Origin of the sequence: Brevibacillus sp. MS2.2 (assembly GCF_013284345.1) — a bacterium.
Classification (GTDB): Bacteria; Bacillota; Bacilli; order Brevibacillales; family Brevibacillaceae; genus Brevibacillus; species Brevibacillus brevis_C.
The window spans coordinates 57,672-115,342 of record NZ_JABSUZ010000013.1; the positions used below are offsets into that span (position 1 = coordinate 57,672).

Below are 57,671 nucleotides of genomic sequence, written 5' to 3' on the forward strand. Positions count from 1 at the left end.
CTGTAGATGTGGAGCTGGGTGGAGAGTATCAGGCGATTGTTGTGACAGGCCCGAATACAGGCGGAAAAACCGTTTCCCTCAAAACAATCGGACTGCTGTCCTTGATGACCATGGCAGGCTTGCATATTCCGGCAGAGGAAGAGAGCGAGATGACCGTATTCTCCTCCGTTTTTGCCGATATCGGGGATGAGCAATCCATCGAGCAGAGCCTGTCTACGTTCTCGAGCCATATGACCAATATTATTCAAATCTTGGCGAAAATGGACGACAAGAGCCTGGTTCTGTTTGACGAGCTAGGCGCAGGAACAGATCCGACAGAGGGTGCTGCTCTGGCCATGTCCATCATCGACCATGTGATTGATTCCGGCGCGAGATTGGTCGCAACGACTCACTACAGTGAATTGAAGGCGTATGCCTACGATAGACCCGAGGTCATCAATGCCAGCGTGGAATTTGATGTACAGACGCTGCGTCCTACTTATCGCTTGCTTATCGGGGTGCCAGGTAGGTCCAACGCATTTGCCATCGCAAGACGTCTGGGATTGCCGGAACACATCATTGATGTAGCACGTGGCTCGATCAGTGAGGAAGATAATCAGGTCGAGAGCATGATTGCTTCGTTGGAGCGCAATCGCAAGTCGGCGGAAGCGGACAGGTTGGCGGCAAAAGCGGCACGCGAGGAAGCGGAAGAGCTGCGTAGACGGCTGGAAGAAGAGCGCGCACAATTTGCCGAAGAGAAAAACAAGCGAATGGAGCGAGCAGAAGACGAAGCGCGAATTGCCGTCCAACTCGCAAAAGAAGAAGCGGAAACGATCATTCGCGAGCTGCGCGAAATGATGGCAGAAGGCATGGAAATCAAGGAGCATCGTCTCATCGATGCGAAGAAGCGCTTGGGCAATGCCGTTCTTGAGCTGGACAAGGAAAAGGTGAAGAAGCCGGCAAAAGCAGTTCGTGCCACACAAATTAAGGTGGGCGACGAGGTAATGGTGACGAGCTTCGGACAAAAAGGAACCGTGCTGGAAAAGGTAAACAATGAAGAATTCCTCGTGCAGATCGGGATTATGAAAATGAAAGTGAAGCGCGATGATATGCATGTACAAAACTCGATCCGGCAAAAACCGCAAGCGGCTCCGTACACTTCTGTGAAGCGTCGCAGTGACAATATCAAGATGGATCTCGACTTGCGCGGCTACAACGTCGAGGACAGCATTCGGGAAATTGATCAGTTCTTAGATGACGCGCTGTTGGCAGGCTTGCACTCGGTTTCCATTATTCACGGACACGGGACAGGGGTACTGCGCAAAGGCGTGCATGAGTATTTGAGAAATCATCGTAATGTAAAATCCTTCCGCTTAGGTGGTCAAGGAGAAGGCGGCGTAGGTGCTACCATTGCCGAATTGAAATAAGAGGTCGGGAGGGACATATGGAAAACCTTCTACACAATCCATATTTTGCAACTGCAGCTTATTTTACAGTGTCTGGACTGGCGATGGTTTTATTCTTAGCCATTTTTGAACTAGTGACGCGTTATCGTGTTTGGGAAGAATTGAAGCGTGGGAACATGGCAGTAGCAATGGCAACAGGCGGGAAAATTTTTGGGATCGCGAACATTTTCCGTTATTCCATTCAGGCGCATTTGTCTTTGGGAGAAGCGTTAATTTGGGCGACATTCGGATTTTTCCTGTTGTTGTCTGCGTACTTCATTTTTGAATTCATGACCCCTACCTTTAATGTTGATCAGGAAATTGCCAAAGATAACAGGGCCATTGGCTTTATTGCGATGGTCCTGTCCATCGGTTTCTCGTATATCATAGGGGCATCCTTGCCTCGTTAGACGGGTTGAACGTTATTTCAAACGAGAGTATAATTTGATTTGGCGAAAGAGTACCAAACTATTCTGCCCAATCAAAGTCCTTTTTACGAAAAAGAGGACAGGCCAAGATTGTATGGGGGAGGAACAGCCTTGGAAACGTTGTACAAGGTCCTCATTGGATTGTGTGTGCTTTTTATCGCTGCAGGTGTTTACTACCTGTCCTAAAAATATGCGCAAGTTGGCCGCGTGACTTTTACAGTCATACGGACCTTACTTAGAGTGTGAAAGAGGAGATACGCAATGACTCAACCTGTACGCGTAGCTGTTGTGGGATTGGGGTTTGTAGGCTTGCCGTTGGCGCTTACCTATGCCATGAAAGGAGCAAACGTCATCGGTATTGACGTCGTACCGCATGTCGTCGATGAGATCAATGCGGCACATTCCCATCACCTGGAGTCCTATCAGGGAAAAACGTTGCCAGAGATCCTCAAAGAGCAGATTGAAGCAAAACGTTTCCGTGCAACGTCTTCCTACGAGGAAGCTGCTGCGGAAGTCCATAACTATATTGTAACAGTCGGATTGCCTGTTCATAACGGCGATCCTGATCTCGGACCGCTGAAAAGCTGTGCACAATCGCTCGGTCGCGTACTGAAAAAAGGCGATACCATCATGATCCGCAGCACCGTCGTACCAGGAACGACAGAAGATGTAATTCTGCCGATTTTGGAGGAAACAAGCGGTCTCGTTGCTGGTGTCGATTTCTACCTGACATACTGCTCGGAGCGAATTGCAGAGGGGCGTGCTTTTGAAGAGTTCATCCATATGCCGCTCGTTCTGGGTGGCATTAATGAACAAAGCGCTGAAAAAGGAAAAGAGTTGTTGTCCTTCATCAGCGAGACGGACATCACGATCACGGATATCCGCGTAGTTGAGACAGCAAAAGTCATCGAGAACATCCAGCGTGATGTGAACATTGCGATGGTACAGGAATTTGCTCGTTTCTCCGAGGCATTCGGCATTGATACGTTCGAGCTGATCAAGGTTGCCAATACGCACACACGTGTAAACCTGTTATCGCCAGGACCGGGTGTAGGCGGCTTCTGCTTGCCGAATGCGCTGTACTACTTGCAGCCTAAGGCACGCGAATTGGAAGTAAACATGCCGATTCTGCAACTGGCTCGCAATACGAATGATGCAGTACCTGAAGTGTTGATCAGCATGCTCGAGCAAGCCTTGAAGAAAAATGGCAAGACATTGGCAGGAAGCCGCGTAGCTGTATTGGGGATGGCGATGAAAGACTTTTCCAATGACGACCGCGTAAGCCCTGTCCACGATCTGATCAAGCTGCTCATAACAAAAGGAGTAGACGTTCGCTCCTACGATCCGGCTGTTCCGACTGTGTATGATCATAAGGTTGACAGTCTGGACAAAGCATTGAATGGAGCAGATGCGTTGTTCCTGACTGCTGTGCAAAAGGAGTTTGCTGAGGCGGATTGGGCTGATGTCGCTGAAAAGATGGCTGACGCGCCGATCCTCTTCGATACGAAAAACCGCATCCCGCGTGACCTTGTCAGCAAGGCGACTGTGGTGCGCATTTAATTCTTGAACAGTTACACTGATTCATACGGGAAAACCTCTCTAAACGCACGTAGAAGCGTTTGGAGAGGTTTTTTTCATAAAGTAGTGAACCATATTGAACGAGAGAGCCAATACAAGGTGTATACAATTTCAGGGGGCCCTCCGATGAATGATCAAATGTTAGAACTGTGGCTGGACCGTTTGCTTGATGGAGACCAAGAAGCTTTTGAGGTGGTCTACAGCATGACACGGACAAAAATTTACGGTACCGTAGCAGCCATGGTTACGAATAAAGAAGATGTTCATGATATTGTAAGCGAAATCTACTATCAGTTATGGCGATCACTGCCTGCCTATGATCGCAAGCGTCCGTTTCTTTTCTGGGTGAATGGGATTGTCATTAGACAGGTGAAAAACTGGCGTAGACAGATTTGGAGAAGATTCCGTCTGTTAGAACGAAAACAGAGCTTGGAAGAAGAACAACATGCCGAAACGCCGGATGAGCCAATGCTTGCGATGGAGTCTGCCACAGAGATGCAGCAAGCAATTCAAAAGCTGCCGTTCAAGCTACGGAGCGTCGTCATTTATCGGTATTACTACGATTTTACGTACGATCAGATTGCCGAACTGCTGCAAATACCAGTGGGCACAGAAAAATCGAGAAATCATCTGGCATTAAAGCGAATCCGCGAGTGGATTGACGTCGAATGGAATGAGGAGGAACTCCAAACATGTCTATCGAAAAAATCATAAAACAGTCACTCACCAAGCAAATGGACGAAACCACGATCCCCGATGAACTCGACCAGCGCGTCAGGCAGTCCTTTCATCGCTATCACGAAAAAAAGGAGCCTGTAACGATGAAGAAAAAATTAGTTATGATGGGATTAGTTGCTGCTATTATACTGCCGACTGGAGTATATGCGGCTTTAAATGGAACCTCTTATTTTGCAGACAATCCAAAAGACTTGAACAGTTTGGTGGGTGAAGAGGTTAAGCGAGCAGCGGCAAAAGGGTTGTCCATTCCGATCGATCAAAAAATTACCGATCAGGGGATTACGATTCATTTTACGGAAGTGTATGCGGAAGATAGCAAAGTTCTGCTGCACTATCGCATTGAACAACAAAATGGAGAACTGGTGCCTTTCGAATTCGATACGACAGGTTTAGATGTGGTAGGCGAAGCAAACGGCAATCCCGTGTACCAGGAAAAAGGCTTGGAAGGTACAAGTGTCCTAAACTTTTTCGGGACCAAAGAGGATAATATGCCTTTCTACTTAACAGACGAGTCCGGTAAGGAAGTAGAGGTGGGAATAGCCGATCATAACAAGCCAGAGGGCGTTCTTGCCTTCACCTCGCGTGAATCCAAGCTACCACAACCACTCACCTTAAATATCGATGTGAACCGGATCGGCAAAACAAAGGGCAACTGGAAGGGACAATTTATTGTGGACCAGAGCAAAGCCAAAGAAGCAACAGAGGCTGCGAAGTAGGAGAAAAAAATTCGGTCACGTATAATAAGCCTCGTAAATGGCAATAGTAACCGAGGTAAGACAATATTTCAAATGTCATGTAAGGGTTACATGCTAGGAGGCAAAAATGGAACGTGGAAGAGTAAAGTGGTTCAACAGTGAAAAAGGTTTCGGTTTTATCGAGCGTGATGGTGGAGATGACGTATTCGTTCACTTCTCCGCTATTCAGGGCGAAGGGTACAAATCCTTGGACGAAGGGCAAGAGGTTGAGTTTGACGTAGAAAACGGTCAACGCGGTCCTCAAGCGACGAACGTTCGGAAACTATAAAAGCTGAAACGACAAGCAGACTCAGATGATGGGTCTGCTTTTTTATTTGGTTAAGAGGAGTAGCGGCAGTGGGGGAAAGAAGTGAATTTCCAGTCTACGCTTCGGCCTACGCCCTGCTGAAGGAGGGGACTGTCCGTTCCGGAATGATTGGTGGCTTCAACTAACGGGCATGTTTCTATTGCCGTTATTTACATAAAAAGGAGAGCGGAGCATGTATGGCGAAGATGAGGGAATGCTTGTTTTTTATGCTCATTTCGTTTAACCAGCTGGCGGTTTTGCGTGGCTAGGTCATTTACACCGCTTACTCGTGTATGCGGGTGCAGCGCGGTGCAACGTAGATTGTATTTACAGAAAATCACTATTTAAAACCAGAGGAGAAGCTGTCATGACGGAAAATAGCAACGTGTTTCATCCACCATATGTAGTACGTTTTCCATTTGATAAACCGCTCGGGTTACGTTATGCGTTGATTGATAGTAACGGAAATCTTGTTCGTGAGCCGAATTTGCTTAACGTACATAATTTTACTCCAAATCGTAAAGGTGGCTTTATTACTGCTGCTCAAGACCTAAACGGACAATGGGGGTATCTGGATCAAAATGGAAGATGGTTGATCGAGCCGACTCTAGAAGATGCTCGCATTTTTGGCAAGGAGGGTATGGCCAGATTCAAAAAAGAGGGATTATGGGGCTATGTAGATGTAAACGGGGAGATCAACATCCCACCCTGTTTTCAGGAGGCACTGCCATTTAGAGCAGGCTTGGCGGCGGTTAGATTGCACGATGGATATGCTTATATCGATAGTGTGGGACAAGCAGTCATCGAGGGGCCGTTTGCCGAGGTTGGCTTTTTTTCGCCGATCGGTCTGGCAGCCGTGAAAAAGCGTGGGGACTCCGCTGTGGGGATTATCGATAGGAAAGGAGAAATGGTGGTTGCCCCGCAATTTACAGATGTCAGAATGTACACAAGCGATGGAATAGCTCCTGCAAAAATGGGGAAATTATGGGGATTGATCGATGCACAAGGCAACTGGATCGTGAAGCCTACCTATTCACATATCGAAGAGTTCAACGAAGAGGGTCTCGCTTTTTTCAGTGATCATACCAATAGTATGAAAATGAGAAACGGCTATCTTAATACAAAGGGCGATGTGGTCTTCGAGGGAACTTCGATCTCGGACCAAATAGTGTGCGGGCTGGCAAAGGGAGATGGACATTATGGTGGAAGTCTCGGCTTCTTTGATCAAACCGGCACGATGGTTATCCCTGCGCAGTATGCTTGGGCCGATCGCTTTCATGAGTGCGGTGCCAGTGTCGTTCTACGCAATGATCAGTGGGGGATTCTTAAGATGGATGGCCAGTTCCTGGAGATGCCTTATTTGGAGCCGTTGACTGATAATGAAGGCTGGGTACTAGGCTATTATAGTGGTAAGGGAATTGCTCCATTTCTTATCCGGCAGGGCGAAGTCGTCTATGTGGACGCAGATGGAAGGGAAGTTTGCAGACTGCGAGTAGAGGAGACGGATCATCCTCAGGAGGGTGTATTACGACTATTCAATGCCGATGGAAGAATCGTATGGCAAAATGAAGGAGAGCAGGCTCCATTTTTGGTAGAGAGTCCGTTTTTTTGCAAGCAGCCTGCGCAGCATTTTGGGGATATCCAGTTTTGGGAGGGAGATATTGCGGCTACTGCACAAGCCCTCCTTGATGCTGAACCCAAAAATTTTTATCCCTATGCCTGGTATGAACGGGATGTGTACGATCTTTCGGAAGAAGATGAAGATGATCTTGACGAGTATAAAAAAAGAGGCGCGATGGAGGTCCTGGCAAGCACCTATGTGAGCGAGGAGCATTATGGGTATTACCATTTCCTCGACGAATGGGAAAGCAAAGCGTTTGAACGGTATTTTACCGTGATAGCTGACCGTCTTTCCGATTCTTTTGGCGACCCGCTGCCCGATACGTCAATCATGCTGCGCTGGGGCGATAAAAATATGAGCAAGGCATGGGAAGTGAACGGCAAGTATCTGGTACTGGAATGGTTCTCTCAATATGGCGATGGTGATTTTGTCCACCAGCTGTGGCTTGCCGCAGGATACAGAGAGGATTTGGTTTGCGATGAGGAGGATGACGAGGACGAATACAGCACGAACAATGAAGGAACCCACGAAAATAGCAAAATTTTTGATCTCAATCAGTTTGATAGGCTAATGAAAGAGGCGCAGTCTCATATGGATGAGCAGGAATATGATGAAGTTCTAGATTTGATATTCCAAATGGAGGAGCTGGCATCAAATTCCACGGATGTGGATATCATGCATATGAGCTCGATCTATGACCTTAAACGGTATGCTCTCAATGAATTGGGACGAGTAGAAGAAGCGCTCGAGACCTGCCGTGAAGCGATTGCGTCTATCAACAAAAGAATATTATTTGACTTCCGGCTAGAGCACAATCAGCCCCGCCAAACGCTTCGGGCTTGCCACAATATGCTCGCACGGGAGCTAATGGAACACGCTTCAACCAAAGAAGAATGCCTGACAGCATGGGAACATGTAAAGGCTTGCTTCAAAGTGGTGTCTCCGATCGAGGGCGAAGCGGTACTTGAATATTTCTATGACACCAGAGCGCTTGTGCTTCTTAAGCTGAGCGAATATGATCCGAATGAGAAAGCGAAGGCATTTGCTTTTCTTCAGCGGATGCAAACAATGGGATCACATTATCTGCGAGATGAGCCTCGGCTGACTAGAGCGATCAACTCAGTAGAGTATCAGGCATTTTTAAAAAGCAGCCATGAAGAAGATAGTGAATATGTACAACCTGTGCACGAAACAGCTATGGAGGCACTGATCCGTTACCGCAAGGCTTACGAAACATTGAGCCAATTCAACTCGCTAGTGGAAAAGGAGTTTGGGCCTATCATATCCCTTTCATTTAGGGAGGATATGATTGCGAAAGCGGAAGATCGATTAGGTTTTACCTTGCCGGATACATTTCGTCAATTTATGCTGGGATCTGGTCTTGTAGACGGGTTGCGTCCGGAACTTTTGCCTCCTATAAAAATTCAAGGGATGGTTTCGCTCATCACTGAATTGTGGGCAGAGCACCGGAGATTCGAAGAGCTCTTGACGCAGGAAGAAAGGCAATGGCTGGAGGTTCATTGTCTGATCTGCGGCTTGTCACAGATTGACGGCGATAGCCACGAGTATATGTACTTTACTCCCGAAAAAGGGTTTGGCACCTTCATTTACAATAAGGATAATTGGGATGAGTTTGAAGAGAATGTACTCAGACCGTTGCTAGCGCAAGAGATTCCTGTTGAGTCGTTTGACCAGGTGTTTTCCCGAAAGGTGACCGATCAGATTAGTCGGATGAGAGAGATAGCAACGTTTTCCTGAGTGGGGTTACTGTTTCGATCGTGCAATTACTTTTCAAATATCTAGTGATTTAGAAGACCGGGACTCCTTGTATCATAAGGGGTTCCGGTCTAAGATTTTATTTTCACTGAACGAAAGAGAGCGGAAGAACTGATTTCAGTCTTCCGTTCCCTTCTCACCTTTCTAGAAAAACTCTGCACCCGACGCCAGGTTCAGCATGGCGCGCATCGTTTTGTACATATCTTGGGGGTTGGCTGCGTTGTAATAAACCATGTTTGTTGCTGGTTCATAGCGCGTTCCCGGGACAATTGCGGCCATCTCTGCTTGTCCTGCATGGGAGAATTCCATCGCCAGCTCTACAGGTACAGCTGTACGGAATGGCTGGATGTTGTTCCGGTGACGCAAGGCATTGGCCGTCTTGCGCTTCAGTTCAGCGGTCGCTTCTTCACGCGAGAGACAGATAGCAGCCGTGCGGGATACAGCTTCCTTCACGATCGCTGTTTGAATCCCTGGGATCAGTTCCTGTGCCTCGACGGCGATGAGATTATCACCAGACACCATGACAACAGGAACGTTGTGCATGCCCGCAATCGCTGCGTTAAAGCCGAACTCACCCACGACTTGTCCGTTAATATACATATTGTGAACCACACCGGACATCGTATGACTGAGCACGCCAGGAATCCCTTGACGGGTATGATAGCCGATAAACATCGCAGCATCAAAGCTCTCATCGAGTCCCTGCATCATGGATGAATCGCGTGGAGAACCTGCCAACAGTCTCGCTTTAGGATGGAGCTTTTCCCAGAGAATGTTGTTCATCGTGTTGTGACTGTCTGCTACAACAATCTCCGTTACGCCAGACTCAAGTGCAGCTTCAATAACTGCATTGGCATCGTCCGTCATAAACTGGCGACCACGCTGATAGTTAACCCCCGAATCCGGGTTAATATAGCTCGTATCTACAATGCCTGAAATACCTTCCATGTCTACCGAAAGAAATAGTTTCATCTTCATTTTCACCCTTTCTGTCTGGAGCAGCTTGCTATACAAAATAGTTCCAATTCATATGTAACCAGATTGATCATGAGTAGGCAACCATAAAAACAGATTCTTCAAACAAATCATATGAAAAAAGCACGATGCTCGCTGTTCGCGTTTCACCGTGCTTTTCGTCATTTCAGTAACGTACGATAAAGAGCAACAATTTGTTCGGTCATGAGTTGAATGGTAAAAGTGGACTCTACTTTTTTCAGCGCGTTTTGCACCATGGTCTCACGCAACTGTGGTGAAGTCCAAAGCTGTTCCATTGCTTGCGCTAACAAAGCCGGATTTCCCGGTTCGACGATCAGCCCCGTTTCGCCATCGAAAACAAACTCTTTCACACCGCCGACGTTGCTGGCTACGACAGGAACCTCCGAAGCCATTGCCTCGATAATCGTATAACCTAGCCCTTCGTACAAAGAAGAGTGGACAAAGCCATCTAACGCATGCAAGCACGCAGGAATATCTTGCCGAAATCCAGCAAAGCGAACACGCGATTCCAGCCCCAATTCTTTTACCTTGGCTTCGAGAGCAGCACGTTCAGAGCCGTCTCCGATCAACACGAGATAAGCGGCCTCTTTCTTGTCCGTCACAAGCGTATGAAAAGCATCGAGCAGAATCGGTAGGCCTTTCACGGGAACAAAGCGAGCTGCTGTTCCGAACAAAAAGGCATCTTCTGGTATGTTCCATTCCGCACGCAGTCGATTGCGGTCATTCTCCCGTAAATGGTTTTGCCGATAAGGCTTCATGTCCATTCCGTTATAAATCACGCTAATGTCAGACGAGCGAATACCCTGCCCCCGCAAAATATCGGCAATCGCACCACTGATCGCGATATAATGACGGTTCCAATGTCTCGTGCTCATTTCCATTATGCTGACAATGGCATAGGCCAAGGAGCTTGTATAATCATAACGGAGTGAGCTGTGAACAGTGGTCAGTAAAGGCACCTTCATACCGAGAGCTGCCAATCGGGAAGAGAAATTGGCTTTAATCCCATGCGTATGGATAATCGCTGGCTGGAATGTGGAAAAGGCATTCCGCAGAGCCTGTAGCAATCGTAAGTCAAAACGTCCGAACTGATTCAGTGTAATGACTTGGACCCCTGCTTCCCGCAATTTACTCGCGAAAAGAGAATCATAGAAGCATACGACTGCGACATCTACTTCGTCGACTGGAAAAGTAGTGACCAAATTGAGAATATGTTGTTCAGCACCGCCAAATTCCCCCCCGCCAATCACGTGGAGGACTCGTAATTTGCTCATCTGAATTCACCCGAATCGTAATTAAAAAACCCCTACTGAGGTATGTACATGGAGGCACGACCGAATAGAGGCGGTGTACCGAAAAAATGAACGATCATTTATAAACAAAGCCATTTTCACTATAGCAGATGCCTGCTAGATTCGCAATAAGACAGCACTTATGGTATCGTTGATGATGGAAAATTGAAATGGAGAAGGACGGTTACGTAAATGAATACGCACAACGTATTGATCATATGCTACATATTTCCTCCTATTGGTGGAGGCGGCGTACCTAGACCGTTGAAAATGGCCAAATATTTGGGGGAGTTTGGCTGGAATGTCCATGTGCTGACAGTAGATCCTGCTTATCATGCAACACTCGATCCATCCCTTTTGGCACAGTTGCCGAGTGATGTCGCCATTCACCGTGCAAAGGAGTGGCAGTTGCTGCCGAATCGAGGGGGACAAGCTGCATCAGCAAGTGCCAATACAACGTCCACACCATCACAACCGTCGTTTAAGGCGAAGGTAAAAAAACAGGTCGTCAATGTGCTGAAAAAAGTAAAGCCATACTTGTTGATTCCAGACGACCAAATCCTGTGGATGCCGAATGCACTCAAGCTGGGACGGGAAATTATGCGCCGTGAAAAGATCGACGTGATTTTTTCTACATCGGGACCAGTAACGAACCATTTGATTGCGAAAAAGCTTTCCCATGAGTTTGGTTGCAAATGGGTAGCGGATTTCCGTGATCCATGGACGCAAAATATGCACACCTCTGGCATCGAATGGCGAGAGCGCATGGAAGAGCGAATGGAGGAGGCAGTGATGTCCCAAGCGGATGCGATCACGACCGTTACCGCAACCTTCGCCTATAATTTTCGCGAGAAGCACCAGGATCGCATCAAGCGGATGGAGCTGATCTACAATGGGTTTGATCAGGCAGATTTTCAAGGGTTGGCTCCCAGCCATGCTGCTTCGGACAAATTTCATGCGGTGTACGCAGGTATTTTGTATCAAAAGCGCAACCCGCGCTTACTCCTGCAAGCCATCCGGGAACTCATCGATGAAAAAGCGGTGGACCGAAATGATCTCTTGCTCAGCTTTGCCGGGGTGTTCGATTATCCGGGGTATTCCGAAAATCGCGACTGTGTAGAAGCATTGGGGCTGGGTGACATCGTTCGCGTGTTGGGGAACCTGCCGCATAAAGAAGCACTCGGATTGATGAAAGGCGCAAATGCCCTCTTACTGATCGGGGATGTGTCCGCTGACGCCGGAGCGTATATTCCGGGCAAGCTCTACGAATACATGGGGATTGGCAACCCGATTCTTGCTCTGAACAAAAGAGGCGAAGCGACAGAGATTATTGAAGATTTCCGTCTCGGGCAAGTAGCCGATCCAGAGCAAAAAGACGAAATCAAGCAAGCGTACCTGAAGCTGTATCAGGAGTGGAAAGCCCAAGGACAAACGGGTAGCGAAGAACGCGGAGCGGATTTTGCAGAGCGTGTGAAACCATACGAGCGCCGTGAACAGGCGAAGCAATTGGCGCAATTGATGGATGAACTGGTAAAGAAATAGGACAGCATAGCCCCGGAGCCATTGTAGGCTGCGGGGTTTTCTCCGTGACAGACATACTTCTTCTGCTACAAAATAAAAGGACCCGACGAGAATCGCCAGGTCCTGATTCGTACTCAATCAGTCTGCTGCCACGCAAAGGTAGCAGACTTTTTTAGTACAGCAAATATTTTTCTACTTCTTCCGGTTCTTTGATGTGAATGCCACCCGTATCGTTGTATTTAAACAGGTTGAACATCACTTGCTGGTCCATCGTTCCTGCTTCAGGCAGTGGGAGAATGATCCACGTCTCGTACTGGTGGATCAGACGGTCTTCCTTGCCGAACCAAAACGTTGTCTTGATCGTGGATTCCTTCAAGATGTAATCCAGATCAGGGCGTTCTCCCAATTGCTTTTTCAATGGTTCAAACAGTGGGCTTTGGCTATTTTTCAGCCATTCTGCTCCTGTCATTTTCAATTGGAACGGAACGCTAACGACGCCAATTACTTTTTCCTCAGGCAATTGGACGGCCTTGTCCATGAAAGGCAGCCAGTCCTCGAAGCCTTTCAATACGTCGAAGGCAAGCGGCTCATCCGGAGCGGTCACAAACTGCTCGTTAGCCTTGATGTAGCGCTTGTCATGAATCCGATAGTACGAATACGGCTGGGCAGCGATGCGGGCATCCACATTGTAACCTTTTCCGTTGATGACAGCTCCATTGAACATGCTCGTTGTGGAGCGTGAGAGGATCGTATTTTTTACATGGCCTTTGTACCAGTAGGTCTGTGCCTCTTTATCCGTCTTGCCTTTTTCCAGAGCCGTTTTCAGCCACTCCGCACCTGACTCGGTTTGGACGGTGGTCGTTTGATCCGGCTTCTGATCAAAATTGGTGGTGGCAAAAGCCTTCGTACCTGATTCATAGGTGCAGCCACCGAGCAGGGAGGCTGTGCAGATGGCAGCGAGCAGTGCCCATGCTTTCGTAGCTTTACGCATGGCGGAACCTCCTTACGACTCCGTATCCCAAGAGTCCCACAAAGAGTGCGATTGTGAGTCCGAATACCGGAATGTTGTGCTGCTTGAACACGAGAATGCGATGTGTATTGTACATGTTCGCAACGATTTCGTTTTTCTTGTCGCCGTCGATGTCGCCGATTTGGACATTGATCAACGGCAAGTAAATGCGCCAGTTTTGTTTCAGACCCTCTGGTGTGTAGTCATAGCCAGCCAAATAGCGAGTCTCTGTGGTGCTCACCCAGCTTTTCGCTTTGGCTATGATCTCAGGCTTTTCGTTGTTGCCGATGGTAGCGAAGTTAGAGAAGCGGAAGCTCTTGTCGCGATCTCCGCTTGCCCACAAAATCTCCCACGTGCCGTCTGGCTTCGGCTTCAAGATGTACGAAGGCTTTCCTGCAACGAGTAGTTCATCGACCTTGTCGTTGTCGATATCGGCAGGAATGAACTCGCCTGTGGCCAATTCAGCCTGTTTGCGTGTCAGTGTGTACGATTCTGTCAGTGTACCATCTGGCTCGACAGACAGAACACTCAGGTGCTCACCCATGACAACGAGTCCCTCGCGGCCATCTGGCAGCATCATGGTGGTCATCAGCTTGGTTGCTTTTGTCGTACCGCCAAAAGGCTTGCCATCGTAGTTTCCTGTCAGCATACCATCCTTGATATGCAGATCCGTGTATTTCGAGCCGAGTGTTTGACGCAGGTCCATACTGCCTTCGTTTTCCGCCAGCAGGTTTGCGATGTTTTCCATATCAAGCATAAACGCACGATATGGTGCCGTTCCGATTTGCAGCATGCCTTCCGCATATGGTTGGCGTTGTACATTCGGTACCAATTGACCGTCTTTCATCGTGTAATACGGGAAGCCCGGGTAATCGGTCGGCAATTTTTCCTTGATGATCTCCATGGTATCAGCAGGAATCTGATCATTCGGCATCCGCACCATTTGGCCGTCTTTCCAGGTCAGGACGTAAACAGAAACAGGTTCCGCCTGCAAATGGCGCAGCTTCTCCGCCATTGCTTTTTTCTCTTCCTCCGTCTCAGGCTTTTCAATTTCTTCAGGCAGTGGGAGCTCCTCGGCATTGCCGTACGTGATAATCTCCATCTTGCCATCGCCATTGACGTCGTGCAGTGTGATTGGGAAGTAATCCACCCAATCGCCGTTGTACAAACGGTCAGTTTCGTATTTCACAGTAAAGTGACTGAGTGCAGTCAATGTATCCCGGTTGAACGTGACATTCGCCAAGAGAGCGATCAGAACCAAAGAACCGACTGCACGCCAGTTGAGGCGCCCGTACCATTTCACGAGAAGGGCAATCACGATGATGGCGATTGCACCACCGATCAACAGAGCGGCGGTCGCTTTCACATCGACACGTGTCAGTGCGCGATCCAGGAGCAAGAAGCCGATGGAAAACACCAGCACCTGACGACGTTCAGAAGGATGCACCACAAAGTAGCAAAACGCCAGCAGTGGCAAGAATATGAGCAAGGCGATCCAGGTTAAATCAAGGAACGCAGGCTTGACGAGCAAATGGTAAATGAGAAACAGGGCAATAGCGTACAGAGCCCAGCTTATCGTTTGGAGAATAGGATTGCGGCGCATGCGTTCACCACCTTTTATTTTGTGTCTGGTCGACGAATAATGCGCACAGGAAGCCGCCAAACAGCCAGAAATAGAGGGCCATGAACGGCACCTCGAAAATGTTTTCCACGAGGTTATGCGTCGCTACGGCGATTAATCCGCCCAGCAGTCCGAGAATCGCGAAAAAGTGCGGCGAGCCTTGGAGGTTGCGGATAAGTCCCGCGCCATACTTGAACATAGTGATCACAGTTCCGATTAACAGGATGATCCCGATCAGACCGTATTCCGCCAAACTTTTGAAGAAATAACTATCTGAATAAATGGTACCGAAATGGCGAGCGGCAACTGCTCCGCCGTGATGACCGAGACCGACGCCAAACAAAGGCTCGATGCGCATCTTGTCATAGGCTTCGCCCCAACGACCAATGCGTCCGCCTTGGCTGCTAGATTCGAAGTATTCAGGTGTAAAGAGTGTGAAAATGCGATCTTTAACTTTTCCGACAAGTGGAACAGAATCAGGAACGAAGAACAGGGCTACAACCCCGATAATCCCTGCGATCACCAAGTACCCTGCAACTCGTTTGTTCCATATGTAGAAGCAAACAAATGCAGCAAAGGCAAGGGCAAACCAAGAACCACGGGAACTTGTTAACAGCATGGCGAGCAAAGTCGTCAGCGCAACGATGGCCCAAATCCATTTTTGCTTGCGATCCTTCGCTGTCATGAATAGACCAGCGGCAATCGGTGTAACCAACGCCATATAGCTGCCCAATACGTTCGGGCTCGTTACGAAGGAGAATGCACGCGTTGTAACTGCTTCCCCTTCCTGTACCCATGATTCAGGTGTTTTGACGCCTACGATGACTTGCAAGACACCATACAGTGCCGCTATGAAACCAACCAGCACAAGTCCCTTCATGAACTTGTCCAGGTCCTCCATCGACTTCAATAAATAGAAGCCCATGAAAAAGGCGAGGATGTACTGGTAGACGGAACGGAATCCTTCTACGCTCGCTTTCCAGTTCGCCATGTCTGTCACCATGATGGCAACTCCGAGGATGAAAAAGGCTCCAAGCCAATGTTTGATTCCAGGCATCGTCCGATTTGACTGTAAAAACGCAACGAATGTAAACAGCATCAAGACGATGAGCAGTCCTTCATCCCACAAAGAAGATATGACTGGAATCGGTAGAATCTGTCGCAAGACGTAATCGATTACTGGATAGGCCAACAGCAAATACAACCAGGTAGTTGATTGGCTTCCCCACTTCAACACGGTTTCTCTCATTTTTATTGTAGTCCTCCTACAGGTAAGGATTAACCTACCTATTATAATGAATCTGACAACCAGGTAGCAAGCCGGGGGGAAAGAGGTTGGTAGGAACGGTAGAAATAAGATATGATAACTAGGTAGTTTGAGGGGTTAGAACCAAGCCTGGAACGTAGGGTTTCAAATAGGGATAGGAGAAAAGTGGACATGAGTTTGTTAAAAATTGCTTCCATGATTGTCGTGCTGACTCTCGTCGGAAGGCTTCTGGGCTTTTTTCGCAGTGTGTATGTATCCAGCTTGTACGGTACTGGGATGGAGGCAGATGCGTTTAATATCGCGGCGACGATCCCGCTGACGCTCTTCTTGGTCATACCGGGAGCGGTCAATGCTGTGCTGATTCCGACGATGCGCGGCATGATGGAAAAAGGAGAGAGGACGACTGACTTATATCAGAAGATGCTCACGATCATTTTGGGTATATTCGTTGCTCTGTCTGTCTTAGGAATTGTCTTTTCTTACCAGATTGCTGCGATGTTTGGACTGACAGGTGAGAAGCTGGAACTCACGGCTAACATGCTGCAATGGATGTGGCCATCAGCTATTTTCATTGGGTTAACAGGGCTGTGGTCGAGTATGTGCAATGCTCACCAGCATTTCTTTACACCGACGCTTGGCACGGTAGTCAATGGAGCTTTGGTAATTGTCAGCATGTATGTGCTCGTGCCGATGTATGGTCCCATTGGACTGGCGATGGCTACGACAATCGGTTACTTGGGTGCTCTGTTGCCGATTCTCCCGACTTTGCGCGGATTCGGCTATCAGCAACGCTTCTCTTTCGCTTGGAGAGAGGATGCTGCTCTCAAAGGGATGGGCGAGCGTGTCATTCCGATTTTGATTGGCGCGGTTGTAGCCCAGGCCACTACCTTTTTGGAGCGAGGCTTTGCAGAAGGACTCGGAACGGGTGTCGTTTCCGCTCTCGCCAATGCGAACCAGATCATGCAATTGCCTCTGGCGATCTTTGTTGGGGCGTTTACGTTGCCGTTGTTCCCACTGTTGGCTAGTCACGTCAAGCGGGGGGAAATGACGGAGATGAAGCAAATCCTGCAAAAGGGACTTGCCTATCTCCTCATTTTGCTGTTGCCCGTGACGGTTGGACTGGCCCTATACGCTGAGCCTATCATCCGACTAGCTTTTGAGCGCGGTGCGTTCGATGAGCGTTCTGTCGCTTTGACAGCGTGGGCACTGCCGTTTTACGGCGTGGGACTTTTCTTTTTAGCGTCGAGAGACTTGCTGACTCGCGCCTTTTATGCACTGGAAAACACGAAGACACCCGTTATTATCGGGGCGATCGGGATCGGTGTATATGCCCTTGCCAACTGGTTGCTTATTCCACTGCTTGGTCATGGCGGAATTGCCCTGGCTAATGCAGTTTCAGCTATCAGTCAAGCACTCCTGCTGTTTGTTTTGCTATGGAGGGCGGTAGGAAGCCCTGTACGAGCGAATTTCCTCATGACTGCCGGGAAAACCATTTTGGGCTGCGCAGTCATGGCCGGTGCAATTTTACTCGTCGATCCATGGTTATCCACATGGCCTGTCTGGTTGTACTTGCCGCTAGGAATTATCGGTGCAGCTCTTTTGTATCTCGTGGTGCTCATTTTGGTTCGCGAGCCACTTGTATCAGAGCTGCTGCAAAAAGTACGCAAGCGGTCTACTCCGGCGGGAGGGCGCTCGTAAGCGGGAATTCCCGGATTGCATAACGAGTCTTTCCCGAGCTTGCGGGGGGAATGGTCTCCACGTAAGAAACCTGGATGCTCACTTGACCTAACGCCGAGCGAATGCCTGCTAAAAGCTTGGCTTCATCAGCAGGTAAAAAACGTTCGGGCTCCTTCACCAGTCGCAGGCTCAGTCGCTCCGGCTCATGCTGGACGATCTGGAAAGTGCGGAAGCTGTCCATATTGCGCACGATGTGATTAAAATAATGTCCGTGCACATACCGTCCGTTTAATGATAGGAACATGTCGTCTTCTCTGCCGTCGATCGAAGCAAGAAGTGGAAAAGGGAGATGGCATGGGCAAGCTGAATCAGAAAGCGCGACGACATCTCCTAATTGGTAGCGTAGGCGAGGCATGACGGTATTGTGCAGGTCTGTGACGAGCAGTGCTCCCGGGTGCCCTTTATGGATGGGAATATGTGTAATTGGATCGACTACCTCCAAATAACAGTTCCCGGAAAAGGCATGCATGCTCCCGGCCTTGCATTGATAGGCGATAATTCCACCGTCACGGGCGCCGTATTCATTCACAACAGGCGCATCAAAAGCTTGGGCAATCGTTTGCCGCTGGTGTTCGTGCAGGCTTTCTGCTGTAGAGACAACGGCTTTGAGCGGGATTCCAAGTATCATGCCGCGTCGCAGCATCATCGTGGCGAGCGTATGAAGCGCAGAGGCGTACCCGTATAAATAAACTGGTTGGAAGTCCCGAATGAGGCGAAGGTTTGCTTCCAAATGTCTTTCGTCCAGTTCATAGGCAGAAATCATCAAACGGTTCTTCAACCAGCGCTCCTTCCAGCGGTAGCGGCGAGCTTGCTGGGCGTTTAATTCGAGTGGAGAACCCCAGATCATGACACATGGGTCACCTATGCGAATGCCGTACCAGGATAGCCCCAACCAGCGCGCAGCTTCATATCGCTCGACAGTTGGGCGATCGAGATAAAAATGGGTAGGTTCACCTGTGGAGCCTCCTGTACGATTTCCAATGAGCCCGCTTGTTTGTAGGCCTTGGCTCATATATTGATCAGCGTTTTGCCGAAAGTGTGCTTTGGTCAGAACAGGAATACGCTGCAAAAAACGTTCAGGCATCTCGCGCATTTTGCTCCAGTCTGGGGCGAAGGCAGTGTAGGCTGGTACGTTTTGTGTCGCATGATCGAGTAGCTTCACCAGCTTTTCTCGCTGCTGCACGTTAAGTGCTTCGGCAGATAGGTGCTCGGCTGCTTGCAATTCTTTCATGTAAGGACGGATGCGATTTCCTTTCAAAGCCTCCATTAACGGCCACTGTACATGGCGGATCAAAAATCCGGTTGTGGGCATAATTTCCCCTCCTACTCACAGATCACACAGGCAGACGATTAAAAAAAATCAATGCAATCTGTTTTTCACCAGTATTCCTGCGAAATTCCATCGATATACCTGTTTGCTGGAAGAGGGAAATGATAGTAGGATAGAGAGTGGGTTCATGTCGATTGGTACTGCCCCACGGGTATCCAGTCAAAGAGACGAATAAAGGAGTTACCCATGTTGAAAAAAAGTCATTTTCTCGCGGGAGCATTGATCTTAGCCATAGCGGGGATTTTGTCAAAAGTTATCGGGATGTTTTATCGGATTCCGCTTCAGGAGATAGTTGGAGACAGAGGTCTCGGACTCTATCAGGAAGTATATCCTCTCTACCTGACCTTCCTCATATTGGCGACAGCAGGTGTGCCAGTAGCGTTGTCGAGGGTGATTGCAGAGGCATTGGCTGAAGGAAAACAAGGCTCTATTGGACAAATTTTGGCCCGAAGCATGGTCATGATGGGCGGGATAGGACTTGTCTTGTTTGCGCTCCTGTACGCCAGCTCTCCACTCATCGCAAAGCTCATGGGGAATCCGCATTTGATTGAGCCGATTCGAGCGATTTCCATGTCGCTGCTGTTCGTTCCCTTGATTGCGGTTATTCGCGGCTTTTTCTACGGCCATCAAAAAATGTTGTTTGTCGGGCTCTCGCAAATCGTAGAGCAGACGTTGCGTGTCGTATTTATTTTAGTAGCCTCCCTGTATCTTGTGTCACTCGGTGAAGATACAGACACCGTGATTACCGGAGTCAACTTCGGTACGATGATCAGTACATTTTTAAGTCTCGGGTTTCTAGCGTTGCTCATGTGGCTCCACAACCGGAAAAATTCCGTATTTAGCGGGGCTGAGTGGGGGCGCCTTACTTGGTGGTATGATCGTGCCTTTTTCGTCTCGATGTGGCGAATTGCCTGGCCGATTTGTATCAGCGCCTTAGTTATCCCGATTTTCAGTCTGACGGATTCCTTCCTGGCGATTAACATCTTCCGCTACATTTGGAATGTAGACGGTTTGACGGCGGATACCTGGTTTGGCATTTACAGCAGGGGAGGACCACTTCTGCAAATGGCGAGCTTGTTCGGATCGTCGATTGCCCTCTCGATCGTGCCTGCTATTGCCGAAGCGATCAGACAAAAGGATCAGGAACGGATTACGACCTTGACCAAGCTCTCGTTGCGATTTGCTTGGCTAATCGGTCTACCTGCCGGTCTTGGACTGACGGCTGTAGCTGAAGGGGCGAATCTGGCGTTGTATGGTGATATGGAAGGCACGCGCGCAATGGCGATTTTAGGCATCACAGCGATTCCGCTTTCCTTGTTGCTTGCTACAAACGGCATTTTGCAAGGGATCGGCAAAGAAAAAATCCCTGCGCGTCATCTGCTGTATGGTGTCATTGTAAAAGTACTGGCGACACTCGTGTTTACCTCCATGTTTGGTATGGATGGCTTGTCCCTGTCATGGCTGGTTGCAACTGCATTTGTCTGCGTCCTGAACATGCGCGTCATCAACCGTTACGTATCGATTCCGATAAACTGGCGCTTCGATACCATTTATCCGTTACTGGTAGCTAACCTTATGCTGATTCTGGCTTGGGGAGCGACAGAGGCAGTTGATTTCCTGTTCAGGGGAAGAGAACCCGTGCGCATTTTGGGCGCGATAGAAACCGTGGCTGGAGTCGGTGTAGGACTCGTTGTTTACTTGGGACTGATGATCCTCATTCCACTCATTGAGGATAAGGAGCTGGACTGGCTGCCAGGCGGAAACAAGCTGCGCGCCTTTATCCAACTCGTTCGGAAGAAGCAGGGTTCCTCGTTAAAGTCCAATACAAATAACGATTGATCGAGTCGAAAAACCCCTTTCTCCACAAACGGAGGAAGGGGTTTTATGTGATCTTGCTTATTTTGTTTTCTGATAAACACAGACGACCATCTTGACGAAAAATTCACGGGTAGCAGGTAATTTCGCCAAGGACTGCAACTGATTGCGCAACGGAATCTCTCGCTGGTAAACAGCAGGCTGTACCACGCCTTGTTGAATTTTTCGAAACCGTTTGATCGTCATGCGATTGATGTACGAGATCGTATCTCTGCCATCAGGAAGCTTGTCGAAGCGAAACGCAATCCGGTCAGAACCGTCTGGCAAGTCGCGGACTAGCTTTTTATAGGCGTCAATCAAGGCTTGCTCCGAGAAGAGAGCATGCACCCAAGGAATCCCGATTGCATCTGACAAATGGGCACCGTATGGATGATAATACGGCGGGAAATTGATGTAGAGATGTCCGCCAGGCTTCAAGACCCGAAAGCATTCCTCTAGCGTTTTTTCCGGTTCGCCTACATGCTCCATCGCGTCATTCATGATGATCGTATCGAATGTGTTGTCGGGGAAGTCCATTCTCGCGGCATCACCAGTCATGAAGGAGACAAGATGATCCAGTCCTTTTTTCTTCGCGAATTCATTTCCTTCCTCCGCGTAGTGGGGGACGATGTCGATGCCGATCATTTTTTTAGGGCCGTAGGTAGCGTAATAACAGGTTTTTCCTCCGCCGCCACAGCCGATGTCCAAAACCGTTTTGTCACGGAACATTTGCTCCTGTGAATGGAAGGGGAGGAAAAACTGAATGGTTTGATCCCCTTTTTGAAATTGCCATTCCGTATAGCTCATTTCCCCGTTGTTTGCCAGGTTGAAAGGGTGAACGGGGAGAGGAAATAATCGATTTAAACCAAGTAACACTTGTGAAGAAAAGGACATGATGTCCTCCTTTCCAGGTCAGCCTTATTTACGCAGCGCCTGCAGAACAAGTTCACTGCTTTTGGAAGCTTCGATCGCTAACAGATGGGAATGCTTCGTTACCACATCAATTTCGTGATCGAGGTTGTCCAGTTTTTCAGCGAGCAAGGTCAAAAGTGTAGTTTCATCGAGTTGAGTAATATGACCAGCATTGGGCATTCCAGCCCGTTCAACGAATCGATCGATTTTCGGATCGTAGGAGATGCCGATAAAAGGGATTCGCAGCATGCACGCAAGAATGAGCGAGTGAAGCCGCATACCGACGACGTAGTTACATTGTTTCAGTACCGACATAATGTCATGAAAAGTCACAGGTGCATCGAGAAGACGTGCTCCTGGTTGGCTCATCTGGTCCATGATTTCCTGAGACGGTGCCAAGTCACTAGGGACATGCATCGGCAGGAAGAGAACATTCCATCCACGCATGATAAACCAATCTGCTGCCCGGGCTATCTTCTGTTTGAATTGCTGTTCCTGTTTCCAGTCCCGGACAGAGATGGCGACCAAGGGCTTTGAAGGATCATCAAACATACCATGGAGCAGCTCTTTTCCCCGTTGATCTGCAATATCGTCTGGGGATATCGTCAGAGCAGGGTCAGCTGTTATATAGATAGGGGCTTTTTTTACGCCGCAGGCTTTGAAGTCCTCCCCTGATTCGTAGTCGCGAACGGTGATGATGTTGACGTGATTCACCACGCGTTTAATCATCGTGCGACTTAGCGATTTGAGGATAGGGCCAAAGCCTTGAGCGTAAAAGACCACGGGTTTACCTAAAAGCTTGGCAATGGTGACGATGCCCAAATAGTAGAGGACACTACGTGGACTGGTTACATCCTGCATCAGTGTACCGCCGCCCATCACCAGCATGTCACTTCGCGAAAGCTCGCGGACGATGGTTCCAAAGCTCCAGCGGTTATAGGCTTCAATCCCGAACAATTCCGCAGTCCGATCAGGCTGATTGGACAAGACGGCGAGAGAGATATTTGGTTGTTCCCGCTTAAGAGAGCTGATGATGCCGTACAGGACCACATCGTCTCCGGCATTATTAAAGCCGTAGTACCCGGAGATGAGAATTCGCGACATGGAGTGAACCTTCTTTCTATATCAAACGTACAGGAAAAATACATTCTCAAGTATAATCGAGTAAACAAGGGGAAGTAAAGCAACCACAGTAGAAAACTTCACGCCTTAATTGTTTGGACAGATACAGTGGGTGCAGCGCGGTTCGTAGGGTATAATGATGTTGTTCCGATTTACGAGAACATATAGAGGAAACCCATACCGAACATGCCGATGCCAAGAACGATGAGGGCAATCATGACGATGAAAAGCCCCTTATTTTTGCGGCGACGGTAAAAAAATTCGTCAAACATGGTAAGCCTCCCTGCGGTTATGTTAGTCCATTCTACTATCATACCATGTTCTCTATCATCCTTGCCATCCACATATGAGTGAATAGATGTCCGCAAGAATAGGGGCGAATGACAGCAAAAGGGAAGGAGCATTTTTCATCATGGAAAGCATGTGGCTCAAATACACATTACTAGTGGAACCTGAGATTGAGGATTTGTTTGTGGCAGAGGTTTTGACCAGCTCCTACACGCTTGGCTGGATCGAACCGCAAATCGAAGTACTGACAACGGAAAACGGATATGATTACGCAGAAAATACGGAAGGTCCACTTGTTGGGTATTTATTTGAACCCCAGCACGATCGTGAAGAGGAGCATGTAGCTCGCCTGAAGACCTACATTCAGCGCTGGAATGGACAAGTCACCATTAAAGAAGTAGAACTCGTAGCTGAAGAAAATGAATCGTGGAAAGAGGAGTTCCGGGAAGTCAAGATAGGCGACTGGTGGGTGGCACCAACATGGACGGACCCCGCAGCACTGGAGTCCGCACGGCATATCCTATGGATCGATCCAGGTGCAGCCTTCGGAACCGGCTATCATGGAACGACGCAGGACATTCTATTGTTTTTGCAAGACATGGAGCTGGAGGGTAAGCAAGTCATTGATGTAGGAGCTGGCTCAGGAATTCTCTCTTTGTACTGCGCTTTGAATGGAGCGAAGCATCCTGTATGGGCAGTTGATATTAATCCACAAAGCGAGTATCAGGTTCTCGTCAATGCGACCAATAACCACCTTCCAGACCACGCTGTACAAGTCGTGATTGGGGATGCGAGCAAGGACGCTGTGAAGTCTCAATTGCCTGACCAAGCTGATGTCATTCTGGTCAACATCGGAGGCGATGAAAATGTCGCGATGCTTCCGATGATTACAGAGCGAATGGCTCCTGAAGGAATTTTGATTCTCTCGGGAATTGTCGAATGGAATCGGGAAGCGGTCATCGCCACATTTGAACAAGCAGGCTTCCAAGTAGAGAAAGAAAGCCAAAAAGACGAATGGGTTACCGTTGTATTGAAAAACATCGCTTAGAACCGTCTTGTAACTTCCGTGTGAGACAATATAGAAAATAGGGTACTCAATGGAGGGGAAAACCAATGGAGCAGGTTGTCATTGCTGCTGCCGGACGTACGCCAATCGGTACGTTTGGTGGCGTCCTGAAAGATGTAAGCGCTCGCAAGCTGGCAGAAACCGTCATTCGTGGTGTCATGGCTCGATCTGGTCTGGAAGCTTCTCAGATCGATGAAGTCATTTTAGGGAATTGCATTCAGCGGACAGACGAGCCAAACATAGCGCGAGTGGCAGCATTGGATGCAGGCTTGGGGAAAGAAGTGACAGGCTACACGATTCAACGTCAATGTGCATCCGGCATGCAAGCGATTGCGAGCGGCGCTTCCCAAATCCTTTTAGGCGACAGTGAAATCGTCCTGGCAGGCGGCGTAGAGAGCATGAGCAATGCCCCGTATGTCCTGAAAAATGCTCGCTGGGGCAAACGATTGACACATGGGGAAATGACTGATGCGATGTGGGAATTGTTAACAGACCCACACCATCAAATCCTCATGGGCGAGACGGCAGAACGTCTGGTCGATCGTTATGGGATCACGCGCGAGGAGTCGGATGAGATTGCCTTGCGCAGTCAGCAAAATGCGATCCGAGCCATAGACAGCGGTTTGTTTGCCGAAGAGATTATCGGGGTCCCAATTAAAAAGCGCACCGAAGAAATCATCGTAACGGAAGACGAATTCCCTCGCAGGGGAGTGACCTTGGACAGTCTCGCGAAGCTAAGACCCAGTTTCCGTGACAATGGTACAGTGACGCCAGGCAATGCCTCCGGGCTCAACGACGGAGCGTCCGCAGCCGTTTTGATGAAAGAAGGAAAAGCGAAAGAGCTCGGGATCGAACCACTCGGCAGAATTGTCTCATGGGCAGTAGCGGGAGTAGAACCCGATTTGATGGGATATGGACCCGTTCCAGCAGTGAAGCGCGCATTAGCAAAAGCCGGTTTGACGCTCGCGGACATCGAACTGATTGAAGTAAATGAAGCCTTTGCCGCGCAATACCTCGCCGTGGAAAAACTACTGGAGCTGCCGAGGGAAATAACGAATGTGAACGGAAGCGGCGTCGCACTGGGTCATCCTGTCGGTTCTACTGGCTGCCGAATTGTCGTAACCTTGCTGCACGAAATGAAGAGACGACAGTTGAAACGAGGCTTGGCTGCCCTGTGTGTTGGCGGCGGGATGGGTATGGCAATGGTTGTCGAACGCACATAGGTTTAAACGAAGTCTCCCCTGTTAAAAATGGAAGCAAAGGGGGAGGCTTTGTCATGTTTATATGGTCTTTTTTCAAGCGACATGGAAAACAGATTGCGTTTCATACCTTATCCTGCTTGGCGATCGGGGCGTTGCTGCTGGTTGCCTACAGTGCCTATCAATATAAGCAAATGACAAATCAGTGGTATGCTCCGATTGATGGAGCCAAAGGGAGTGCAAAACAGGCAACTGTTTCCCTTCCTCCACGTAATCTTTTGACAGGAACAGAGCCGTTGAAGCCTTTCGTCGCCCTGCTTCTTGGTGTAGACAGTCGAGACGGGGAAAGTGCACGTTCAGATACAATCATGCTTGCGGCGATTCATCCCGGGAAGCAATCCGTCTACCTTTTGGCGATTCCGCGTGACAGCTACATGGAGCTCCCGGGAAAAGGATACGACAAAGTGAACCATGCGATGGCTTTTGGTGGTCCAAAGATGGTGAAAGAGTCGCTGGAAAAATTTTTACAAATAAAAATTGATCGGTATATCTCCGTAGATTTCGATGGCTTCCGTCAAATTGTGGACGAGCTGGGTGGTGTCACTGTCGATGTGAAGAAACGTATGAAGTACAGCGATCCGAGCGACGACACGTACATCGACATTCAACCAGGGCTGCAGACTTTATCAGGTGAGCAGGCATTGGATTACGCTCGTTATCGCAAAAGTGATTTAGGCAAGGAAGACAGTGATTACATGCGGATTGACCGACAGCAGGAGATTCTCACAGCATTGGCTTCCAAAGGCACCTCGCTCCAATCGTATACCAAGGCATTTTCACTCATGGAAATACTGGGTCAGCATGTGAAAACGGACCTCACCGAGCAGGAAATCGCCTCTCTGTTATTGTCCTATGGCGATGGAACTCCGAACTCCATCCAAGCTGATACATTGGTCGGGCAGGATGAACGCATTTGGCATAAAGGTATTGTTGGCTGGTATCATCTCGTCCCAACAGATGAGCGGGAAAGAGCACGCCAGCAAATTATCAAGGAAGTAACACCGTAAGACATATCAAGCATAAGGGCAAAGGACACGGCTGTCATTAGGGGCTGTGTCCTTTTTTCGTCGAATGGTATTGCCCCAGATGGAAAGTACATGATTTTAGTTGGAAAATTGAATATGTTTCGAATACAATAGTCATTAGGAAGAGATTATGAATGTAGATCATAGGGAGAGGCAAGGCCATTTAAGGGATGGAGGGAATGACCATGTCAAATGCCAAGCCTTGGATTGCCAATTACCCGCCCGAAACTGCGCCGTCATTGGATTACCCCCGTGTTCCTTTGACGCATTTTCTGGAGCAGTCTGCAGCTATGTATCCAGACAGTAACGCGATCTATTTCATGGGAAAAAGCATTACGTATCGAGAGCTTTTGCAGTTGTCATACCAATTTGCCAATGCATTGATCAAGCGCGGTGTAAAGAAAGGCGACCGCGTGGCGATTATGCTGCCAAATACTCCTCAAGCCGTCATCAGCTACTACGGAGCGCTTTTTGCAGGCGCGATCGTGGTCATGACCAACCCGCTGTATACCGAGCGAGAATTGATTCACCAAATGAACGATTCAGGCGCCGAGACCATCATCACACTGGATTTGTTGTACAAACGTGTTACCCAAGTCCGTGCATCTACCTCACTTCAACGAATCATCATCACAAGCATTGGCGATTTCCTTCCCTTATTGAAAAAATGGCTATATCCGTTCGTGCAGAAGAAACAAGGACAAAATCCGCAGGTTACATACAGCGCAGATATTGAGCCTTTTCTTTCCGTCCTAAAAGAAAGCGCTACCAAGCCTGTTGAAGTACCAGTCGATCCGACCCAGGATATCGCGCTCCTCCAGTATACTGGGGGGACAACAGGTGTTGCCAAAGGCGTCATGCTGACGCACGCCAATCTCATTGCGAATGCAATCCAGTGCCAAGCGGTCCTTTACAAGCTGAAAAAGGGAAAGGAACGGATTTTGTGTGTGCTCCCACTGTTCCACGTGTATGGGATGACTACCGTGATGAACAAAGGCATTTGTATCGCAGCAGAAATTATTCTCGTCCCCAAATTCGACGTGAAACAAATATTTGAAATGATCGACAAGCGCAAGCCTACTCTTTTCCCAGGGGCACCAACCATGTATATCGGTCTCATCAACCACCCGGACTTGAAGAAGCATGATCTTTCTTCCATCGACGCATGTGTCAGTGGATCAGCACCGTTGCCGATCGAAGTCAAGCTCAAATTTGAAGAGCTGACGGGCGGCAAACTGGTCGAAGGATATGGGATGACGGAGGCTTCTCCCGTAACACATTCCAATCCCATTTGGGAAAAAGGCATTACGGGAAGCATCGGAATGCCATGGCCAGATACGGATTGCCGAATTGTGGATACGGCAACAGGAGAAGAGATGCCCCAAGGCGAGGTCGGGGAGTTGGCCGTTAAAGGACCCCAAGTCATGCTCGGCTATTGGAATCGCCCAGAAGATACCGCTGCCGTATTAAAGGATGGTTGGTTTTTGACGGGAGATATGGGCTACATGGACGAAAACGGCTATTTTTATATCGTAGATCGCAAAAAAGACATGATAATAGCCGGTGGCTTCAATATTTATCCGCGCGAAGTAGAAGAAGTGCTGTTTGAGCATCCCGCCATCCAGGAGGCAGCAGTCATCGGTGTCCCAGATCCGTACCGGGGCGAAACAGTCAAAGCATACGTCGTATTCAAGGATGGACAGCTCGCGAGCGAAGAAGATCTGGAAGCGCATTGCAGACAGAGACTTGCCGCCTATAAGATTCCGAGACAATACGAGATTCGTACAGATTTGCCCAAAACCATGGTCGGAAAAGTATTGCGTCGTCAATTACAAGAAGAAGACAAGAAGAAAAGAGAAGCCCAGGAAGAAATCAAAACGAGCTAGTAGCGGATGTTTTGAGGCTTGCGATCCCAGGCGGAAAGCGGCCTTTTTTGCTGACCTCTTGCGATTGACAGAGGAGTGGCCCTGTATTACACTAATTATGAATGAGTGATCATTCATTTCGTCATCAATGTTAGTAAACATGGAGGTAGTTATGGCAAAGAAAACGGGGGAAAAGTATCAAGCCATTATTGATGCTGCTGTTCGAGTAATCGCCAGACAGGGCTATTACAGTGCCCAGGTATCGAAAATTGCGAAAGAGGCGAAGGTAGCAGATGGCACCATATACCTCTATTTTGAAAACAAGGATGATATTTTAATATCACTGTTTAACGAAAAGATGGGCCAGTTTGTGGAGACAAACCGCAAACACATTTCGGAAGCGACGACCATTGAGCAAAAGCTGTATGTACTCATTCATGCACACTTGAGCCAGCTATCCAAGGACCATGATCTGGCAAAAGTGACGCAAATCGAGCTACGCCAATCCAGTCCGATCATTAGTGAAGGAATCGGCAACGTGATGAAGCAGTATTTCAACCTCATTGACGAAGTGATCGTAGAGGGTATGGAACAGGGCGTATTCCGATCCGATCTCGAGGTGCGGATTACGCGCAAAATGATTTTTGGAACGCTGGACGAAGTGACGACATCTTGGGTGATGAAACAGTGCAAGTACGACCTTGTCTCTTATGTTGATTCCATTCATAACCTCTTCCTGCTTGGTATGAAGGGAAAAGAATGAAAAGAAAAGCTTTTTTTGCATGAAAACGTTTGTTACAATGGAAACAGCAAGACTGAGCGATCGCTCGGATTGAAAAAGTAGCTGTTTTATATATGGAGAGAGTTTGGGGGGAGAGGAATGGCGTCGCATTGGAATGTAGAAATCGTTGATCGCGTTGCTACGGTTACGATTAGCAACCCGCCTGCTAACGCACTCAGTCAAGCAGTGCTCGGTCAATTGAGTGAACTTTTGGACCAGTGGGAAAATAACGATGAGATCAAAGCGATCGTTTTGACTGGCGAAGGTCGGTTTTTCATTGCAGGAGCGGACATCAAAGAATTTACCCAACTGAATCGGGATAATGCGGAAGAACTGGCGAAGAAGGGTCAAGCATTGTTCAATCGCTTGGAAACGTTCCCGAAGCCAATCATTGCAGCAATTAACGGCGCTTGCCTTGGCGGAGGATTGGAGCTTGCGTTGGCATGCCATATCCGCTTTGCAGCACCTGAAGCCAAGCTCGGGCTGCCTGAGCTGAATCTCGGACTCATTCCTGGCTACGGTGGTACACAACGTCTACCACGTCTGGTTGGTCGTGGCAAAGCGACACAAATGATTCTCACATCTGAGATGATCGGTGGCGAGGAAGCTCTGCGAATCGGTCTTGTGGAAGCGGTTTATCCCGTAGAGCAGTTGCTTGCAGAAGCGCAAAAGCTGGCGGCTGTTTTCGCAAGTAAGAGCGCGATTACCCTGAAGTTTGCCCTAGCGTCCATCCATAACACAACGGAGCTGTCGTTGTCACAAGGCTTGGAGCAAGAAGCAAAGCTCTTTGGTGATGCTTTCGCGACGGAGGACGTAAAAGAAGGCGTGACTGCTTTTCTGGAAAAGCGCAAGCCGCAATTCGCAGATCGGTAGTTAAGCATATAGCTTCACAAGTATGAGGTACCACTAAGGAGGAGGCATCCTGATGAATATCGTGGTTGTGTTGAAACAGACGTTTGACACAGAAGAAAAAATCGTCATCCAAAACGGACAAATTTCCGAAGATGGCGTTGAATTCATCATTAATCCCTACGATGAGTACGCTGTAGAAGAGGCAATCAAGCTCAAGGAAGATCATGGCGGCGAAGTAACCGTAATCAGCGTCGGCCCAGACCGTGCTGAAAGTGCACTGCGTACTGCTTTGGCAATGGGCGCAGACAAGGCTGTTCTGGTGGATGACGAGTCTCTGTTCGGAGATGAATTCACGACCGCCAAAGTATTGGCTGCCGTAGCCAAAAAGGTTGGCTTCGATATCATCATTGGTGGACAAATGGCTGTAGACTCCGGGGCTGGCCAAGGCGGTCCTCGTCTGGCAGAAGAACTGGGAATTAACCATGTATCGACTGCTGTGAAGCTAAAGGTGGACGGGACGAACGTACGAGTAGAGCGCGATGTAGAAGGGGACCTGGAAGTCGTGGAGACGAGCCTCCCTGTTTTGATTACGGCTCAGCAAGGACTCAACGAGCCGCGCTATCCTTCTCTCCCAGGTATCATGAAAGCGAAGAAAAAACCATTGGATAGACTCGGCGCAGACGATTTGGGAATTACTGCGGATGAAGTAAAAGCAAAGACAGAAATCGTCGATCAGACATTACCTCCGAAAAAGCAGGCGGGTCGCATTCTCTCTGGCGAATTGGCAGCTCAAACGTCGGAATTGGTGCAACTGTTGCGCAATGAAGCGAAAGTGATCTAAGCGAGAGGGAGAGGATATCCATGAAAAAAGTACTTGTATTGGCAGAAGTACGTGACGGACAACTTCGCAACGTGTCGCTGGAAGCATTGACTGCAGCACAAGCATTGGCTGAGGGCGGCGAAATTGTAGCAGGTGTATTCGGAGCAGATGCAGCAACGCATGCAGTGACATTGGGTCATCACGGTGCGAGCACGGTGTATACGGCTGATCATACAGCGTTGGCACAGTACACGCCAGATGCGTATGTACAGGCACTCACGCAGTTGATTGAGCTGGCTTCTCCTGATGCAGTAGTTTTGGGGCACACCGCGATCGGTCGTGATATCGCACCTCGCGTAGCAGCGAGACTTGGTTACGGTCTAGTTTCGGACGTAACAAGTGTAGAAGCTGGCCCAGTTTTTGTTCGCCCGATCTATGCAGGAAAAGCAACGCAATCACGCAAATTCGTTGATGGAACAACATTTATTACGATTCGTCCAAACAACATTGCCATCGGCGCTGCTGACTCTTCGAAAACGGCAGTGGTGGTTCCAGTTGAATTGGAAATCAAGGATTTGCGCACGATCGTAAAAGATGTTGTAAGAAAAACAAGCGGCAAAGTAGACCTTTCCGAAGCAAAAGTCGTGATTTCCGGTGGACGTGGCGTGAAGAGTGCAGAAGGCTTCCAGCCGTTGTACGATCTGGCGGAAGTGCTCGGTGCGGCTGTTGGTGCATCTCGTGGCGCTTGCGACGCAGACTATTGCGACTACTCCATGCAGATCGGACAGACAGGTAAGGTTGTAACACCTGATCTTTATATCGCATGCGGGATTTCGGGAGCGATCCAGCACTTGGCTGGTATGTCCAGCTCGAAGGTCATTGTTGCCATTAACAAAGATCCGGAAGCGCCAATCTTCCAAGTGGCTGATTACGGTATCGTAGGCGACCTGTTCGAAGTACTGCCATTGCTGACGGCTGAGTTTAAAAAAGTGTTGGTATAACAGAAAGACGGTACAAGGCGCTCCTTTTGGGGGCGCTTTTTTTGTCCATAAGGCTTACTTTATGCTTTCCATGCTTGGTATAATAGGCAGTAAGGAGAGGTGATCGGGATGAGCGAACAGCTTTTGCAACAACTGATACACATGGTGGCAGAGAATAACCGATTGGTTAAAGATACGCAGGAGGAGCTACGCGAGTTTAAGAAAGAAATGTATGATTTTCGAGATGAGATGTACGTGTTTCGAGATGAGATGTACGTGTTTCGGGATGAAATGTACGAATTCCGCGATGACGCTACGCGACGATTAGACAGGTTGGAACGCCAAAATAAACATATCGATGCAGACCTTGATCTGCTGCATCGGAAAGTAAGTGACCATGAACGGGAGATTAACCGGCTAAAGCAAGTCGGGCAATAAGGTGCGGCCAGACTGGACAGACTATAACGAGAAGTGCAGGGCAAAGTGTGGAGCGGCGTAGTCAATTTGGTGTTTGAATGATATACTGATAACCGTTAGGAACCTTTATTTAGTAATTGAAATTCAAGGAGGTAACTTCTATGGCAATTGTAAATGCTACCGACCAAAACTTTTCCCAGGAAGTAGAGCAAGGCGGTACAGTCCTGGTTGACTTCTGGGCTCCATGGTGCGGCCCTTGCAAAATGATCGCTCCTGTACTGGAGCAAATCGACGGTGAAGTGGGCTCCCAGCTCAAAATCGTCAAAGTAAACGTGGATGACAACCCAGATTCTGCTGGTCGTTTTGGTGTAATGTCCATCCCAACCCTGATCGTATTTAAAGACGGTCAACCAGTTGACAAAGTGATCGGCTTCCAACCAAAAGAAGCGCTCATGGCAACTGTAGGCAAACATCTGTAAGAGCAATGCAATGAGTAAAGCGGCATGTAATGTGCCGCTTTTTTTCATGAAGTGGAAATGGAATTCTGAGCGATCGTTTGTCAAAAAATTAAGTTTACTTGAACGAAAATAATTGCGTTTTTAGAATACTTTGATTAAACTTCATATATTCAATTTATTTCGAAAATAAAGGGGGCTTTTCTAATGAAGGGATTTCATTTGATGCGCTCGCTGGCGGCAATCTCGCTAGGGGCGGTATTGATGGTCGGATGTTCAAGCGGAGGAAATACAAGTGCTCCTGCAACAGGAGAAGGTGGCTCTGGACAAGCAGCTAGCACCGAAGGACAAGAGATTCAAGCAAAAATCGGTGTCGTTGGTTTCCTCTCTGGATCTGGCGCAGCTTATGGAGAAGCGCAAAAAGCAGGATTGGAGCTGGCGCTGGGCGAGCTGAATGAAGCGAACAAAGGGAAGCTCAAGATCGAACTGAAGTTTGAAGACTCCGCCGGAGAAAAAGAAGGCGCGATTAATGCGGTAAATAAACTGATTAATCAGGATAATGTCGTGGCGATCATCGGACCGACACTTTCCGGTGAAATGTTTGCAGCAGGACCAGTGGCAAACGAGGCGGAAACCCCGATTTTTGGTATCTCCAACACGTCAGAAGGAATCAATGATATCGGGGAGTACGTGTTCCGCAATTCTTTGCCTGAATCCATTGCGATCCCGACAGCGATGAAAGCAGCCGTGGAGAAAAATGGCTTGAAAAAAGTAGCACTCATCCATGCATCCAACGATGACTTCTCCGTGAATGGCTACAAGGTCATGAAAGCAACCGCTGAAAAGCTGGGCTTGGAGATTACCGGCGAAGCGACTTTCGCAAATGGCGATGTGGATTTCTCGGCACAATTGACAAAGTTGAAGCAAACAAACCCAGACGCTTTGCTTGTGTCCGCTTTGTACAAAGAAGGCTCCATGGTTGTGAAAAAAGCACGTGAGCTGGGCTTTACAGGGACCATTCTTGGTGGGAATGGCTTCAATAATCCGAAGGTTTTCGAAATTGCTGGTCCAGCTGCTGAGGGCTTGATCGTTGCGACTCCATTCAGCCCTGAAAAGAAAGATGATAAAGTACAAGCCTTCGTAAAAGCATTCGAAGCCAAATACAACAAAAAGCCTGACCAGTTCGCTGCCCAAGCATACGACTCGCTGTATATCATGTCGCAGTCACTGCTTGCCGCTGGAAAAGCAGATCGCGAAGAGTTGCGCGGACAATTGGCTCAGCTAAAAGACTTCACAGGTGTATCCGGCAAACTGTCTTTTGACGAGAAACGCAATCCGATTGGTGATGCGGTTGTCGTTGTCGCAAAAGAAGGCAAATTCGTCCCGTTTGAATAGCATCGTGCCCGGGGTCGCTCCGGGCTTCTTTTTCTATCCGTTATCTCGCTGGATCAGAAAGTACCAGAATGCTCTTCGCTTGCTGATCCAGCGAGAATAACGCAATCATCGGTGGCTATGAACCACTTAACAGTGAGGTGAGGCATTTGTTTTGGCAGCAATTAGTCAACGGTTTGACAGTTGGTAGCACTTATTCATTAATCGCATTGGGCTATACGCTCATTTTTGGTGTCCTGGGAATCATTAATATGGCACACGGCCAAATTTTTATTTTTGGATCACTGGTTGGCTTGGTATTGATGACCAGCCTGAATATGCCATTAGGGGTAGCGCTGATCGTGGCGGTCGTGATTTCGGCCATTTTGGGTCTTGTGCTGGAGTATACGGCGCTTCGCCCACTTCGTAAAAAAAATGTACCCCATCTGGCATCGCTGATCAGTACGATTGGATTTGCCATTTTGATGGAGGAAGCCATGCACAAGTTTTTCGGTGCTGACTCCCGTGCGTTCCCGCAGTCTTTCGGGGATACCACTTTTGACTTGGGGCTCATTCAAATTCGCAGCGTCGATCTCGTTATTTTGGGGATTTCTGTGTTGCTAATGTTCGTCCTGCATTTCTGGATTCAAAAAACGAAAATGGGAAAAGCCATTCGCGCGACGGCTGAAAATACGGATACAGCAAATATTTTGGGGATTAACACGAATATGGTCATTGTCGTGACCGTCATGCTTGCTTCGGCACTGGGAGGTGTCGCAGGCATTTTGATCGGGATGGCGTACTCTGCTCTCATTCCAACGATGGGGATGACCCTTGGCTTCAAAGGTTTGGCCGTTTTGATTTTAGGCGGGGTAGGCAGCATTCCCGGGGCCATGGTGTGTGGCGTATTGCTTGGGATTATCGAGGTGTTTACCGTCGCGTACGGAGACTCGTCGTATCGGGATGCGGTTGCTTTTGGCTTGATCATTCTCATTTTACTCTTGAAGCCGGAAGGACTATTTGGACGCAAAGCGTAAGGGAGGTGCAGACATTGGACATTCTCAATCCATATAACTTACAGGTATTTACTTTTATCCTGTTAAACAGTATTTTGGCGATCAGTATTTACATTACGCTCTCGACGGGCCAGCTTTCCTTGGGGCATGCGGGCTTTATGAGCATTGGTGCTTTTACGGCGAGTATTTTGACGAAGCAAGCGGACATGCCTCTGTTTATCGCCATCATAATCGGAGGACTGGCGGCTGGGCTGATTGCCCTTTTGATCGGTGCTCCGACATTGAAGCTCCACGGCTTGTACCTGGCAATTGCTACGCTTGGCTTTGGTGAAGTGATCCGCGTTATTTTTCTCAATATGGAGATTACAAATGGCGCCCTCGGATTGACCGGACTTCAATCGATAGGCAATTACTTGTACGATTTTGAAAAAGCAATGGGGTTAAAAGCGCAAGCCCTTGGCATTTCGGTTATGCAAATGAAGTCATTATCGACCTTTGTGTTTATGCTGCTCCTGTTTGCCTTCGTGCTTTTCCTGACGCTGCGTCTGAACCGTTCGCGTCTGGGGCGTGCTTTTGAAGCGATCAAAGCAGATGAAACGGCGGCACGAGCGATGGGATTGCAAGTCAACTATTACAAAATGCTTGCTTTTGTGATCGGTTCAATTTTGGCAGGGGTCTGTGGAGGATTGTTCGCTCACATTACGACGACCATTACGCCAGATGATTTTAACTATCATAAAGTCGTAGAGATACTGTCTTATGCCGTGATCGGCGGCAGCGAAGTCGTATGGGGGCCGCTGTTTGGTGCCTTGGTTCTTACGGCATTGCCGGAGGTGCTGCGTGGTTTGGCCGAGTACAAAATGCTCATGTACGGCTTGATCATGGTCGGAGTAATGGCGTTCCGTCCGCATGGCTTGATCGGTGCCGACACGTTCCAAAAGCTGTTCAAGCGTCGTCGGGGCAAGTCATCGGATAAGGAAGCGAAGGGGGGCGTATAGGATGTTGCTGGAACTTGCGAACGTAGGAAAAAGCTTTGGCGGCATCACCGCTCTTCGTGACGTTTCTTTTACTGTCGGAGAGGGAGAAATTGTCGGCTTGATTGGTCCGAATGGTGCGGGGAAAACGACGATTTTCAATATGGCAACGGGCATATTCGAACCAACGACGGGGACTTTTTCTTTTGCCGGACAAAAGTTAAATGGAATAGCACCGAACAAAATTACTGAAATGGGGATTGCGAGGACGTTCCAAAATATTCGCCTCTTCGGTCACATGAGTGCGTTGGACAACGTGAAGGTAGGATGTCATTCGCGCATGAAGGCAGGCTTCTGGGCTTCCCTTTTGAAAACACCGGGACAACGTGCGGAAGAAAAGGCGGTTACCAAAAAAGCAGAGGAGCTTCTCGAATTCGTAGGCTTGTCTGACATTGCTGATGTGCGCTCGGATACATTGGCTTACGGTCAACAACGGCGTCTGGAGATTGCACGGGCACTGGCTACTGAGCCAAAGCTCTTACTTTTGGATGAGCCTGCTGCCGGAATGATCGAGACTGAGACGAAAGCACTCATGGAGCTGGTCAAAAAAATTCGCGATGACGGGACGACTGTCCTATTGGTCGAACACGATATGGGATTGGTCATGAACCTGTGTGAAAAGGTCGTATGTATCAACTTTGGGGTCAAAATTGCCGACGGAACCCCGGCAGAGGTACAAAACAATCCAGATGTGATTGAAGCCTACCTCGGCAAGGAGGACGAATAAGATGCTGAACATACAAAACTTGACGACCTCCTACGGTCAAATCAAAGCGATTCGCGGGATCACGCTGGAAGTCCCTGAGGGCAAAATCGTTTCGCTGATCGGGGCGAATGGAGCGGGCAAAACTACAACCATGCGTACGATCGCAGGTCAACTGAAGCCTGAAGCAGGGACGATTACGTTTTGCGGTAAACGTATAGAGGGTTCGAGACCACATCAGATCGTAAAAGCTGGACTGGCTTTGGTACCAGAAGGACGTGCGATCCTCGGGAAGATGACCGTGCTGGAAAACCTGGAGATGGGTGCATTCCAGCGCAACGATGCACAAGGCATCAAGGACGACATGGAAAAGATGATGGCCTGGTTCCCTATCCTCAAGGAACGGCTTTCTCAATTGGGGGGGACGATGTCTGGCGGTCAGCAGCAAATGCTAGCCATTGCCCGCGCATTGATGTCTCGACCGAAGCTGTTGCTTTTGGACGAGCCGTCGATGGGCTTGGCTCCCATCGTGGTGGCGGACATTTTCAAGGTGATCAAAGAAATCAATGCGGAAGGTACAACCGTCCTCATCGTAGAGCAAAATGTCAAACAGGCCCTCAAAATTGCTGATTACGGGTATGTACTGGAGGCAGGGCAAATTGTATTGGATGGCACAGGAGTAGCGTTGTTAAACGACGAGCGTGTAAAAGAAGCATATTTGGGCGGTCGCAAGCACTAGTCTGCCTATAAAAAACTGTCGCCATGGAATGAGGCGGCAGTTTTTTTCGTATGGATTCCATGGTACTATGAAGGATAGAACGTATATTCTCTTATGATGCGAAAAAGGGAAGGAAGCCGGATACGATGCCAACCAAATTGACGAGAGAGCAAATGGAATATCTTGTTCATCAAGTACAGCGCTATTTTAAAGAAGAACGGTCGGAGACACTCGGCAATTGGGAGACGGAAGAGTTGATTGCCTTTTTTTCGAAAGAACTCGGCCCCTTCTATTACAATCAAGGGGTACAAGACAGCCGCAAGCTGCTGGTGGAACGGATGAGTTCCTTAGAAGATGAACTGTATGTATTGGAAAAGCCATTCCACAAGAACAAATAGATGCAAGGCAGATATAGAGCAAAGAGGAGGGGGCAGCCATGAACAGCTCCTTAAAAGACAAGCTGGCCGTCCTGCCAGATAAGCCAGGCTGCTACCTGATGAAAAATGCGAGCGGGGAAATCATTTACGTAGGAAAAGCCAAGGTGCTGAAAAACCGCGTCCGCTCTTATTTTACAGGCAGTCATAACGGAAAGACGCAGCTGTTGGTCAGTGAGATCGTGGACTTTGAGTACATTGTGGTATCCTCAGCAATTGAGGCGCTCATCCTCGAGTGCAACCTGATCAAGGAGCATGACCCTCGTTACAATGTCATGCTCCGCGACGACAAGACGTATCCGTACATCAAAATTACGAATGAGGCGCAGCCACGCCTGGAGATTACCCGTAAGGTACTAAAAGATAAAGCCAAGTATTTCGGTCCGTATCCGAATGCTGGAGATGCCTCCGAGGTGAAGAAGCTGCTTGATCGCCTCTATCCGTTGCGCAAATGCCGCAATATGCCCAAGCAGGTTTGTCTTTACTACCATTTGGGACAATGTCTAGCGCCCTGTGTGTACGAGGTATCGGCAGAGGAAAATCAGCGTTTGGTGGATGAAATCAGCCGATTCCTCGATGGTGGCCATGAGGAAATGAAGCAAACCCTCACGGAAAAAATGCTGCAAGCCGCAGAAAACATGGAGTTCGAACGCGCCAAGGAATATCGCGATCAGATCAAGAGCATCGAAGCGGTGATGGAGAAGCAGAAGATCACGTTCACCGATACGGTAGACCGCGACATTATCGGGTTTGCTGTGGAAAAAGGCTGGATGTGCATTCAGGTGTTCTATATGCGAAAAGGGAAGATGATCGAGCGTCAGACGACCTCCTTTCCATACTATGGAAGCGAAACTGAAGACTTCATGTCTTATGTGAGCCAGTTCTACTACGACAAGCAAAATGCACTGCCAAAAGAAATTTTGCTCCCGCAAGAGAGTGAACCGGAGCTTTTGAGTGAGTGGCTGGGCATCAAAGTCCATGCTCCGAAAAGAGGCAAAAAGCATGAGCTCGTGAAGATGGCTTCGGAGAACGCCCGTATTGCTTTGCAGGAGAAGTTCGCGCTGATGTCCAAGGACGATGCTCGTACAGTCCAAGCGGTACACAATCTCGGTCACATTTTAGGGATTCCGGTTCCTCATCGAATTGAAGCGTTTGACAACTCCAACATTCAGGGAACAGAGCCTGTGTCTGCGATGATTGTGTTTACAGACGGGCGTCCTGACAAAAAGGAATACCGCAAATTCAAGATCAAAACCGTCGAGGGACCAGATGATTACGGCTCCATGCGCGAAGTCGTTCGCCGTCGATACTCTCGCCTGTTGAAAGAAAACCAGCCTATGCCCGATCTGATTGTGATTGATGGTGGAAAGGGCCAAATCAGCGCGGCTATGGACGTGCTGGAAAACGAGCTGGGTCTCTATATTCCCGTCTGTGGACTCGCGAAGGATGAGAAGCACCGCACTGCTCAGCTCATGTACGGAGATCCGCCAGAGCCTGTGAATCTTAGACGTGATAGCTATGAGTTTTATTTGTTGCAGCGCATCCAAGATGAAGTCCACCGTTTTGTTATTACGTTCCACAGACAATCCCGGACGAAAACGATGCTTTCCTCGCAGTTGGATGAAATTCCGGGTATCGGTGAGAAACGACGCAAGCTGTTGTTCTCTCATTTTGGCTCGTTGAAAAAAATGCGTGAGGCGACCGTTGAAGACTTCCGCCAACTAGGGATCGGCGACAAGCTGGCAAAAGAAATCATCGGGCATCTGCGTAAGCTGGACACATAGCAAATGTAACTTTTGGAATAACCTCTAAAAAGGAATTGATCCATTTTTAGACTCATGATATAATCCGATTCAAACAGAATAGTTAGCCTCACTTCCATTATGGAGTGAGGTAGAGGCGCGAAAACCAAGAGTACCACCCTGAGATCGGGTATCTGTGAAGGGGACGGGAAAGGGGAATTCGCCGAAGTGTGGAGGGAAACCCGCTTTTCTCCATGCTGGGTCTGCGTTGAACAAATGCAGGACTGTCATCTGCACAATGACCAATTGTCAGATGGAGAGCTATCTCACGGTGTGTCAATGTGAGTTTTGATGGTGCTTACTGTCAATCTTCGTTGTCCGCGTGTATTGGGAGGGAGGAACCGGTATGTCGAAACAATAGGCAGCGGCAGGTCTTATTCCTTGTCGGTGCCTTTTTTGTAAAATAAAAATGCAAGACTTTTCCTTATAGAGAGAATAGTGAAAAACCATACAATACGAGATAAATACCAAATTGGATATGAGAAAAAGGGAGAGAAGCCGCATGGGGTTGATCGTGCAGAAATACGGAGGCACCTCTGTAGGTACCATTGAGCGAATTTTACGAGTTGCGGATCGAATTATCAGCTACAAAGAGGAAGGACATGATGTGGTAGTCGTTGTTTCTGCAATGGGGAAATCTACTGATGTGTTGGTAGACATGGCCAAGCAGATTAGCGCATACCCATCCGAGCGTGAAATGGATATGCTGCTGACCACGGGGGAGCAGGTATCGATCGCGCTTTTGTCGATGGCTTTGCATACAAAAGGCTACGACGCCATTTCTCTTACGGGCTGGCAAGCTGGAATCACTACGGAGGCGATTCACGGAAGAGCACGGATCAAGCAGATTGATCCAGAGCGGATTCAATCCGAGCTCGGCCGTGGTCGTGTGGTGATCGTGGCAGGATTCCAAGGGATCAGTGACGAAGGTGAAATTACGACGCTCGGCCGCGGTGGATCGGATACATCTGCGGTTACACTTGCAGCGAGCTTGAACGCTGAGAAATGCGAAATCTTTACGGACGTGTCCGGGGTGTATACAGCTGATCCGCGAATGGTTCCAGCAGCGAGCAAGCTGGATACGATCTCGTATGATGAGATGCTGGAGCTGGCGAACCTCGGTGCAGGGGTTCTTCATCCAAGGTCAGTAGAGGCTGCGAAAAAATACAAGGTAAGGCTGGTCGTCCGCTCCAGCTTTACTGCCGAAGATGGTACGTACGTTGAGGAGGTTGCCAACATGGAAACAGGAAGAGTAGTAAGTGGAGTTGCACACGATGAAGATGTAGCCAAAATCACGGTTGTCGGCATGCCTGCCAAGGTCGGGACGCTTTCCCGTCTGTTCAATACGCTGGCGGACAATCAGGTGAACGTCGATATCATTATCCAAAGCTCCTATGATGCGTCTGTTACGAACATTTCTTTTACCGTTGCAGCGGATGACCTGAAAAAAGCACTGGATACGCTGGACAGAAACAAAAACGAGCTTGGCTTTGAAAAAGTCGATTTCGAGGAAGGCTTGACCAAGGTATCAATTGTTGGCTCGGGTATGATCAACAATCCAGGGGTAGCTGCTGAAATGTTCCGCGTCCTGGCAGAAAAAGAAATTTCTATTAAAATGGTATCTACGTCTGATATCAAGGTTTCTTGCGTCATTCCAGCAGCCTTGACGGAGCTGGCTGTTCGCAGTCTTCATTCGGCATATGGTCTGGATGTCGAGGAAACCGCGGTTGTGCACGGAGTATAAAATATGGATGCTCCCTCTCCCTTTGTTATAGGTAGAGGGGGCATTTTCTTCATGACGCCACTTGTACAGATATACGTATGTCTGAAGGGCTTTCCAACTCGATTTTGCTGAACGCTTCTCTTTCTTTCCACTGCTCAATCATACCAGCGATGATTCCAGCCTCAAAAGAAAGACTGCATGCCAGTCTCTCTATAGACTGGTAGCTAAAAATAGAATGAGTGAGCGAATAGACGATAGTTTGCCGGGTCTCCTCCACGACGTCTAGCTGGCCTAATCCGAGTCGAATAAAAGGCATAATCGGGCCAGTTGCTGATTGAATGGGGATTTGGCGGCCCATGTTTTTTCCAATCCAATAGAGGATATGGTTTTCACTATCACCTAACAGGGTGCTGGTCAGCGTTTCACGTAGAAGATGATAGCCAAGATAGGGCATATTCATTCTTTCCGCATAGGGAATGGTCTCCGGTGGCAACAGTGCTGCTAGCTGATCCTTCTCTTTCATATGTGCTTCCCTCCTGTCTGTACTAGATTATGAGGATGGGCTCACATTCATGACATCGTAATAGAAAAAATAGCTGGACTAAACAAAGTTATTCTATCAATGTATTTAGTACATTGATTGTCTTGACGCTCTGTGTCGACAAGAGTACAATTGGATTTGGTCAAAGTTTTGCCCAACTTTTTCTCGAATTTTGACACATTCCGACAAATTCATATGATCTAGCGAACGCAGTCTTTTTGTGAACAGCGTCAAGATGCTCTTCATAAAATGATCGTGGAGGTTTTGCTATGTCTAATGGGTGAGGCAATGGGTTAGGATATTGGGGAAAGGTCTATCAAAACGGCCGAAAACCGTTTTGGACCGCTTGCGGTGATGCTTGACGTTTTTCACAGAATTGAGAGTTACATACATTGAAAGGGGGACCATTGTATGGCGAAAGGCCATAGCTTTCTCAGTCACAAGCTACACTCACTTCTTGGTTTGTTTCCGATCGGGCTCTTCCTCGTGTTCCACTTGACCGCCAACTATCAAGCGACTCGTGGGCCTGAAGCTTTCAACCAGGCAGTAGGCTTCATTGAAAGCCTTCCATTTCTGTTAGTACTTGAATTTGCCTTGATCTACCTCCCGATCCTGTTTCACGCAGTTTACGGTCTCTACATTGCGTTCCAAGCGAAGCATAACGTAGGGAACTTCGGTTACTTCCGAAACCAAATGTTCTTGTGGCAACGCGTTACAGGAGTCATTACCCTCATTTTTATTGTTTGGCATGTTTGGGAAACCCGTATCCAAAAAGCACTGGGTGCACACGTGGATTATGACATGATGGCAAACATTTTGAGCAGTCCTGCAATGATCGTATTCTACACAATCGGGATTATTAGCACGACTTTCCACTTCTCCAACGGACTGTGGTCGTTCCTTGTTCACTGGGGAATTACAGTTGGGCCGCGTTCCCAACGTATTGCAACATTCGTGACTTTGGGCGTATTCGTAGTTGTAACCTTCATCGGCTTGCGTGCGATGTCGGCTTTCATTTTGTAGGGATAGGGGGACAAAACTCATGGCAAAAGGTAAACTGATCATTGTCGGTGGGGGTTTGGCCGGCTTGATGGCTACCATCAAAGCAGCAGAAAAAGGCGTTCCTGTTCAGCTGTTCTCCCTGGTTCCGGTAAAACGTTCCCACTCTGTCTGTGCGCAGGGCGGTATTAACGGAGCGGTAAATACCAAAGGGGAAGGCGACTCCACATGGGAGCACTTCGACGATACAGTATATGGCGGAGACTTCTTGGCAAACCAACCGCCGGTTAAAGCAATGTGCGATGCAGCACCTGGCATCATCTATATGTTGGACCGTATGGGCGTTATGTTTAACCGTACGCCAGAAGGTTTGTTGGACTTCCGTCGTTTCGGGGGAACCAAACATCACCGTACCGCTTTTGCGGGTGCGACAACTGGACAACAGCTCTTGTACGCATTGGACGAACAAGTACGCCGTTATGAAGCTGAAGGTCTGGTAACCAAGTACGAATATTGGGATTTCCTCGGAGCCGTTTTGGACGATACAGGAACCTGTCGCGGGATTACTGCACAAAACATGCGTTCCGGTGAAATTCAATCCTTCCGTGCGGATGCCGTTATTTTGGCAACAGGCGGACCTGGTATCATCTTCGGTAAATCGACGAACTCGATTATCAATACAGGTACAGCAGCGTCTGCGGCGTATCAACAAGGGGTTATCTACTCCAATGGTGAGATGATCCAAATTCACCCAACTGCAATCCCTGGCGACGACAAGCTGCGTCTGATGTCCGAGTCTGCTCGCGGTGAGGGTGGCCGTGTATGGACGTACAGAGACGGTAAACCTTGGTACTTCCTGGAAGATAAATACCCTGCATACGGAAACCTGGTACCGCGTGACATCGCGACTCGCGAAATCTTCTCCGTTTGCGTAGATATGAAGCTGGGTATCAACGGCGAAAACATGGTATACCTCGACCTGTCCCACAAAGATCCAAAAGAACTGGATGTAAAATTGGGCGGTATTATCGAGATTTACGAAAAATTCGTTGGGGATGACCCACGTAAAGTTCCAATGAAGATTTTCCCTGCGGTTCACTACTCCATGGGCGGTATGTGGGTAGACTACAACCAAATGACCAATATCCCTGGTCTGTTTGCAGCAGGTGAGTGCGATTACTCTCAGCACGGTGCTAACCGTTTGGGTGCGAACTCCCTCCTGTCCGCGATCTATGGCGGTATGGTTGCAGGTCCAAAAGCGATCGAGTACATCAAAGGCTTGAAAAATTCCTCTGATGATCTGTCTTCCACGCTCTTCGATGGCTTTACTAGCCAAGAGCAAGCGAAATACGACAGCATCCTGAAAATGGACGGAACAGAAAATGCTTACCTGATCCACAAGGAACTGGGTGAGTGGATGACTGACAACGTAACGGTAGTACGTTACAACGACCGTCTGCAAAAAACGGATGATAAGATCGTTGAACTGATGGAACGCTACAAGAAAATCAACATCAACGATACAAATAAATGGAGCAACTCTGGTGCGGCGTTTACCCGTCATCTCTGGAACATGCTCGTACTGTCCCGCGCGATTACGATCGGTGCGCTCAAGCGCGACGAGAGCCGCGGTGCTCACTACAAGCCTGACTTCCCTGAGCGTGATGACGAGAACTTCATGAAGACGACAATGGCGAAGTACAATGCTGAAACGACTGCGCCTGAAATCTACTATGAAGACATCGACGTATCCCTGATCGCACCACGTAAACGTGACTATACGTCTGACAAGAAATAAGAGAGGAGGAAACTGATCATGGCAGAAAAATTGATTCATTTGATTATCACTCGTCAAGATAGCCCTGACAGCACTCCGTACAAGGAAGAGTTCAAAATCCCTTACCGTCCTGGTATGAACGTGATCAGTGCTTTGATGGAGATTCAACGTAATCCACTCAACGCACAAGGTCAAAAAACGTCTCCAGTAAACTGGGAATCGAACTGCTTGGAAGAAGTATGCGGTGCGTGCTCGATGGTTATTAACGGAAGACCGCGCCAAGCTTGCTCGGCACTGGTTGATAAACTGGAACAGCCGATTCGTCTTGAGCCAATGAGCACCTTCCCTGTACAACGTGACTTGTCGATTGACCGCAGCCGCATGTTCGATGCGCTGAAACGCGTAAAAGCGTGGGTTCCAATCGATGGTACGCATGATCTGGGACCAGGTCCTCGCATGCCGGAAGTTGAACGTCAATGGGCGTACGAGCTTTCGAAGTGCATGACGTGCGGTGTTTGCTTGGAAGCTTGCCCGAACGTGAATGCGAAGGCTGAGTTCATCGGTCCGTTTGCGATTTCGCAGGTTCGTCTGTTCAACCAGCATCCAACGGGTATGATGAACAAGCATGAGCGTCTGGAAGCCCTGATGGAAGATGGCGGTATCGGTGATTGCGGTAACTCGCAAAACTGCGTACAAGCATGTCCAAAAGGCATTCCGCTGACAACGTCGATCGCTCACATGAACAAAGAAACAACCAAACATGCAGTGAAGAAGTTCTTCTTCTCCTAATAAACGAAGAAATGGCGTGCGCCGGTGATCCGGAAAGCACGCCTTTTTTCAGTTTAAGAAAGTTTGTTTAGGTGCTTACTGTATATGTGGCTGTAGTGGAGAGAAGAATATTTCCAGGCTAGGCTCCAGGCTCCGTCCCGCTGGGGGTTGAGACTGTCCGCTCCGAAGGGATTCGCGGGGAAACGCAAAAGTGGTAGCCGCTTCGTAGCACGGGCACGTTGCGTTTCTTTTGCCCGCAAATCCCTTCTCCGCTCGGTAGGACTCCACAAGTCGCTACGTCTGGAAATATTCTTCTCTGGCGTAACAGATGAGGTATTTCATTCTTTGAAGGATTTAAAAAATTGGATCACGTGGAAAGCTCGTAGAGGAAACAGGAGAAATAAGCGAAGATCTTAGGGACACCGACCGAGACGCAATGCAAAAAGCGAAACACGCTCTTAAGCGTCCACCTCTGAAACACATCCTGAGAGGACAACTTTGGACGCGGTTTCGCTTTTTGCATGGAGTCGTGCAGTCAATCCCCGAGGGGGTGGCCCTAGAAGCTGAGCGTTTTCTCCTGTTTTCTCCCCACCACAACAGCAACGTACAAGGAGTTTATTCACTCGCCTCGATGACGGCCGCCATCGCCAGCTTTTCAAAAATGAGGACAAAGTGCTGGAGTTCATCTTCGCTGAGGTGAGCAAACATTTTATTTAGCTTTTCTCTCCGATTGTGCTTGGCTACTTGCAGAATTTTTTTGCCAGAATCTCGCAAGCTGATGTAAACCACTCGGCGATCTTCCTCATCACGATCACGGGCGACGAAACCGTGTTTATCCAAACGGTCGACCATCGCTGTGATTGCGCTTGGTTTGACCCCCATTGATTCAGCCAATTCTCCAACGGTGCATTTTTCCTTCTGTTCCAACTGATGAAGGATGTAGAATTGCGGGCCAGTCAAACCAGAGACAGGTTCGGCTAATTGCGTTCCCATCGTACGCATAATGGTACGAAACGCCTCCTGCAAGCGCTCAAGCGTATCTGTTAAGGGGGAGGGCATGCTCGTATCGTCTCCTTATTTGATCTATTTCTTCGTTATCGGGAATATTTGATATGTAATATTTAATGCACTTAAATATAGGCTGAAAATACTTCGTTTGTCAACCTTCGCGAAAAGAAGGGAATACCCAAGCGATTCCTAGTGAAAACTGAAAACATAATGGAATGACTTCCAGCAAGGGGGCAAACGATGAAGAAAAAGGTATGCAGCATTGGATTAATATTGGCTTTGCTTCCCGCAACGACTGTCAGCACTACAGCGTTTGAAGGAACGGCGACCATTCGTACGCAGATTTTGCAGGATCTCGCGGAAATGCACGAGCCATTACATACAGGCAAGGCGGACAAGGAATATAAGACAAAGGCAGATGAATGGCAACGTCAAGAACTTCTACTGCGAGGAGAGCAATTAAAATCCGCACCTGTCGATTCGCTGGAAATGATTGAGGCGACTAAGGCTTGGGAGGAAGCAGGCGTAAAAGGAGAAGGTATGCTCGTTTCCGTGATCGATACGGGAGTCAATCCGCGCCACCCCGATTTGCCTGCCCCGCATGATAAGCGTTCAGCCATGCAAAAGTCAGGTTCTTCCCATAAGGTGATCCCTGGCTTTAACTGGGCTGACCGTACGCAAACAACAGAAGACGTATCGGAATCTCAGCATGGTATCCATGTGGCGGGAATTATTGGTGCGAACGGAAAAGTAAAAGGGGTTGCTCCTGAAGCCCAGCTCATCAGCCAAAAAGTATTTTCCAATTATCAAAGCGAGGTTCCTGGGCTAGGTGAATCGATTTTATTTGCGATCAATGATTCCATTACGAAAAAAGCAGATGTCATCAACTTGAGTCTAGGTTCCTCAGCAGGCTACGTGGATGAAACAAATGTAGAGCAAATGGCAGTAAAGCGAGCAGTCGATAATGGAATCGTAGTAGTGGCAGCAGCCGGCAATGATGCGTATTTCGGCAGTGATAAGGTACGAGCACAGAATCCGGATATCGCCATGATCGGTTCTCCAGGCTTGAGCCCTGATGCGTTTTCAGTTGCTTCGGTCAACGCTACAGCACTGGCTGGCTATAGCTTCACGGTGCAAGGGGTACCCGGAATGGAGAAAGTCGTGTATTTATCCGGCTATGTGGAAGGCGGGGGTGCAATAAACCCGGTCATGACGCTGATGAAGTCATATCCGCTTGTCTATATGGGGAAAGGGAAGAAGGAAGACTACAATGTTTCCGTAAAAGATAAAGTAGTATTGCTCGAGCGAGGCGACATTTCATTCGACGATAAGCTGCGCCTCGCCAAAGAAGCAGGAGCAGTGGGTGCTGTTATCTACAACAATGAAATGGGACCACTCATTATCAGTGCGGAGCATGCCAAACAAATCCCGGCTGTTTCTATCTTGAAGCACATGGGCGAGCAAATGGCACAAGCAATTAAAAAAGGCAAGAAAGTGACGGTCTCCTTTAACGGTGAATATGGACAAAATCCAATGCCTTATCCAGACGGTGGAACGATCTCGGCTTTTTCGTCATGGGGACCAACACCCGATTTGCAGTTCAAGCCAGAGATTGCAGCTCCAGGTGGGGGCATCTTGTCACTCACGCGAGAGTCTGAATATGCCGTGAAAAGTGGCACGTCAATGGCAACGCCACATGTGGCAGGCGGGATGGCTTTACTGAAGCAAGGCTATCTCAAGCAAGGGCGGAACCTGCAAGGAAGATCGCTCGTCGATACGTTAAAGGCTGCGGCGATGAATACAGCAGAACCGATTATCGATCCGCAAATCAGTGTTCCAGCAGCGGATAAGGAGAAAGCAAAAAAAGTACCTTACAGCCCACGGGTTCAAGGGGCAGGACTGATGCAAATCGGAAAAGCGATCAAGACGCCAGCTATTGTTGTGAATGCAAAAGGAAAAGCAGGTGTCTCGTTAGGAGAGATTGGGAATTCAACGACCTTTTCTCTGTTTATTAATAACAAGTTTGGAAAAAAGCCCATTACGTATCAGTTGCAAAATGAGTTTGGTGTCATGACTGACTTGCGTAAGAATGGGATCAACATGCTGACAGATACCCTTTTCGAAGGGGCAGAACTGCAATTTTCCGCTCCCAAGATTACCGTTGCGCCGGGGAAGCTAGAGGAAGTGAAGGTAACACTCACGATTCCGAAAGGCTCGGCACGCAATCAATTTGCAGAAGGATTTATTTCCTTTCAACCAGATGATAAGGAACTGCCTACGTTGCGCACGGCGTTTTATGGCTTCTACGGCGACTGGGATGAACCAAGGATTATGGATCAGCCGGTATGGGAGGCAGAAAGTCAGGAAAAACGAACAGGTGTCAAGACGAGCTGGTATCACGATAAACGCAATGACAAATGGCGCTATCGGGATTATCTAGGTGTGACAGGTGTCAAAGCCGATGGAGGTGCGAAAATCGACCCCAATCATATTGCCTTTTCGCCAAACGGGGATGGGCATTACGATGTCGCTGCTCCTTCGATTACATTTTTACGAAATGCCCGTCATATTATCGTCGAAGTAACAGACCAGACAGGTAAGCCGATTCGCACTCTTGTGCGTGATGAAAAAGTGAGCAAGTACGACCAATCCAAGCTGGGGACGCCATACTATTACACGGAAAAGGAAGCGTGGAGCTGGGACGGAAAGATCTTTTCACCGCAAAAAGGCGCCTATATACAGGCACCTGATGGACAGTACCAATTCTCCATTAAAGCCAAAATAGACGACCGCAATGCGAATTGGCAAACGATGACACTCCCCATCCGCGTGGATACAAAAGCTCCTGTGATTACAGCTTCTGTGTCAGGAAACCGGGTTCAGTGGAGCAGCCGCGATAAAGATATCCAAGCCTATTTCCTTTATGTAAACGGCAAAAGGGTAGGAGGTCCGTATTCTCCAAAAGTGTCCAGCACACTCATTAATCAGCCGGATAAAAAAATGAGTGTTGTAGCGTATGATTATGCAGGGAATATCAGTGTGGCGCATATTAACGGGAAAAGTGACAGCACTCCGCCATTTGTGGAGTTCCCAGATGATTTGTTTCCATATCTGAAAATATCCAAGCAACCGGATGTAGCCTTCAGGGGCAAAGTAACAGGCGAGGATATGATGGACAGGGTGCGCTTGTCGATTAACAAAACACCAGTAAAGCTGGCGACGGATGGATCATTTGAAACCATCCTGCGATTAACGGAAGGTCTCAATTATGTGATGTACAGTGCAATGGATATGTATGGAAACAAGCGCCAATTCACGCAGCGGGTCATCGTCGATACAAGTCCTCCGACACTGCAATTGCTAAACGATGGCAGCGAAGACGTACAGTTCGATCCAGCAACCAAGAACATGCTGGTTCCAGTGCGTTTTATGTACAGAGATCAAACATATAAAGGTCAGGTTAGTATCAATGGGCAAATCGTGTCCTATTTTGAAGAAGATCAACTGGAAATCCCTGCGCAAAAATACGTAACGCAAATTTTGAGTATGAAGCAGGGAGAAAATCGTATTTTGCTTGAAGGCAAAGACGGTGCAGGTAATCAAAGTATGCTGCTGGTGTATGCGTATGTCGATGCCAATTCAGGTTCGGTCGTCATAAGCAATGGGGAGCAGCGTATATCCTACAAAGCGCGAACAGTGCCAGCTCCGACGATCCAGCTGCCGAACAAACAGCTAGAAGGGCAGGAAGGTGAAGCGCTGCCCATCGAAGGGAGGGTGACAGGTGCTGGTGCTGTTAATCTCCAAATCAACTATGGATCAAAAAGCTTTCAGACCAACGCGAATGATCGTGGGCTATTTCGCTTGGTGCTTCATGAGGTAGAGGAAGGCAAGCAAAAACTGACGGTTGTTGCCACTGATGCGCTTGGTAGAGAAGCCCGAGCGGAGTTGAACGTCGTCGGTAAGAAAAAATAGAGTAGCGGGCCCGTCAGTAGCAGCGAAAAGGCTATTGCCGGGCTAAATTTTTGTAGGAGGAGTCTATTCGATGTTTTACCACGGGATCAAGTGGGAATATGTTACGAGAGAGTACCCTGTACTATCCCCGAGAAGGACAGTCAGAAGGAAGCGTGGGGCAGTGCAATTGCGGGATCGCCTTCATCTGATCGAACAATTCGGTTTGGAGCCCGTTCATTTGCTTGAGGCTGATGAACATTACGATGCTGTCCGCTGTATACAGGAGTGCTTGGCATTTGGAGATACTGTTTTTGCCTTTGATCGAGTCGAGGTTCCGATATGGCAATTGAGTAAGCATGAGATCGGTGTAGAAATATTAGACTTGCGAACGTGCACCGCCATCTATACCATTCGTCATGAGGCTAAAGTAGAGGATTATTTTCCCGGTACACCCTGTTTTCGTGACCTTATGCCTATGAAGTTTTCGTAATCCTATTGCATCTGCCAAAAATCGACATTATGATAGTCCTATACGAGTACAACCTCTAAGAGTGAATTGCCCGGGAAAGGAAGAGAATGCAGATGATAGTCCAGTACCTTGATCCATTTCTTGAATCAGCTTCGTCCGTGATTCAACAAGTATGCAATGTCGACATTTCGCGTGGAGAGTTAGCTGAGAGAGAATGGAGCCATGTAGAAGGCCATACATGGATTCGAATCGGAATGACAGGTCAATTTCAAGGTGAGGTCTTTTTCGGTCTGCAAGAGGAATTAGCTTTGCGCATTGTCTCGGCCATGATGGGTGGCTATCCCGTGCAAGAGATGGATGAGCTCGGAAAAAGTGCAATTTCAGAGTTGGGGAACATGATTTCCGGGAATGCGAGTACGCTTTTGTCCAATCGAGGTGTTATTGTAGACATTACCCCACCCTTATTTTTACACCAGCATGACTTGAAAGACATGGCAGGGACAGCATTGACTGCACCGCTCGATCTTCATGACATGGGCAGACTGGATATTCAAATTATTGTGATAAGATAGAGGCGGCTAATGGCCGTCTTTTTTGTGAAGGATACGTAGCCACACATTATTATTCAAAGGAGGGATGGAAAGAGATGGATCATTACTTCTCGATCTGTTCAGCTGAGATGTATTATGAGAAATACATGGCTTTTTTACTGGAAAACTACGACCAGCTTCGCATGCCATATTCTTTTCCTGTGGCGCTCAGTTTTCTGGCGAGTCCCGTTTTAATGGAGGGGAAAGCATTTCTTTGCTTCAACGATGACGATGAAGTGATCGGTGCCTTTTCGTACATTTACGGGACAGGTGAAAATCAGTACGAAGACAAGCATATCGTTCAAATTCAGGTGATCTATTTTTTAGAACAGTATCGCAGCAGTCGCCTTTTTTTGCACGCCCTTCAGTATGTAACCGAATATATCGCCTATATGGAGGAAGACGTGAAGGAGTTTCGATTCTGGACTTCCTCGGACGACTCTTTACGCAAATTGTTTACCAAGATTGCAGAACGAGTAGCTTCTGTGGAAACGGCAAACGGTCCATTGGATGAATATCGCGCATCGTTTTTGGCTTGGCAATCCTATGCAGCTAGATTTCAACATGAACCATTTTTCTAATCCAAGAAGGAGACGTCACGATGCTGTTCGTCATCAAAAACCTGTTTGGCTACATACGCCCCTATAAGCTCCTGAGTTCCCTTTTTTTCCTCACGCTTGCACTCGATCTACTTTTTTTATCCTTGGCACCTCTCAGTTTCCAGATGATCATTGACAGAGCGATTGTTCCCAAAGATATGCACGTCTTCTCCGTTATCATGATCGTATTGGCGATTAGCGGGTTTATCTGTGTCAGTGCTGGAATGATCAGTGATTATGTGCTGGCAAAACTAAACGCACGTGTGCAAAATGATTTGCGGCAAAAATTGTTTGCGCATATGCAGTATTTGCCGGTCAGCTATTTCCACAAAACGCGTTCGGGTGAACTGGTCTCTTACTTTTCAGTGGATTTGCCTGTCATTGACAGATCGTTGGCTATTCTCTTCACGACGGGTATTCAGTCATTGGCGGTCGTGACGATTAGTACGATGGTGTTGTTTTATTTGGAATGGGTGATGGCGCTGTGTATCTTGGTGGGAGCAATCTTGATTTTTACAGGTCCTTATTTGCTTGGCCGACGTGCCCACGCAATCAATGCCGCATACAAAGAACAGCTCGCTGCAATGACGAATGATGTCCAGGAAAATACGAAAGCGCAAATGGTCATCAAGGGCTTCAACCTGCAAGATGTCATGATCGATAAATTCAATGAAAGACTCAAATTGCTGTTGGTCAGCAACTTTCATAAAAATTTGATGGCAGCGAAATTGGAACGAATTCCTGCGCTATGCTTACTACTCATCAACTTTACGATTATTGGCTTCGGTTCCTATCTGGCACTCACCGGGCGAATCTCTGTCGGTTCGCTTGTTGCCTTTTTCACCATGTATACGTCGATGGGGAATGCAGTGTTTAATCTGACCTTTACGCTACCGCTCATTACAGATGCACAAGTCAGTATGGAGCGAATCCAGAAGGTACTGAATGAACCGAGTGAAAAAGTCGACCATACTACAGCGGAACAGCCCGATTTGCGTTTGACTGAGGTGTCCATAAAAAATGTTGCGTTTGGTTATCAGGAAAATCAGTTGTCTATCAATCAGGTCAGCATGCAGATTCCGGCTCGGACAAAAGTTGCGATTGTTGGCTCCAGCGGTTCTGGAAAAAGCACGATCGTTCAACTGTTATTAGGCTTTTATCAACCTAGTTCTGGTCAGATCGAGATAAACGGCACAAAACTCGATGAATGTAATCGGGGAGCCTTCCGTAACCACGTAGGGGTCGTCTTTCAGGATAACTTTCTTTTTCACGGAACAATAGCGGAAAACATCCGGCTCGGCAAACTCGATGCGACCTACGAGGAGCTGAGGATGGCTGCACGGCAAGCGGAGATCCATGACTTTATCATGAGTCTACCAGATAAATACGAAACACTTGTTATGGATGGGGGAAGCAACCTCTCTGGGGGACAAAGGCAGCGCCTTGCCATTGCTCGAGCGATTCTGCGCAATCCTTCATTACTCATTCTGGATGAAGCAACTTCTGCTCTCGATCCCATTTCAGAGGCTTCTATTAACAAGACTTTTGCAAAGCTTTCCAATGATCGGACTGTCATTACGGTGACACATCGCTTGTCGACCATAACGGACATGGATCAAATATTTGTGTTGGAGCAAGGGGAACTAGTGGAGCACGGAACCCATTTTCAACTTTTGCAAAAGCGGGGCTATTACAGAAGGTTATGGGACAAGCAAAGTGCTTTGAGTAGACCAGAGGGTGTTATGGATGTTCCAGGCGTCGACGTGCCTGATATGCTGCATCTCTTTCAATCCGAGACGTTTACTGCTGGACAAACGATCATTCGGGAAGGAGAAGCAGCAGAGAAGTTTCACCTCCTCGCACGCGGAAAGGTAGAAGTATCTCAAACATCTGGTGAATCTGACGAGCAGATTCGACTTGCGATCTTGGAGGACGGCGATCACTTTGGAGAAACAGACCAAGCGGGTGCTTTACAGACGACAACCGTGACGGCTCTCACCTCTTGTGTTGTTTTGACCTTACCTTTGAAGGTATTCCAGTACATCACGTCCCAACACTCGGCGATTGGCAAGAACGTCCAACAGCCAATACGTTAACGATAGAAAAAGAAAGGCAGTGTGCAAAGGATGCATGTCCATTTTAGAAAATGTACCAGTGACAATGATTTTGCCCAATTCACGCTATTCTTTATGCGCAATCGATTGGAATTTAGTCGTATGTTTTCCCTTAGTGACACGCTTGCTCATATTTTGACGTTTCTCCCGGATTCTCATTTGATCCTGATAGAAGACGAGGGAGGTAAATTGGTCGGTTGGGGCCATTATCAATACGTGACAGCAGAAAGGCAACCAGATCCAGAGGGCGAATTTTGCTATATCCATTCAGTCATCGTTGAAGAAAAGTATCGAAGGAGCAGGGTATTTCTAAAAGGCTTTCGCCATCTTATCAGACAGGTCCAAGAAGAGAATGAACATGTGAAACAAGTAACCTTTCGTGCGGATGCTAATCATGTTTATCTGAACCGGCTCTATTCGAAATTTGCACAGGTTGCAGGGGAGCAGGAGGGCTATTACGGACAAGAAAACATCTACATGGCTGAAATCAATCAACTCGCTTCCTATCTGGGAATGGCCGGAATTGACGATAAATAAGAAAAAATGCTATTCTTAAGAAGATATTGCCAGAAAGGAGGTCTATCAGATGATTCCAATGGTTCCACGTTTGAAAGATGGAGTAAGAAAACCTTTTACTGCTTCGATTCAAAATCTTCTCATGAAAAATGAGCAGCTGCGTGTCGCTACTTCTTCTACGAAGTAATCGATTAGCTATCCTCTTTTTCGAATCAACTGTTCCCATGAATGGAGAAGTGGTTGACAGGCTATCCTGCTCAGCCACTTTTTTATTTCTGTTTGAATAGAATAAAAAAATAAAATATTTTCTATTGTCTGGATGATTTTTAATAGATAGTGTATTGTTGGAAATAGTAAGGGGGTATGAGAGTTTGACCTATGTAAAACAATTAATTGGGATGTTTTTCCTAGTTATCGTCGTTTGCGGTGGGCCGTTCATGCTATATACGCAAAAGGAAGAAATCGTGTTCGAGCCGGGAAATATCGTAGTCCATACGGTACATCTGATTCAGCAGATTGCAGAAGGCTCCCTCGGAACCTATTATTCGGGGCAAACGGAAAGAAGCATCGCAGAGGATATCCTTCCATTTGCAAGTAGCTCCTTTGAATTGCTGTTCGCAAGTGTTAGTGTCGCAGTCCTTGCTAGTATTATTTTTGGATTGCTATTGCAGCGCTTTCGGTTTGTGCGTCAATTTCAAAAGGTTTTGAATTTGCTTGCCACGATTCCTGATTTTATCCTGATTGTTGTGTCGATTGTGGGTGCCGTCGGATTTTACAAGATGACGAACATTCGTATTATCACTCTGTCACCTGTAAGTGACTCTGAGAGTACCTGGTTTCCGATCACGCTACTGTCAATTGGACCCACAATTTTTCTCATGAAGGTAGTCAGCCTGAAGTATGCACAAATCGGCGGCGAAGACTACATTAAAACAGCACTTGCCAAGGGGATGGGGATTTGGCATGTTCTCATCCACCACGTCTATAAAAACATTAAGCCGTTTCTTATTGCTGATTTAAAGAAGACGATTGCGATTTCGGTAGCTAACTTGTTTATTGTTGAGTACTTATTAAACGTCGTAGGATTGACCCGGTTTATTTTCAGCAAAGATGGCGGATACGAATTCAATGCTGCTGTCATGGGACTTTTAGGTATTATTTTGCTATCCATTTTGGTCTATGTATTGATTCGTCTCATTCTGTATGTGATTGAACGCGCGGTTGTGTATAAATAACCCAGACTTCTTTTGGAATGAGTGAGGGTATGGTATGAGGAAACGGTTCAATTGGGCTTTATGGCTAGGCAGTATCTTGGTAGTAATTCTAATGATTATCGGTGTAGCCGGACCTTATTTGGCCCCCTATGACATCGATTACCAGGTGAAAGTGCGCAGTGAGATGGTGAACGGGAAGCAAGTGATCATTTCCCCTCCTTTGGCACCTTCAAGCGAGCATCTGTTGGGTACAGATAAATGGGGCTATGATTTGCTTACAAAACTGCTCCATGGGGCACCGTACACCATTTTCATTACGATCCTGATTGCGTTATTGCGATTATTGATCGGAGCATGGATCGGTCTGTATATTGGAATATTGGACAAGCAGCAGCGCTGGTGGATCGCGATTGAAAATGCCTGGGGTTACATGCCGATTTTTATTCCTGTCTATTTTATTTTGCAGGGTATCAGTATCAATTCAGAATTGTCAACGTTTACGCTTGTCTTGTTTTTTATAGTGGTTGTGGCAGTGCTTGGGACGCCTTCAGTGGCTGCGTCCATCCGTCAAAAAACGGAGCAAATCAAGGAATCTCAGTACGTTTTAGCTGCGACTTCGCTGGGGGCTGGGCGGGATCAGATCGTCTTTCGTCACATTCTGCCGCATTTGAAGGAGCATATGGTCATTGTCCTGGTGACAGAGATGATTGCCACGATGACGTTGATGGGGCTTCTTGGGATGTTTGGTCTGTTTGTAGGCGGAACGACTATGTACTATGACCCTGTTGAGTTTCACTCGACCACACATGAATGGGCAGGACTGCTCGGGACTTACCGAAGCTTTGTCTACACGAATTACACGTGGATTTTCCTGATCCCACTTGCTGCTTATATGCTTGCAATCGGTTCCTTTAGTCTACTGGCCAAAGGATTGCGTGATAAATTCGAACAGACGTATAGTCGTACCCCATTTATTTAAGCAGCTGGTCACTTTTCAGCATGAGGGATAAGTGAGGTTTTTTGATGAAAAAACGATTCCATTTTTCTTTATGGCTAGGCAGTATTTTCGTGTTCCTTCTGATCGTGATCGCTGTGGCAGGGCCTTACGTGGCTCCCTATGAGCTGGAATATCAAGCGAAGATGCGTCAAGAGGTTGTGAACGGTAAACAAGTCATGGTTGCTCCGCCCTTACCGCCGTCAGCAGAACATTTACTCGGCACGGACAAATGGGGGTATGACTTACTGACCC

Annotated in this window: 50 protein-coding genes and 1 riboswitch (2 of these 51 cut by a window edge); of the genes, 40 read left to right on the plus strand and 10 right to left on the minus strand. The window is 48.0% G+C overall.

The window, feature by feature from the left end; translation table 11 throughout:
* From HP568_RS14220 to HP568_RS14250, 7 genes are all read left to right on the plus strand, one after another.
* Window positions 1-1,406, plus strand: the 3' portion of a protein-coding gene (locus HP568_RS14220) for an endonuclease MutS2 (RefSeq protein WP_173629410.1). 952 nt of this gene lie to the left of the window's left edge; 1,406 of the gene's 2,358 nt are visible here — the last part of the coding sequence; its start codon lies beyond the left edge, outside the window; the stop codon is at window positions 1,404-1,406.
* 17 nt (window positions 1,407-1,423) lie between these two features.
* The gene (locus tag HP568_RS14225) at window positions 1,424-1,834 is read left to right on the plus strand and encodes a DUF350 domain-containing protein (RefSeq protein WP_048031950.1); all 411 of its coding nucleotides are present in this window, start codon (window positions 1,424-1,426) and stop codon (window positions 1,832-1,834) included.
* 279 nt (window positions 1,835-2,113) lie between these two features.
* On the plus strand, window positions 2,114-3,412 hold the full coding sequence (locus tag HP568_RS14230; RefSeq protein WP_048031951.1) for a nucleotide sugar dehydrogenase: 1,299 nt from the start codon (window positions 2,114-2,116) through the stop codon (window positions 3,410-3,412).
* 144 nt (window positions 3,413-3,556) lie between these two features.
* On the plus strand, window positions 3,557-4,144 hold the full coding sequence (locus HP568_RS14235) for a sigma-70 family RNA polymerase sigma factor (protein ID WP_173629411.1): 588 nt from the start codon (window positions 3,557-3,559) through the stop codon (window positions 4,142-4,144).
* Window positions 4,123-4,884 carry a DUF4179 domain-containing protein gene (locus HP568_RS14240; protein ID WP_173629412.1) on the plus strand — a complete coding sequence of 254 codons (762 nt, stop codon included), beginning with the start codon at window positions 4,123-4,125 and terminating at the stop codon, window positions 4,882-4,884. The genes HP568_RS14235 and HP568_RS14240 overlap by 22 nt, the downstream gene beginning before the upstream one ends.
* A 106-nt stretch (window positions 4,885-4,990) precedes the next feature.
* Window positions 4,991-5,191, plus strand: coding sequence for a cold-shock protein (locus HP568_RS14245; RefSeq protein ID WP_012685372.1), 201 nt, complete (start codon window positions 4,991-4,993; stop codon window positions 5,189-5,191).
* Window positions 5,192-5,576: 385 nt separating this feature from the next.
* A complete protein-coding gene (locus HP568_RS14250) occupies window positions 5,577-8,588 on the plus strand; it encodes a WG repeat-containing protein (RefSeq protein ID WP_173629413.1) in 3,012 nt (1,003 codons plus the stop codon).
* 162 nt (window positions 8,589-8,750) lie between these two features.
* On the opposite strand, the gene HP568_RS14255 is transcribed toward HP568_RS14250, so the two are convergent.
* Together HP568_RS14255 and HP568_RS14260 are read right to left on the minus strand one after the other, a co-directional pair.
* Entirely contained in the window at window positions 8,751-9,578 is an 828-nt protein-coding gene (locus HP568_RS14255) for a M55 family metallopeptidase (RefSeq protein ID WP_173629414.1), read from the minus strand.
* A gap of 164 nt (window positions 9,579-9,742) precedes the next feature.
* Window positions 9,743-10,876: a glycosyltransferase gene (locus HP568_RS14260; protein ID WP_173629415.1), complete on the minus strand. Its 1,134-nt coding sequence runs from the start codon at window positions 10,874-10,876 to the stop codon at window positions 9,743-9,745.
* 210 nt (window positions 10,877-11,086) lie between these two features.
* On the opposite strand from HP568_RS14260, the gene HP568_RS14265 reads away from it, so the two are divergent.
* On the plus strand, window positions 11,087-12,436 hold the full coding sequence (locus tag HP568_RS14265; RefSeq protein WP_173629416.1) for a glycosyltransferase family 4 protein: 1,350 nt from the start codon (window positions 11,087-11,089) through the stop codon (window positions 12,434-12,436).
* Window positions 12,437-12,587: 151 nt separating this feature from the next.
* On the opposite strand, the gene HP568_RS14270 is transcribed toward HP568_RS14265, so the two are convergent.
* The 3 genes from HP568_RS14270 to HP568_RS14280 are packed head-to-tail and all read right to left on the minus strand — an operon-like array spanning window position 12,588 to window position 16,294.
* A complete protein-coding gene (locus HP568_RS14270; protein ID WP_173629417.1) occupies window positions 12,588-13,406 on the minus strand; it encodes a hypothetical protein in 819 nt (272 codons plus the stop codon).
* On the minus strand, window positions 13,399-15,027 hold the full coding sequence (locus HP568_RS14275) for a hypothetical protein (RefSeq protein WP_173629418.1): 1,629 nt from the start codon (window positions 15,025-15,027) through the stop codon (window positions 13,399-13,401). Before HP568_RS14275 ends, HP568_RS14270 begins: the two co-directional genes overlap by 8 nt.
* A 4-nt stretch (window positions 15,028-15,031) precedes the next feature.
* Window positions 15,032-16,294, minus strand: coding sequence for an O-antigen ligase family protein (locus HP568_RS14280; protein WP_173629419.1), 1,263 nt, complete (start codon window positions 16,292-16,294; stop codon window positions 15,032-15,034).
* Window positions 16,295-16,483: 189 nt separating this feature from the next.
* Between HP568_RS14280 and murJ the strand changes: the two genes are divergently transcribed.
* Window positions 16,484-18,010, plus strand: a complete 1,527-nt coding sequence (gene murJ / locus HP568_RS14285) for a murein biosynthesis integral membrane protein MurJ (RefSeq protein WP_173629420.1) — start codon at window positions 16,484-16,486, stop codon at window positions 18,008-18,010.
* On the opposite strand, the gene HP568_RS14290 is transcribed toward murJ, so the two are convergent.
* Window positions 17,985-19,361, minus strand: coding sequence for a phenylacetate--CoA ligase family protein (locus HP568_RS14290; protein ID WP_173629421.1), 1,377 nt, complete (start codon window positions 19,359-19,361; stop codon window positions 17,985-17,987). The genes murJ and HP568_RS14290 overlap by 26 nt on opposite strands.
* A gap of 204 nt (window positions 19,362-19,565) precedes the next feature.
* Here HP568_RS14290 and HP568_RS14295 point away from each other — a divergent pair, with 204 nt between their 5' ends.
* Window positions 19,566-21,218 carry a putative polysaccharide biosynthesis protein gene (locus HP568_RS14295; protein WP_048031961.1) on the plus strand — a complete coding sequence of 551 codons (1,653 nt, stop codon included), beginning with the start codon at window positions 19,566-19,568 and terminating at the stop codon, window positions 21,216-21,218.
* A gap of 57 nt (window positions 21,219-21,275) precedes the next feature.
* Here HP568_RS14295 and HP568_RS14300 read toward each other — a convergent pair whose 3' ends face one another.
* Both HP568_RS14300 and csaB read right to left on the minus strand, forming a co-directional pair.
* A complete protein-coding gene (locus HP568_RS14300; protein ID WP_048031962.1) occupies window positions 21,276-22,127 on the minus strand; it encodes a class I SAM-dependent methyltransferase in 852 nt (283 codons plus the stop codon).
* A 24-nt stretch (window positions 22,128-22,151) separates the two neighbouring features.
* Window positions 22,152-23,249, minus strand: coding sequence for a polysaccharide pyruvyl transferase CsaB (gene csaB, locus HP568_RS14305; RefSeq protein WP_048031963.1), 1,098 nt, complete (start codon window positions 23,247-23,249; stop codon window positions 22,152-22,154).
* 430 nt (window positions 23,250-23,679) lie between these two features.
* Here csaB and HP568_RS14310 point away from each other — a divergent pair, with 430 nt between their 5' ends.
* From HP568_RS14310 to HP568_RS14395, 18 genes are all read left to right on the plus strand, one after another.
* A complete protein-coding gene (locus HP568_RS14310; protein WP_173629422.1) occupies window positions 23,680-24,603 on the plus strand; it encodes a 50S ribosomal protein L11 methyltransferase in 924 nt (307 codons plus the stop codon).
* Window positions 24,604-24,668: 65 nt separating this feature from the next.
* Window positions 24,669-25,844: an acetyl-CoA C-acetyltransferase gene (locus HP568_RS14315; RefSeq protein WP_173629423.1), complete on the plus strand. Its 1,176-nt coding sequence runs from the start codon at window positions 24,669-24,671 to the stop codon at window positions 25,842-25,844.
* A 53-nt stretch (window positions 25,845-25,897) separates the two neighbouring features.
* Window positions 25,898-26,887: an LCP family protein gene (locus HP568_RS14320; protein WP_048031966.1), complete on the plus strand. Its 990-nt coding sequence runs from the start codon at window positions 25,898-25,900 to the stop codon at window positions 26,885-26,887.
* A 203-nt stretch (window positions 26,888-27,090) separates the two neighbouring features.
* Window positions 27,091-28,791 carry an AMP-binding protein gene (locus HP568_RS14325; RefSeq protein ID WP_048031967.1) on the plus strand — a complete coding sequence of 567 codons (1,701 nt, stop codon included), beginning with the start codon at window positions 27,091-27,093 and terminating at the stop codon, window positions 28,789-28,791.
* Between the two features lie 151 nt (window positions 28,792-28,942).
* Window positions 28,943-29,533 carry a fatty acid metabolism transcriptional regulator FadR gene (locus HP568_RS14330; RefSeq protein ID WP_048031968.1) on the plus strand — a complete coding sequence of 197 codons (591 nt, stop codon included), beginning with the start codon at window positions 28,943-28,945 and terminating at the stop codon, window positions 29,531-29,533.
* Between the two features lie 117 nt (window positions 29,534-29,650).
* On the plus strand, window positions 29,651-30,424 hold the full coding sequence (locus HP568_RS14335; RefSeq protein WP_017251082.1) for an enoyl-CoA hydratase: 774 nt from the start codon (window positions 29,651-29,653) through the stop codon (window positions 30,422-30,424).
* 52 nt (window positions 30,425-30,476) lie between these two features.
* The gene (locus tag HP568_RS14340; RefSeq protein WP_173629424.1) at window positions 30,477-31,244 is read left to right on the plus strand and encodes an electron transfer flavoprotein subunit beta/FixA family protein; all 768 of its coding nucleotides are present in this window, start codon (window positions 30,477-30,479) and stop codon (window positions 31,242-31,244) included.
* A gap of 20 nt (window positions 31,245-31,264) precedes the next feature.
* Window positions 31,265-32,224 carry an electron transfer flavoprotein subunit alpha/FixB family protein gene (locus tag HP568_RS14345; RefSeq protein WP_048031970.1) on the plus strand — a complete coding sequence of 320 codons (960 nt, stop codon included), beginning with the start codon at window positions 31,265-31,267 and terminating at the stop codon, window positions 32,222-32,224.
* Between the two features lie 108 nt (window positions 32,225-32,332).
* A complete protein-coding gene (locus HP568_RS14350; protein ID WP_173629425.1) occupies window positions 32,333-32,641 on the plus strand; it encodes a hypothetical protein in 309 nt (102 codons plus the stop codon).
* 140 nt (window positions 32,642-32,781) lie between these two features.
* The gene (trxA, locus tag HP568_RS14355; RefSeq protein ID WP_007722428.1) at window positions 32,782-33,099 is read left to right on the plus strand and encodes a thioredoxin; all 318 of its coding nucleotides are present in this window, start codon (window positions 32,782-32,784) and stop codon (window positions 33,097-33,099) included.
* 183 nt (window positions 33,100-33,282) lie between these two features.
* Window positions 33,283-34,470, plus strand: a complete 1,188-nt coding sequence (locus HP568_RS14360; protein ID WP_173629426.1) for an ABC transporter substrate-binding protein — start codon at window positions 33,283-33,285, stop codon at window positions 34,468-34,470.
* A gap of 146 nt (window positions 34,471-34,616) precedes the next feature.
* A complete protein-coding gene (locus HP568_RS14365; RefSeq protein ID WP_048031973.1) occupies window positions 34,617-35,483 on the plus strand; it encodes a branched-chain amino acid ABC transporter permease in 867 nt (288 codons plus the stop codon).
* Window positions 35,484-35,488: 5 nt separating this feature from the next.
* Window positions 35,489-36,460 (plus strand): branched-chain amino acid ABC transporter permease, encoded by a 972-nt coding sequence (locus HP568_RS14370; protein ID WP_173629427.1) that lies wholly within the window; start codon window positions 35,489-35,491, stop codon window positions 36,458-36,460.
* Window position 36,461: 1 nt separating this feature from the next.
* On the plus strand, window positions 36,462-37,223 hold the full coding sequence (locus tag HP568_RS14375; RefSeq protein WP_048031975.1) for an ABC transporter ATP-binding protein: 762 nt from the start codon (window positions 36,462-36,464) through the stop codon (window positions 37,221-37,223).
* Window position 37,224: 1 nt separating this feature from the next.
* A complete protein-coding gene (locus HP568_RS14380; protein ID WP_173629428.1) occupies window positions 37,225-37,938 on the plus strand; it encodes an ABC transporter ATP-binding protein in 714 nt (237 codons plus the stop codon).
* 125 nt (window positions 37,939-38,063) lie between these two features.
* Complete coding sequence (locus HP568_RS14385) at window positions 38,064-38,315, plus strand: DUF2164 domain-containing protein (protein ID WP_173629429.1); 252 nt, start codon at window positions 38,064-38,066, stop codon at window positions 38,313-38,315.
* A gap of 38 nt (window positions 38,316-38,353) precedes the next feature.
* A complete protein-coding gene (gene uvrC, locus HP568_RS14390; protein ID WP_048031978.1) occupies window positions 38,354-40,135 on the plus strand; it encodes an excinuclease ABC subunit UvrC in 1,782 nt (593 codons plus the stop codon).
* Between the two features lie 102 nt (window positions 40,136-40,237).
* A riboswitch (Lysine riboswitch) is annotated at window positions 40,238-40,425 on the plus strand.
* Between the two features lie 230 nt (window positions 40,426-40,655).
* Window positions 40,656-41,897, plus strand: a complete 1,242-nt coding sequence (locus tag HP568_RS14395) for an aspartate kinase (RefSeq protein ID WP_048031979.1) — start codon at window positions 40,656-40,658, stop codon at window positions 41,895-41,897.
* A 49-nt stretch (window positions 41,898-41,946) separates the two neighbouring features.
* Here the strand turns inward: HP568_RS14395 and HP568_RS14400 are convergent, their stop codons facing one another.
* Complete coding sequence (locus HP568_RS14400; RefSeq protein ID WP_173629430.1) at window positions 41,947-42,399, minus strand: YslB family protein; 453 nt, start codon at window positions 42,397-42,399, stop codon at window positions 41,947-41,949.
* 429 nt (window positions 42,400-42,828) lie between these two features.
* On the opposite strand from HP568_RS14400, the gene HP568_RS14405 reads away from it, so the two are divergent.
* From HP568_RS14405 to sdhB, 3 genes are read left to right on the plus strand one after another with little or no spacing between them, the layout of a single operon-like run.
* Window positions 42,829-43,440 carry a succinate dehydrogenase cytochrome b558 subunit gene (locus HP568_RS14405; protein WP_048031981.1) on the plus strand — a complete coding sequence of 204 codons (612 nt, stop codon included), beginning with the start codon at window positions 42,829-42,831 and terminating at the stop codon, window positions 43,438-43,440.
* A gap of 19 nt (window positions 43,441-43,459) precedes the next feature.
* Window positions 43,460-45,214, plus strand: coding sequence for a succinate dehydrogenase flavoprotein subunit (gene sdhA, locus HP568_RS14410; protein ID WP_048031982.1), 1,755 nt, complete (start codon window positions 43,460-43,462; stop codon window positions 45,212-45,214).
* Window positions 45,215-45,232: 18 nt separating this feature from the next.
* Window positions 45,233-45,982, plus strand: coding sequence for a succinate dehydrogenase iron-sulfur subunit (gene sdhB, locus HP568_RS14415; RefSeq protein ID WP_007722466.1), 750 nt, complete (start codon window positions 45,233-45,235; stop codon window positions 45,980-45,982).
* Window positions 45,983-46,576: 594 nt separating this feature from the next.
* On the opposite strand, the gene HP568_RS14420 is transcribed toward sdhB, so the two are convergent.
* On the minus strand, window positions 46,577-47,020 hold the full coding sequence (locus HP568_RS14420; RefSeq protein ID WP_048031983.1) for a MarR family winged helix-turn-helix transcriptional regulator: 444 nt from the start codon (window positions 47,018-47,020) through the stop codon (window positions 46,577-46,579).
* Window positions 47,021-47,209: 189 nt separating this feature from the next.
* Between HP568_RS14420 and HP568_RS30110 the strand changes: the two genes are divergently transcribed.
* The 9 genes from HP568_RS30110 to HP568_RS14465 form a co-directional block, all read left to right on the plus strand.
* Window positions 47,210-50,941, plus strand: a complete 3,732-nt coding sequence (locus HP568_RS30110) for a S8 family serine peptidase (protein ID WP_173629431.1) — start codon at window positions 47,210-47,212, stop codon at window positions 50,939-50,941.
* Between the two features lie 70 nt (window positions 50,942-51,011).
* Entirely contained in the window at window positions 51,012-51,410 is a 399-nt protein-coding gene (locus HP568_RS14430) for a hypothetical protein (RefSeq protein ID WP_173629432.1), read from the plus strand.
* A 92-nt stretch (window positions 51,411-51,502) separates the two neighbouring features.
* A complete protein-coding gene (locus tag HP568_RS14435) occupies window positions 51,503-51,961 on the plus strand; it encodes a chemotaxis protein CheX (protein WP_048031986.1) in 459 nt (152 codons plus the stop codon).
* A gap of 74 nt (window positions 51,962-52,035) precedes the next feature.
* Window positions 52,036-52,560, plus strand: a complete 525-nt coding sequence (locus HP568_RS14440) for a hypothetical protein (RefSeq protein WP_048031987.1) — start codon at window positions 52,036-52,038, stop codon at window positions 52,558-52,560.
* A gap of 20 nt (window positions 52,561-52,580) precedes the next feature.
* Window positions 52,581-54,674, plus strand: coding sequence for an ABC transporter transmembrane domain-containing protein (locus tag HP568_RS14445; RefSeq protein WP_173629433.1), 2,094 nt, complete (start codon window positions 52,581-52,583; stop codon window positions 54,672-54,674).
* A gap of 93 nt (window positions 54,675-54,767) precedes the next feature.
* The gene (locus HP568_RS14450) at window positions 54,768-55,229 is read left to right on the plus strand and encodes a GNAT family N-acetyltransferase (RefSeq protein ID WP_254551226.1); all 462 of its coding nucleotides are present in this window, start codon (window positions 54,768-54,770) and stop codon (window positions 55,227-55,229) included.
* A 350-nt stretch (window positions 55,230-55,579) separates the two neighbouring features.
* Window positions 55,580-56,443 (plus strand): ABC transporter permease subunit, encoded by an 864-nt coding sequence (locus tag HP568_RS14455; RefSeq protein WP_048031990.1) that lies wholly within the window; start codon window positions 55,580-55,582, stop codon window positions 56,441-56,443.
* 34 nt (window positions 56,444-56,477) lie between these two features.
* The gene (locus tag HP568_RS14460) at window positions 56,478-57,401 is read left to right on the plus strand and encodes an ABC transporter permease (RefSeq protein WP_048031991.1); all 924 of its coding nucleotides are present in this window, start codon (window positions 56,478-56,480) and stop codon (window positions 57,399-57,401) included.
* A gap of 44 nt (window positions 57,402-57,445) precedes the next feature.
* Window positions 57,446-57,671: the 5' portion of an ABC transporter permease gene (locus tag HP568_RS14465; protein ID WP_173629435.1), read on the plus strand. The gene runs 698 nt beyond the window's last position; 226 of the gene's 924 nt are visible here — the first part of the coding sequence; it begins with the start codon at window positions 57,446-57,448; its stop codon lies beyond the right edge, outside the window.

What these genes read in the sequence shown, in the direction of transcription:
- HP568_RS14420 (WP_048031983.1), bottom strand. Translation starts at nt 47,020, where the DNA reads ATGCCCTCCCCCTTAACAGATACGCTTGAGCGCTTGCAGGAGGCGTTT.
- HP568_RS14315 (WP_173629423.1), top strand. Translation starts at nt 24,669, where the DNA reads ATGGAGCAGGTTGTCATTGCTGCTGCCGGACGTACGCCAATCGGTACG.
- HP568_RS14395 (WP_048031979.1), top strand. Translation starts at nt 40,656, where the DNA reads ATGGGGTTGATCGTGCAGAAATACGGAGGCACCTCTGTAGGTACCATT.
- HP568_RS14440 (WP_048031987.1), top strand. Translation starts at nt 52,036, where the DNA reads ATGGATCATTACTTCTCGATCTGTTCAGCTGAGATGTATTATGAGAAA.
- HP568_RS14330 (WP_048031968.1), top strand. Translation starts at nt 28,943, where the DNA reads ATGGCAAAGAAAACGGGGGAAAAGTATCAAGCCATTATTGATGCTGCT.
- HP568_RS14270 (WP_173629417.1), bottom strand. Translation starts at nt 13,406, where the DNA reads ATGCGTAAAGCTACGAAAGCATGGGCACTGCTCGCTGCCATCTGCACA.
- HP568_RS14325 (WP_048031967.1), top strand. Translation starts at nt 27,091, where the DNA reads ATGTCAAATGCCAAGCCTTGGATTGCCAATTACCCGCCCGAAACTGCG.
- HP568_RS14290 (WP_173629421.1), bottom strand. Translation starts at nt 19,361, where the DNA reads ATGCCCACAACCGGATTTTTGATCCGCCATGTACAGTGGCCGTTAATG.
- HP568_RS14380 (WP_173629428.1), top strand. Translation starts at nt 37,225, where the DNA reads ATGCTGAACATACAAAACTTGACGACCTCCTACGGTCAAATCAAAGCG.
- HP568_RS14460 (WP_048031991.1), top strand. Translation starts at nt 56,478, where the DNA reads ATGAGGAAACGGTTCAATTGGGCTTTATGGCTAGGCAGTATCTTGGTA.
- HP568_RS14260 (WP_173629415.1), bottom strand. Translation starts at nt 10,876, where the DNA reads ATGAGCAAATTACGAGTCCTCCACGTGATTGGCGGGGGGGAATTTGGC.
- HP568_RS14225 (WP_048031950.1), top strand. Translation starts at nt 1,424, where the DNA reads ATGGAAAACCTTCTACACAATCCATATTTTGCAACTGCAGCTTATTTT.
- HP568_RS14265 (WP_173629416.1), top strand. Translation starts at nt 11,087, where the DNA reads ATGAATACGCACAACGTATTGATCATATGCTACATATTTCCTCCTATT.
- HP568_RS14275 (WP_173629418.1), bottom strand. Translation starts at nt 15,027, where the DNA reads ATGCGCCGCAATCCTATTCTCCAAACGATAAGCTGGGCTCTGTACGCT.
- HP568_RS14250 (WP_173629413.1), top strand. Translation starts at nt 5,577, where the DNA reads ATGACGGAAAATAGCAACGTGTTTCATCCACCATATGTAGTACGTTTT.
- HP568_RS14430 (WP_173629432.1), top strand. Translation starts at nt 51,012, where the DNA reads ATGTTTTACCACGGGATCAAGTGGGAATATGTTACGAGAGAGTACCCT.
- HP568_RS14245 (WP_012685372.1), top strand. Translation starts at nt 4,991, where the DNA reads ATGGAACGTGGAAGAGTAAAGTGGTTCAACAGTGAAAAAGGTTTCGGT.
- HP568_RS14340 (WP_173629424.1), top strand. Translation starts at nt 30,477, where the DNA reads ATGAATATCGTGGTTGTGTTGAAACAGACGTTTGACACAGAAGAAAAA.
- uvrC (WP_048031978.1), top strand. Translation starts at nt 38,354, where the DNA reads ATGAACAGCTCCTTAAAAGACAAGCTGGCCGTCCTGCCAGATAAGCCA.
- HP568_RS14240 (WP_173629412.1), top strand. Translation starts at nt 4,123, where the DNA reads ATGTCTATCGAAAAAATCATAAAACAGTCACTCACCAAGCAAATGGAC.
- HP568_RS14375 (WP_048031975.1), top strand. Translation starts at nt 36,462, where the DNA reads ATGTTGCTGGAACTTGCGAACGTAGGAAAAAGCTTTGGCGGCATCACC.
- csaB (WP_048031963.1), bottom strand. Translation starts at nt 23,249, where the DNA reads ATGTCGCGAATTCTCATCTCCGGGTACTACGGCTTTAATAATGCCGGA.
- HP568_RS14320 (WP_048031966.1), top strand. Translation starts at nt 25,898, where the DNA reads ATGTTTATATGGTCTTTTTTCAAGCGACATGGAAAACAGATTGCGTTT.
- HP568_RS14385 (WP_173629429.1), top strand. Translation starts at nt 38,064, where the DNA reads ATGCCAACCAAATTGACGAGAGAGCAAATGGAATATCTTGTTCATCAA.
- HP568_RS14435 (WP_048031986.1), top strand. Translation starts at nt 51,503, where the DNA reads ATGATAGTCCAGTACCTTGATCCATTTCTTGAATCAGCTTCGTCCGTG.
- sdhB (WP_007722466.1), top strand. Translation starts at nt 45,233, where the DNA reads ATGGCAGAAAAATTGATTCATTTGATTATCACTCGTCAAGATAGCCCT.
- HP568_RS14450 (WP_254551226.1), top strand. Translation starts at nt 54,768, where the DNA reads ATGCGCAATCGATTGGAATTTAGTCGTATGTTTTCCCTTAGTGACACG.
- HP568_RS14280 (WP_173629419.1), bottom strand. Translation starts at nt 16,294, where the DNA reads ATGAGAGAAACCGTGTTGAAGTGGGGAAGCCAATCAACTACCTGGTTG.
- sdhA (WP_048031982.1), top strand. Translation starts at nt 43,460, where the DNA reads ATGGCAAAAGGTAAACTGATCATTGTCGGTGGGGGTTTGGCCGGCTTG.
- HP568_RS14350 (WP_173629425.1), top strand. Translation starts at nt 32,333, where the DNA reads ATGAGCGAACAGCTTTTGCAACAACTGATACACATGGTGGCAGAGAAT.
- HP568_RS14445 (WP_173629433.1), top strand. Translation starts at nt 52,581, where the DNA reads ATGCTGTTCGTCATCAAAAACCTGTTTGGCTACATACGCCCCTATAAG.
- HP568_RS14295 (WP_048031961.1), top strand. Translation starts at nt 19,566, where the DNA reads ATGTTGAAAAAAAGTCATTTTCTCGCGGGAGCATTGATCTTAGCCATA.
- HP568_RS14310 (WP_173629422.1), top strand. Translation starts at nt 23,680, where the DNA reads ATGGAAAGCATGTGGCTCAAATACACATTACTAGTGGAACCTGAGATT.
- HP568_RS14255 (WP_173629414.1), bottom strand. Translation starts at nt 9,578, where the DNA reads ATGAAACTATTTCTTTCGGTAGACATGGAAGGTATTTCAGGCATTGTA.
- murJ (WP_173629420.1), top strand. Translation starts at nt 16,484, where the DNA reads ATGAGTTTGTTAAAAATTGCTTCCATGATTGTCGTGCTGACTCTCGTC.
- HP568_RS14335 (WP_017251082.1), top strand. Translation starts at nt 29,651, where the DNA reads ATGGCGTCGCATTGGAATGTAGAAATCGTTGATCGCGTTGCTACGGTT.
- HP568_RS14345 (WP_048031970.1), top strand. Translation starts at nt 31,265, where the DNA reads ATGAAAAAAGTACTTGTATTGGCAGAAGTACGTGACGGACAACTTCGC.
- HP568_RS14235 (WP_173629411.1), top strand. Translation starts at nt 3,557, where the DNA reads ATGAATGATCAAATGTTAGAACTGTGGCTGGACCGTTTGCTTGATGGA.
- HP568_RS14230 (WP_048031951.1), top strand. Translation starts at nt 2,114, where the DNA reads ATGACTCAACCTGTACGCGTAGCTGTTGTGGGATTGGGGTTTGTAGGC.
- trxA (WP_007722428.1), top strand. Translation starts at nt 32,782, where the DNA reads ATGGCAATTGTAAATGCTACCGACCAAAACTTTTCCCAGGAAGTAGAG.
- HP568_RS14300 (WP_048031962.1), bottom strand. Translation starts at nt 22,127, where the DNA reads ATGTCCTTTTCTTCACAAGTGTTACTTGGTTTAAATCGATTATTTCCT.
- HP568_RS30110 (WP_173629431.1), top strand. Translation starts at nt 47,210, where the DNA reads ATGAAGAAAAAGGTATGCAGCATTGGATTAATATTGGCTTTGCTTCCC.
- HP568_RS14360 (WP_173629426.1), top strand. Translation starts at nt 33,283, where the DNA reads ATGAAGGGATTTCATTTGATGCGCTCGCTGGCGGCAATCTCGCTAGGG.
- HP568_RS14405 (WP_048031981.1), top strand. Translation starts at nt 42,829, where the DNA reads ATGGCGAAAGGCCATAGCTTTCTCAGTCACAAGCTACACTCACTTCTT.
- HP568_RS14400 (WP_173629430.1), bottom strand. Translation starts at nt 42,399, where the DNA reads ATGAAAGAGAAGGATCAGCTAGCAGCACTGTTGCCACCGGAGACCATT.